Annotated in this window: 43 protein-coding genes (1 of these 43 only partly in view); 20 read left to right on the top strand and 23 right to left on the bottom strand. The window is 56.4% G+C overall.

The genetic code is table 11. The features are described from left to right. Positions 1 to 290 carry the 3' end of an alpha-N-arabinofuranosidase gene (locus tag JAO29_RS02750; protein WP_334266646.1) on the top strand. The gene continues 1,669 nt to the left of window position 1, outside the view, so 290 of the gene's 1,959 nt are visible here — the last part of the coding sequence; its start codon lies beyond the left edge, outside the window; it ends in the stop codon at positions 288 to 290. Between the two features lie 257 nt (positions 291 to 547). Beyond that, positions 548 to 2,458: a glycoside hydrolase family 127 protein gene (locus tag JAO29_RS02755; protein ID WP_334266647.1), complete on the top strand. Its 1,911-nt coding sequence runs from the start codon at positions 548 to 550 to the stop codon at positions 2,456 to 2,458. Here the strand turns inward: JAO29_RS02755 and JAO29_RS23365 are convergent. Beyond that, positions 2,340 to 3,062 carry an MFS transporter gene (locus tag JAO29_RS23365; RefSeq protein ID WP_442886295.1) on the bottom strand — a complete coding sequence of 241 codons (723 nt, stop codon included), beginning with the start codon at positions 3,060 to 3,062 and terminating at the stop codon, positions 2,340 to 2,342. The genes JAO29_RS02755 and JAO29_RS23365 overlap by 119 nt on opposite strands. 367 nt (positions 3,063 to 3,429) lie before the next feature. Then, complete coding sequence (locus tag JAO29_RS02760) at positions 3,430 to 3,720, bottom strand: hypothetical protein (protein WP_334266648.1); 291 nt, start codon at positions 3,718 to 3,720, stop codon at positions 3,430 to 3,432. A gap of 235 nt (positions 3,721 to 3,955) precedes the next feature. Here JAO29_RS02760 and JAO29_RS02765 point away from each other — a divergent pair, with 235 nt between their 5' ends. Next, positions 3,956 to 4,225: a sigma factor gene (locus JAO29_RS02765; protein WP_334266649.1), complete on the top strand. Its 270-nt coding sequence runs from the start codon at positions 3,956 to 3,958 to the stop codon at positions 4,223 to 4,225. An 84-nt stretch (positions 4,226 to 4,309) separates the two neighbouring features. Here the strand turns inward: JAO29_RS02765 and JAO29_RS02770 are convergent, their stop codons facing one another. Then, complete coding sequence (locus JAO29_RS02770; protein WP_334266650.1) at positions 4,310 to 4,585, bottom strand: ArsR/SmtB family transcription factor; 276 nt, start codon at positions 4,583 to 4,585, stop codon at positions 4,310 to 4,312. A gap of 128 nt (positions 4,586 to 4,713) precedes the next feature. Between JAO29_RS02770 and JAO29_RS02775 the strand changes: the two genes are divergently transcribed. From JAO29_RS02775 to JAO29_RS02805, 7 genes are all read left to right on the top strand, one after another. Continuing rightward, positions 4,714 to 7,872 carry an efflux RND transporter permease subunit gene (locus JAO29_RS02775; RefSeq protein WP_334266651.1) on the top strand — a complete coding sequence of 1,053 codons (3,159 nt, stop codon included), beginning with the start codon at positions 4,714 to 4,716 and terminating at the stop codon, positions 7,870 to 7,872. Further along, complete coding sequence (locus tag JAO29_RS02780; RefSeq protein WP_334266652.1) at positions 7,869 to 9,119, top strand: efflux RND transporter periplasmic adaptor subunit; 1,251 nt, start codon at positions 7,869 to 7,871, stop codon at positions 9,117 to 9,119. Before JAO29_RS02775 ends, JAO29_RS02780 begins: the two co-directional genes overlap by 4 nt. Continuing rightward, a complete protein-coding gene (locus JAO29_RS02785) occupies positions 9,103 to 10,557 on the top strand; it encodes an efflux transporter outer membrane subunit (RefSeq protein ID WP_334266653.1) in 1,455 nt (484 codons plus the stop codon). The genes JAO29_RS02780 and JAO29_RS02785 overlap by 17 nt, the downstream gene beginning before the upstream one ends. Before the next feature lie 116 nt (positions 10,558 to 10,673). After that, positions 10,674 to 10,961 carry a hypothetical protein gene (locus JAO29_RS02790; RefSeq protein ID WP_334266654.1) on the top strand — a complete coding sequence of 96 codons (288 nt, stop codon included), beginning with the start codon at positions 10,674 to 10,676 and terminating at the stop codon, positions 10,959 to 10,961. Continuing rightward, positions 10,930 to 12,390, top strand: a complete 1,461-nt coding sequence (locus JAO29_RS02795; RefSeq protein WP_334266655.1) for a hypothetical protein — start codon at positions 10,930 to 10,932, stop codon at positions 12,388 to 12,390. Before JAO29_RS02790 ends, JAO29_RS02795 begins: the two co-directional genes overlap by 32 nt. 115 nt (positions 12,391 to 12,505) lie before the next feature. Beyond that, positions 12,506 to 12,760, top strand: coding sequence for a hypothetical protein (locus JAO29_RS02800; RefSeq protein WP_334266656.1), 255 nt, complete (start codon positions 12,506 to 12,508; stop codon positions 12,758 to 12,760). Positions 12,761 to 13,771: 1,011 nt separating this feature from the next. Beyond that, complete coding sequence (locus tag JAO29_RS02805; RefSeq protein ID WP_334266657.1) at positions 13,772 to 14,284, top strand: hypothetical protein; 513 nt, start codon at positions 13,772 to 13,774, stop codon at positions 14,282 to 14,284. A gap of 1,158 nt (positions 14,285 to 15,442) precedes the next feature. On the opposite strand, the gene JAO29_RS02810 is transcribed toward JAO29_RS02805, so the two are convergent. Together JAO29_RS02810 and JAO29_RS02815 are read right to left on the bottom strand one after the other, a co-directional pair. Continuing rightward, positions 15,443 to 15,631, bottom strand: a complete 189-nt coding sequence (locus tag JAO29_RS02810) for a hypothetical protein (protein ID WP_334266658.1) — start codon at positions 15,629 to 15,631, stop codon at positions 15,443 to 15,445. A 42-nt stretch (positions 15,632 to 15,673) separates the two neighbouring features. After that, a complete protein-coding gene (locus JAO29_RS02815) occupies positions 15,674 to 16,243 on the bottom strand; it encodes a TetR/AcrR family transcriptional regulator (protein WP_334266659.1) in 570 nt (189 codons plus the stop codon). A 258-nt stretch (positions 16,244 to 16,501) separates the two neighbouring features. Between JAO29_RS02815 and JAO29_RS23370 the strand changes: the two genes are divergently transcribed. Continuing rightward, positions 16,502 to 16,861: an NAD(P)-binding domain-containing protein gene (locus JAO29_RS23370; protein WP_442886303.1), complete on the top strand. Its 360-nt coding sequence runs from the start codon at positions 16,502 to 16,504 to the stop codon at positions 16,859 to 16,861. 180 nt (positions 16,862 to 17,041) lie between these two features. Here JAO29_RS23370 and JAO29_RS02825 read toward each other — a convergent pair whose 3' ends face one another. Beyond that, positions 17,042 to 17,212, bottom strand: a complete 171-nt coding sequence (locus JAO29_RS02825; RefSeq protein ID WP_334266661.1) for a hypothetical protein — start codon at positions 17,210 to 17,212, stop codon at positions 17,042 to 17,044. A gap of 399 nt (positions 17,213 to 17,611) precedes the next feature. Beyond that, on the bottom strand, positions 17,612 to 18,613 hold the full coding sequence (locus JAO29_RS02830; protein WP_334266662.1) for an AraC family transcriptional regulator: 1,002 nt from the start codon (positions 18,611 to 18,613) through the stop codon (positions 17,612 to 17,614). A gap of 118 nt (positions 18,614 to 18,731) precedes the next feature. Here JAO29_RS02830 and JAO29_RS02835 point away from each other — a divergent pair, with 118 nt between their 5' ends. The 3 genes from JAO29_RS02835 (at position 18,732) to JAO29_RS02845 (ending at position 20,729) form a co-directional block, all read left to right on the top strand. Further along, the gene (locus tag JAO29_RS02835; protein ID WP_334266663.1) at positions 18,732 to 19,466 is read left to right on the top strand and encodes an SDR family NAD(P)-dependent oxidoreductase; all 735 of its coding nucleotides are present in this window, start codon (positions 18,732 to 18,734) and stop codon (positions 19,464 to 19,466) included. Positions 19,467 to 19,617: 151 nt separating this feature from the next. After that, positions 19,618 to 20,220 carry an NADPH-dependent F420 reductase gene (locus JAO29_RS02840; protein WP_334266664.1) on the top strand — a complete coding sequence of 201 codons (603 nt, stop codon included), beginning with the start codon at positions 19,618 to 19,620 and terminating at the stop codon, positions 20,218 to 20,220. A 92-nt stretch (positions 20,221 to 20,312) separates the two neighbouring features. Continuing rightward, positions 20,313 to 20,729: a nuclear transport factor 2 family protein gene (locus tag JAO29_RS02845; protein WP_334266665.1), complete on the top strand. Its 417-nt coding sequence runs from the start codon at positions 20,313 to 20,315 to the stop codon at positions 20,727 to 20,729. Here JAO29_RS02845 and JAO29_RS02850 read toward each other — a convergent pair. From JAO29_RS02850 to JAO29_RS02875, 6 genes are all read right to left on the bottom strand, one after another. Next, the gene (locus JAO29_RS02850) at positions 20,632 to 20,841 is read right to left on the bottom strand and encodes a hypothetical protein (protein WP_334266666.1); all 210 of its coding nucleotides are present in this window, start codon (positions 20,839 to 20,841) and stop codon (positions 20,632 to 20,634) included. The two genes, JAO29_RS02845 and JAO29_RS02850, sit on opposite strands and share 98 nt — an antisense overlap. Before the next feature lie 295 nt (positions 20,842 to 21,136). Next, positions 21,137 to 23,341: a beta-glucosidase gene (locus JAO29_RS02855; RefSeq protein WP_334266667.1), complete on the bottom strand. Its 2,205-nt coding sequence runs from the start codon at positions 23,339 to 23,341 to the stop codon at positions 21,137 to 21,139. 78 nt (positions 23,342 to 23,419) lie between these two features. After that, positions 23,420 to 25,591: a glycoside hydrolase family 3 C-terminal domain-containing protein gene (locus tag JAO29_RS02860; RefSeq protein WP_334266668.1), complete on the bottom strand. Its 2,172-nt coding sequence runs from the start codon at positions 25,589 to 25,591 to the stop codon at positions 23,420 to 23,422. A gap of 79 nt (positions 25,592 to 25,670) precedes the next feature. Then, on the bottom strand, positions 25,671 to 29,276 hold the full coding sequence (locus tag JAO29_RS02865) for a carboxypeptidase regulatory-like domain-containing protein (RefSeq protein ID WP_334266669.1): 3,606 nt from the start codon (positions 29,274 to 29,276) through the stop codon (positions 25,671 to 25,673). Positions 29,277 to 29,411: 135 nt separating this feature from the next. Then, positions 29,412 to 30,950 carry a TIM-barrel domain-containing protein gene (locus JAO29_RS02870; protein ID WP_334266670.1) on the bottom strand — a complete coding sequence of 513 codons (1,539 nt, stop codon included), beginning with the start codon at positions 30,948 to 30,950 and terminating at the stop codon, positions 29,412 to 29,414. 14 nt (positions 30,951 to 30,964) lie between these two features. Further along, positions 30,965 to 31,675, bottom strand: a complete 711-nt coding sequence (locus JAO29_RS02875) for a hypothetical protein (protein WP_334266671.1) — start codon at positions 31,673 to 31,675, stop codon at positions 30,965 to 30,967. 328 nt (positions 31,676 to 32,003) lie between these two features. Here JAO29_RS02875 and JAO29_RS02880 point away from each other — a divergent pair, with 328 nt between their 5' ends. Continuing rightward, positions 32,004 to 33,380, top strand: a complete 1,377-nt coding sequence (locus JAO29_RS02880) for a hypothetical protein (RefSeq protein ID WP_334266672.1) — start codon at positions 32,004 to 32,006, stop codon at positions 33,378 to 33,380. A 67-nt stretch (positions 33,381 to 33,447) separates the two neighbouring features. After that, on the top strand, positions 33,448 to 34,494 hold the full coding sequence (locus tag JAO29_RS02885; protein ID WP_334266673.1) for a WD40/YVTN/BNR-like repeat-containing protein: 1,047 nt from the start codon (positions 33,448 to 33,450) through the stop codon (positions 34,492 to 34,494). A gap of 1,231 nt (positions 34,495 to 35,725) precedes the next feature. Here JAO29_RS02885 and JAO29_RS02890 read toward each other — a convergent pair. The 6 genes from JAO29_RS02890 to JAO29_RS02915 form a co-directional block, all read right to left on the bottom strand. Further along, positions 35,726 to 35,857 (bottom strand): hypothetical protein, encoded by a 132-nt coding sequence (locus JAO29_RS02890; RefSeq protein ID WP_334266674.1) that lies wholly within the window; start codon positions 35,855 to 35,857, stop codon positions 35,726 to 35,728. A gap of 401 nt (positions 35,858 to 36,258) precedes the next feature. Beyond that, the gene (locus JAO29_RS02895) at positions 36,259 to 37,533 is read right to left on the bottom strand and encodes a nitrate/nitrite transporter (RefSeq protein ID WP_334266675.1); all 1,275 of its coding nucleotides are present in this window, start codon (positions 37,531 to 37,533) and stop codon (positions 36,259 to 36,261) included. A 36-nt stretch (positions 37,534 to 37,569) separates the two neighbouring features. Next, positions 37,570 to 39,783 carry a molybdopterin oxidoreductase family protein gene (locus tag JAO29_RS02900; RefSeq protein WP_334266676.1) on the bottom strand — a complete coding sequence of 738 codons (2,214 nt, stop codon included), beginning with the start codon at positions 39,781 to 39,783 and terminating at the stop codon, positions 37,570 to 37,572. Then, complete coding sequence (locus JAO29_RS02905) at positions 39,780 to 41,384, bottom strand: DmsC/YnfH family molybdoenzyme membrane anchor subunit (protein WP_334266677.1); 1,605 nt, start codon at positions 41,382 to 41,384, stop codon at positions 39,780 to 39,782. The genes JAO29_RS02900 and JAO29_RS02905 overlap by 4 nt, the downstream gene beginning before the upstream one ends. Before the next feature lie 28 nt (positions 41,385 to 41,412). Beyond that, positions 41,413 to 43,194: a sulfite reductase subunit alpha gene (locus JAO29_RS02910; protein WP_334266678.1), complete on the bottom strand. Its 1,782-nt coding sequence runs from the start codon at positions 43,192 to 43,194 to the stop codon at positions 41,413 to 41,415. A gap of 1 nt (position 43,195) precedes the next feature. Then, positions 43,196 to 44,971 carry a NirA family protein gene (locus tag JAO29_RS02915; RefSeq protein WP_334266679.1) on the bottom strand — a complete coding sequence of 592 codons (1,776 nt, stop codon included), beginning with the start codon at positions 44,969 to 44,971 and terminating at the stop codon, positions 43,196 to 43,198. A 639-nt stretch (positions 44,972 to 45,610) separates the two neighbouring features. On the opposite strand from JAO29_RS02915, the gene JAO29_RS02920 reads away from it, so the two are divergent. Beyond that, entirely contained in the window at positions 45,611 to 46,384 is a 774-nt protein-coding gene (locus tag JAO29_RS02920) for a transporter (protein ID WP_334266680.1), read from the top strand. 142 nt (positions 46,385 to 46,526) lie between these two features. Further along, a complete protein-coding gene (locus tag JAO29_RS02925) occupies positions 46,527 to 48,185 on the top strand; it encodes a uroporphyrinogen-III synthase (protein ID WP_334266681.1) in 1,659 nt (552 codons plus the stop codon). A gap of 301 nt (positions 48,186 to 48,486) precedes the next feature. Here the strand turns inward: JAO29_RS02925 and JAO29_RS02930 are convergent, their stop codons facing one another. Further along, positions 48,487 to 49,563 carry a hypothetical protein gene (locus JAO29_RS02930; RefSeq protein WP_334266682.1) on the bottom strand — a complete coding sequence of 359 codons (1,077 nt, stop codon included), beginning with the start codon at positions 49,561 to 49,563 and terminating at the stop codon, positions 48,487 to 48,489. 421 nt (positions 49,564 to 49,984) lie between these two features. On the opposite strand from JAO29_RS02930, the gene JAO29_RS02935 reads away from it, so the two are divergent. Together JAO29_RS02935 and JAO29_RS02940 are read left to right on the top strand one after the other, a co-directional pair. Then, on the top strand, positions 49,985 to 50,914 hold the full coding sequence (locus JAO29_RS02935; protein WP_334266683.1) for an ABC transporter substrate-binding protein: 930 nt from the start codon (positions 49,985 to 49,987) through the stop codon (positions 50,912 to 50,914). Further along, positions 50,911 to 51,573, top strand: coding sequence for an ATP-binding protein (locus JAO29_RS02940; RefSeq protein ID WP_334266684.1), 663 nt, complete (start codon positions 50,911 to 50,913; stop codon positions 51,571 to 51,573). The genes JAO29_RS02935 and JAO29_RS02940 overlap by 4 nt, the downstream gene beginning before the upstream one ends. A gap of 324 nt (positions 51,574 to 51,897) precedes the next feature. Here JAO29_RS02940 and JAO29_RS02945 read toward each other — a convergent pair whose 3' ends face one another. From JAO29_RS02945 to JAO29_RS02960, 3 genes are all read right to left on the bottom strand, one after another. Continuing rightward, on the bottom strand, positions 51,898 to 55,233 hold the full coding sequence (locus tag JAO29_RS02945) for a TonB-dependent receptor (protein ID WP_334266685.1): 3,336 nt from the start codon (positions 55,231 to 55,233) through the stop codon (positions 51,898 to 51,900). Positions 55,234 to 55,560: 327 nt separating this feature from the next. Further along, complete coding sequence (locus JAO29_RS02950; protein ID WP_334266946.1) at positions 55,561 to 55,731, bottom strand: hypothetical protein; 171 nt, start codon at positions 55,729 to 55,731, stop codon at positions 55,561 to 55,563. Positions 55,732 to 56,123: 392 nt separating this feature from the next. Beyond that, positions 56,124 to 57,269 carry a sugar phosphate isomerase/epimerase family protein gene (locus JAO29_RS02960; protein WP_334266687.1) on the bottom strand — a complete coding sequence of 382 codons (1,146 nt, stop codon included), beginning with the start codon at positions 57,267 to 57,269 and terminating at the stop codon, positions 56,124 to 56,126. Positions 57,270 to 57,671: the final 402 nt, after the last annotated feature.

Below are 57,671 nucleotides of genomic sequence, written 5' to 3' on the forward strand. Positions count from 1 at the left end.
GCTCCGTTGAAGCCATAGCGACGATGAGCGCTGATGGGCGTCGTATCGTGATCAAAGCCGTCAACTATCGGGCGGAACGGAACACCCTGCTTGTGCGGCTCCAGGGTGCGGACGTACCTAGGAAAGCTACTGCGGAAATGCACACCATCACTGCAGGTCTAATGGATTCCGCATCCCTCGAGCATCCGAATGCGATCGCGCCGGTCAGTCGGCTACTGAATTACGCGAAGGACTTCTCCGTGGACCTTGAACCCTTCACGGTCGCCGTGATTGAAATTCGGCGGGAATGATTCTCGTCCAGCCTTCAAAACTAAATGCGGCCTCCTCGGCACAAAAGAACGGCGTCTTTTTCGACCTACCGATGATGCTCTATTCCCCTGAAGGGTCCAAATAGCCGTACGACCTTGACTCTCTTCATCAACACTCCTTAGGATTTGTTCACTCGGAAACCGTTCAATTGGATAGTTCGGCTGCGGTAAGCATAGCTTGGGCCGAATGCCTTCGAAGTACGGCTCAATCGAGGGAGGTCTTTCAGATGTGCGTGCGAATGACTCGTAGAGAGATGCTGCGGCTGGGAACGTTGACCTCTGCTGCTGCAATCATCCCTGGACTAAGTGGCCAGCAGCCGAACCCGCCAACCCCGAAGATGATGGCATCATTGCTCGAAATGAACGGCCGTGTAATGCCTTTTCCTCTCGCGTCGGTCCGTCTGCTGAAGGGTGACTTCAAGCGCTCTGCGGACATTAATGAGAAGTATTTGGACTCGCTTCGCGTGGATCGCCTTTTGCACAGCTTCCGTGTAACCGCAAACATTACTTCGTCGGCTATCCCCTATGGCGGATGGGAACTGCCTACCAGCGAACTGCGCGGCCACTTCGTTGGTGGCCATTATCTCTCGGCTGTGGCGTTCGCATATGCCGGATCCGGAAACACCGCGCTACGCGACAAGGGTAATCAGGTTGTCGCGGGCCTGGCTGCCTGCCAGAAGGCTAATGGCAATGGATTTCTCAGCGCCTATCCAACAGAGTTCTTCCAGCGACTGGCAGATGGCCGAGGTGTCTGGGCGCCGTTCTATACCTACCATAAAATTATGGCCGGGCTCATCGACATGTATCTGCAGACCGGCAATGGGGAAGCTCTCGAAGTCTGGGAGCGCATGGCTGGCTGGGTTTCTTCCTACTTTGAAGGCATCAGCGACGACCAGCGCCAGCGTATGCTGCGCGTTGAGTACGGTGGCATGAACGAGGTATTGATAAACCTATACGGCATTACTGGCCGTGAACGCTACCTCGCTTTGGCACACAAGTTTGAGCAGCCGTCGATTCTGGATCCACTGGCCGCCGGTCGGGACGAGTTGCAAGGCCTCCATGCCAATACCAACGTGCCCAAAATCATCGGTGCGGCGCGGATGTACGAAGAGACCGGTGATATTCGTTACCACAACATTGCAGAATACTTCTTGAATGAAGTGCTCTCGCAGCGGTCTTTCGCCATCGGCAACACTAGCGATGACGAGCATTGGAGAACGCCAGCCGGCAGTCTAACGGGAACACTGAGCCGCAAGAACGCTGAGTGCTGCGTTGCCTACAACCTAATGAAGCTGGACCGTCATGTCTTTTCTTGGACCGGCGATCCCCGGTGGATGGACGAGTATGAGCGCACGCTTTGGAATGCGCGCCTTGGGACGCAGGATGAAGAAGGGCGGAAGCAGTACTTCTTCCCACTTGCCGCAGGCTTCTATCGCGCCTATGGATCCCTTGAGGAATCGTTCTGGTGCTGCACGGGGACAGGAGCAGAGGACTTCGCCAAGTTTGCAGACACGATCTACTTCCACAAGGGTGATACCGTCTACGTCAACCAGTTCATCCCGTCGGTTCTGAGCTGGCAGGAGCAGAACTTCACACTGAGGCAGGAGACCGGTTTCCCCATCGACGCGGAGACGCAACTTGTAATTGAAACATCGCGCCCGCATGAGCGCACCATCGCCGTTCGCATTCCATCCTGGATCGACGAGGGTGGAATGGTGTCTGTAAATGGTGAGCCGCTGGAGGCATTTGCTGAACCCGGCTCGTTTCTGACCATTCGCAGGACGTGGCGCTCGGGAGACAAGGTGACTCTCAAGCTGCCAATGTCTTTGCGCGAAGAGCCGCTACCTGGCGATCCGCATACGGTTGCAGCAGTTTACGGCCCTCTCGTTCTGGCTGGCATTCTCGGCGAAGGTCCTGGGAGCGGACCTTCTAAGATCGTCACTGGCCGACCCACTGCGCCGAGTATCCCCGACGGACGACGTCCGCTGCCTATGGCTACAGCTCCGGCCGGTTCGAAAACTTGGCTGACTCCTACTGCTGGGCAACCGCTTCGCTTCCGGTCACAAGGAGTGGGTGTCGACGCAATGGACGTGATGCCCATGTATGAGGTAGGCGGCCAACGCTACTCTGTCTATTGGCAACGCTCGTAAATATAATCGAACGGAGGTGCTGCTGGGCGTCCACGACAGGAGCAGAATCCCCAGGCCAAGGCCGGTCGTCCACTGTCCCCGCCCTTGATCGGCCAGATGTCCTGCTCGTCCGGCCGCAACTGCGCCCGCCACGCCAACCAACCCAAACAGGCCAATCGCCGTGCGCGAGAGTGGATTGGGAGGTTCGCTCAGAGGCAGCACCAAAGACGTCCACAATGTGCTGAATGCAGCAAACAGCAGTAGTGCAATTGTTGCTCCACACGCAGGACAGGAATTGTGCGGTAAAGCGCAAACGTCGAGCGAAGAAGCTCCACGTAGGAGTTTCGCATGTTGGACTGGAATCCGGAACGATTCCAGACAATGCCCCTGTCAAGACCAAAGTGAGCACCGACGACGTAAAGTAGACGGTCCTCCAGCCTCCTATATCGCTCAAAGCTCCTGCGATCACACGAGTCAGCAAGATGCCCAGCACGACACCGCTTGTGACCGTACCGACGGCGCGGTCGCCTTTCTCTACAGGGACAAGGCTCGCGGCAAAAACCACCAGTACCTGGACAACCACAGCCAAAAGGCCACCAAGAACAAGCCAATGAGCAGCATCCATTCCGAATCACCAAGGGAGACTCCGCGGAGGACTCATTTCTGTTTCGACAGTTGGCCTAACTGTTGGAATATATGGCTCCTGAGGTAGGACTCGAACCTACAACCCTTCGGTTAACAGGCGGGTCGTACAGCATGGAGTACATTTGTTTTCTGTAGGATAACTCGGAGCCAAGAGGCGTTTTTGGAGCTCTATGGCGCGCAATTTGACGAAGGATTTGACGAAGAACCGATATTGCCACTTGGCCGTGGGGGACGATCGGATTCGAACCTACGACTTCACCGTGTGAATTGTAGAAACACGCAACATGAACAACTTAGACACCAAAGTAAAGCCGAAAACAACGGATACACGTGACGTGAGTGAACGTCTACAGAATGGCGACATGATGGAGATGCCCTGCGGCAAATTCCATTACCTCTGCGATCAGCGGCGCAAAGCTCGCCAGTAGAAGCCAACGAGGAATCTCTCTTCTGAGAAATGAGAGAACGGCGAGGGTAGTCTGAACTCCGCCTAGCACGACGAGAACTTTCGCGGTTAGCTCGTGAAGATCCGCGGACCGGTCGCCTCCGCCGAGCATTCTGCCAGCGAAAGCCGCTTGCGTCAGCATTGTGACTACGCTCACGACCAGGGTTATGCGCAACAACCGAATTAACCTCAAGGAAGGCCTCCTCAAACCATCGCTCTTACTCACTCGCTGAATAGAAGACCGGCGAGCGAATAGAAGCGTGACAGAGCCCTTGATTTTTCGAGTTGTCACGCGGGGACCGATTCAACGGTCTACTGTATTGAAGAACTTCGATTGAATCTTCGCGGGCAGCGAATCACTCGAATGAGGAGCCGACACTGTGCGGACACCTGGCGAGGCGGAAAAGACCGCGTCCCTTCGAGGGCATATGCAGGAGTCAATACGTCTGGCAGAATTTGATGAATACCGTGGACTGTTGTTCTCCATTGCTTACCGGATGCTGGGTACAGTCTCCGACGCGGAGGACATGGTCCAGGAGACGTTCCTTCGCTGGCATACATCGAAGGAAGAAGACGTAGCGAATCCTCGTTCGTACCTGGTAACAATCCTCAGCCGGCTTTGCATCAATCATCTTCAATTGGCTCGCGTTCACGCGAAGATACACGGGCGTCTGGCTACCGGAACCATCGTGCTCTAGCCCGCTCCGCTTTCAGAACAAGGATGGCCGGCCGAGATCGCGTGCAAACACCTCGCAGGCATATTCTCACTCCGTTCTGACCGGCTATTTGACGTTGAGATGTTGCAGGAATCCTAGATAGGCCGAAAACTTCTCTGGGACAGAGCGGTAGTAAACATTCAGCCCTTCCTTCCGCGATGTCACAAGCCCGAGGTCGGTGAGGACTTTCAGGTGATGGGAGACGGTTCCCGGTGAGAGCGTGTGCTTATCGCAGACCTCGCCACAGTAAGTCTCTTCGCCTTCTGCGATCTGTCTGTAGATAGAGAAGCGGTTGGGATCTCCGAGCGCCTTCGCGATCAACGTTGCTTCTTGTTCCTTCATCGCACTCATACCTATGAGACGTGCAATCTGACTAAACGTGCAAAAAATCGTGGATTGTGAATCCAACTATTTTGACGCACATCAAAATACTCGAAGCGTTCAAAACGTTGCGCAATGGAGATGTCGGTATGTGGATAGTCCGTCTTGCACTCAATAAACCCTACACCTTCATTGTAGCGTCGATCCTTATCGTTGTTTTCGGATTCTCTTCGATCGCAACTACTCCGACGGACATCTTTCCGAACATTGATATCCCCCAAGTGACTGTCATCTGGTCCTACTCGGGTTTGCCCGCCAAAGAGATGGAGCAACGCATCACGACCTTCAGTGAGTTCGTGATGGCGGTAGTCAACGACGTGAAATCCATCGACTCGCAAACAACGAATGGTGCGGCTGTCATTAAGATTTCGTTCCAGCCGCAGGTGCGCATCGACGCAGCAATGTCGCAGGTTGGGGCCGCCGTCAATTCGATTCGATTCCGAATGCCACAGGGCGTCAATCCTCCATGGATTCTTCGCTTTAGCGCTTCCACTGTGCCCATCATCCAGCTATCTCTTTCGAGCGACACACTCTCAGAATCAGAGATCTATGACTATGGTCTCTTCCGTGTCCGTCAGCAGTTGACGAAGGTGCCTGGCACTCTCCTGCCAACTCCTTACGGTGGCGTAGCGCGGCAGATCATGGTCGATCTTGATCAAAACGCCCTTCTTGCCAAGGGGCTTACGCCGATTGATGTGACCAATGCTATCAATGCGCAGAACGTCACGCTTCCGTCGGGCACCGCTAAGGTCGAGAACACCGAATACACCGTAAGCACCAACTCCAGCCCAGTAGATGCTCTGTCTCTCAATGATGTCCCTATCAAGCAGGTGAACGGCTCGATGGTCTATATGCGAGACGTGGCGCATGTCCGTGATGGATGGTCGGTGCAACAGAATGTCGCGCGAGCAAACGGCAAGCCCGCTGCTCTGCTCACCATCATGAAAACTGGCTCGGTCTCCACGCTGGATATTGTGAAGCAGATTAAGGACGATGTGCTCCCAGCATCGCGTGCTGCCGCCCCTAAGGGACTGAAGATCACCGAATTGTTCGATCAGTCGATCTTCGTGAAAGCGTCGATCGTAGGCGTTTTACGCGAAGGAGTGATCGCAGCCTCTCTTACCGCACTGATGATCCTGCTCTTTCTTGGAAGCTGGCGAAGCACCCTCATTATCGCGATCTCCATTCCGTTGTCGATTCTAAGCTCCATCATCGTTCTTAGCGCTCTAGGCGAAACGATGAATACGATGACTCTCGGTGGACTGGCTCTTGCCATCGGCATCCTCGTCGACGATGCAACAGTGACCATCGAAAACATTCACCGTCACATGCACGGTCAGTCGCTCCGGGACGCTGTCCTTACGGGTGCCTCGGAGATTGCGACTCCCACGCTGGTATCGACTCTTACGATCTGCATCGTGTTTGTATCGGTTGTGTTTCTGACCGGCCCTGCAAAGTTTCTGTTCACCCCCATGGCACTCGCTGTCGTCTTCGCGATGCTTGCCTCGTATGTGCTCTCTCGGACGCTGGTGCCTGTCCTCGTGAACTTTCTTCTCGGAGCAGAGCACAGCTTTGAGGGAGACTCTGCGCAAACGTCAAGCGCGCCACCGTTCTTCCGGCGCGTCAACGAGCGTTTCAACGGGGCCTATGAGCGACTGCAGCATCGCTATACCGGGGCGCTCGAAGCATTCCTGGAACATCGCCGTGCGGCGCTCTTCGCATCGGTCGGAGTCATGCTTTCGGCTTTCATCCTGTTGCCCTTCATCGGACGCGATTTCTTTCCCAGCGTCGATGCTGGCCAAATCAAGCTGCACATCCGCACTCACCCCGGTACCCGAATCGAAAAGACCAAGGTTGTCTTCAGTCAGGTCGAAGACGAGATCCGTAAGACGATCCCGGCCGATGAGACTGAACTGGTAATGGATAACATCGGCCTTACGCCGGAGACGTTCAACTACGCATTCGGTGACGGTTCGACCATCAGCAGTGCAGATGGCGAAGTCCTCATTGCGTTGAATGAAAAGCATCACTCTACAGAGGACTACATCAAGCAGCTTCGCTCTGACCTCCCGAAGAAGTTTCCAGACGCGACGTTCTTCTTCCAGCCTGCGGACATGGTCACCCAAATCCTGAACTTTGGCCTGCCAGCCCCTATTGACATCCAGGTGCAGGGATACGACCCAACGAACTATGGCATCGCCAAGCGTCTGCGCGCCCGGCTGGCGACGGTACCTGGTGCGGTCGACGTGCATATGCACCAGGTGGTCGATGCTCCTGACCTGCATCTCGATGTTGACCGCGTGCGTGCCGCACAGTTCGGTCTTACGCAACAGGATGTTGCAAACAGCCTGTATGTTTCTCTGAGTTCCAGCGCTGCGGTGCAGCCGAATTTCTGGCTTGATCCGAAGATGGGCATCACCTACACGGTTGCCGCGCAGACTCCGCAATACAGCGTCGACTCCATCAACGCGTTACAGAATACGCCGATCCCGATGCGAACGATGCCCAATCGGACAGAGGTGCTGGGCAACATGGCGACCCTTCGGCCAGCCATCATGCCCGTTGTCATCAATCATCACAATGGCGCGCCGGTCTATGACATCTACGCAAACACCCAGAACAGCGACCTCGGCTCGGTGGCTGCCAAGGTTAGCCGCATCGTGAAGGAAGAGAGCGCAAACCTGCCGCCGGGAACGAAAATCGTAGTCCGTGGACAGGTTGAGAGCATGAATGAGGCGTTCACGCGACTTGGCATCGGTCTCACCTTCGCCGCCCTATTGGTGTATCTGCTGATGGTCGTCAACTACCAGAGTTGGCTCGATCCCTTCATTATCATCTGCGCGCTGCCGGGCGCCTTCTGCGGCATCGTGTGGGCACTGTTCCTCACCCAGACCACCTTCAACGTGCCGTCGCTCATGGGCGCCATTATGTCCATCGGCGTCGCTACGGCAAATTCGATCCTGCTCGTGACCTTTGCAAACGAATTACGCGCAAATGGAGAGTCGCCGCTGCGTGCCGCCGTTACGGCTGGCTTCACGCGCCTCAGGCCAATCATCATGACCGCCTGCGCCATGATTATCGGCATGCTGCCCATGGCCCTAGGCATGGGAGAAGGCGGCGAGCAGAATGCGCCGCTGGCCCGTGCTGTCATCGGCGGGCTTAGCATGGCCACCTTTGCAACTCTCTTCTTTGTTCCTTTGATGTTCACCTTGATCCACGGAAGAAACACCACTCAGGAGGCTGCATGATCACCCAGGAAAATCCGACCCGCGAGCAAACTCAGCTTCAGAAAGGCAGCCGACTCAAAGCAGTGGGATTGGGGACAGTTGTTGTTCTCGCCTTGGTAGCTGTTGGCGCGGTTCCACGGATTGCGAGCCATCGCGAAGCGCTCGCCGCGACCAAAGAAGCTCCCGTCACGCACCCGGTGGTCACCGTCATCCATGCCGGTAAAGGCGCACCGACCTCGCAACTCGTCCTGCCAGGCAACATCGAACCTCTTTACACGGCAAATCTTTTTGCTCGCGTCGATGGCTACGTTGAACGCCGCAATGTCGACATCGGGACCAAAGTACGCAAGGGAGAGGTGCTTGCCCTCATCTCCTCGCCGGAGATCGACCAACAACTTAGCCAGGCGAAAGCCACACTGGCTCAGTCGCAAGCCTCATTGCTGCAGGCCATGGCCGCACTTGAGCAGGCGAAGGCCAACGCAGAACTGGCGCGTATCACCAAGGAACGCGACCTGCCGCTAGGCGAGCAGCATGCGATTTCGCAACAAATTGTCGACTCCGCAGTGCAGGCTCATAACGCCCGTGTCGCCGATGTGGCGGCTGCAAGTGCAAACATCGCAGCCGCTGAGGCCAGCGTGGCGGCCAATCGGGCAAACGTTGCACGACTGCAGCAGATGCAGGGGTTCGAGCATATCCTTGCGCCGTTCGATGGCGTCATCACGCAGCGCAATATAGAGCGTGGTGACCTCGTGAACGCGAGCGCTCCTGCTGGCGGCAAGCCGCTCTTCAGCATCGCGCAGAGTGACATGCTGCGTGTGTACGTCGACGTACCTCAATCTGAAGCCGTCAATATCCAGGATGGGCAGAAAGCCATCATCGGTGTAAGCGAACGTCTCGGCCGCAACTATGCCGGGACTATCACGCGCAATGCTTCGGCCTTGAATGAGGCAGCACGCACCATGCGAACGGAAGTGCAGGTCGAAAACCGCGACGCTTCTCTTCTGCCGGGCATGTATGCGCAGGTCCACTTCACGTTATCGCAGCAACACGCATCTCTCGTCATCCCCACCAGCTCGCTCGTGGTGAATGGTGCGGGGATGCACGTAGTCACGGTCACCCCGGCTCATAATCTCCACTTCGTTCCAGTCACTATCGGCAAAGACATGGGCAAAGAGGTCGAAATCCTGGCAGGCCTGACCGGTAATGAAGAACTCGTTGCGAGTCCGAGCGACCTGCTCAGTGAGGGACAACATGTGGAAGTCCGTTGATTCGAGAAAGCTGCTTCGTAGTGCGGGAAAGGTGGCCGTTACCGCTGTCCTCGCGGTACTCATCGCTGGCTGCAGGGTCGGACCAAACTATGCCCGCCCCGTTGTGGCCAGTCCACACACATACCGCGGAGCGCTAGCGCCAGAGATCGTGCCTGCTGCCGCGAGTGCGAATTCGGTTGCCGAGCAGGACTGGCGCACCATCTTTACAGATCCCGCGCTGCAACGCCTGGTAGAGGAGGCGCTAAAGAGCAATCTCGATCTCAAGATAGCTACACAACGAATTCTTGAAGCCCAAGCCCAGGTTGGCGTTGTCCGCTCGCAGCAGCTTCCGAATCTTGGTGCTGGAGGAAGCTTCTCCGCCCTCCAGCTTCCGGCTGGGTTAGCCAACAAGAATGCGGATGGCACCTCGAACGACTTCATCCGCGGGGGCGGGTTCAGTGCCTCTGCAGCCTGGAATCTCGACTTTTGGGGACTCTATCGCCGCCAGACGGAAGCGGCACGCGCTGAACTTCTGCAAACAGAATGGGCTCAGCGAGCAACGCGGTCGTCCCTGATTGAGGAGCTCGCGACGGCCTATTTCCACCTGCGCAGCTTAGACTCTCAACTGGAGATCACTCAAAACACCATTAAGGCTCGGGAGGATTCACTTCGGCTCACACAGTCGCTTGAAAACTATGGAGCGGGTTCACGGGCTGACACGCGCCAGGCGGAGGAACTCCTGCATACGGCACAAGCGAACCTGCCCGAGATTCGGCGGCAGATCGCAACACAGGAGAATGCCATCAGCATCCTTCTCGGACACAATCCCCAGAATGTCGATAGAGGGTTAGGCATCAACGAGCAGCCGCACCCGGCATCGGTGCCTGCAGGTCTGCCATCCGATCTCCTGGAGCGTCGGCCGGACATCCGTCAGGCAGAAGCAGAGCTGATTGCAGCGAACGCCCGCGTCGGTGTGGCGAAGGCACAGTTCTTTCCGCAGATATCGCTGACTAGCATGGGAGGCTCCGCAAGCAATCAGTTGCAAAGCATATTCGATGGAAAGAACGCCTACTGGTATGCTGCCGGCTCCTTGACTCAGCCAATCTTTGCAGGGGGCAGAATCTCCAGCAACTACCAATACTCTCAGGCCCAACGAGAAGAAATGCTTGCCCGTTATCAAAAGGCCATCCTGAATGCGTTTAAAGATGTATCGAACTCACTCGTAACGTATAGAGAGACTCAAAATCGCAGAGAGGAGCAGAGTCAGGTTGTTGTCTCCGCGACTGACGCTGTCCGCCTCGCGCGCCTTCGCTATTCAGGAGGAAACACAAGCTACCTGGAAGTATTGACGACAGATACTGACCTGTATGACGCCCAGTTGAAGCTCGCTCAAGCCCAGGCAGAAGAAGCGGATTCGCTTGTCGAGCTGTATGCTGCGCTTGGCGGAGGGTGGAAGTAAGCATCGTGTGTAGAGAACATGAAGGAGTTGGCTCTCGCTGTGATCCGCGCAAGGGATCAACAGGTTGATCGTACATCCACAATCTTATGGACCACCCGTCCTGCCAAAGTCGCCTTATGGGAAGGAATGGCTCCTATCTGGAGCCTTCTGCCCGTGCGCAACGAGCGCGCACGGTAGGAGACCGGGTCGAGCTCTCCTTCAATGGCATGGAGATGGGAATCTTCTCCGGCACGATGCGTTACACCTTCTACCCGGGAAGCGCACTCTTCCAGCAAACCGCCGTCCTTGAAACAAACGAGCCGAACGTCGCCTACACCTACGACGCCGGTCTCCAGATGGCCTCCGAAAGCGATCGAAGGGCCTGGCATCAACATGGCGTCAACCATCGTCTACTACGATGCTGACAGCAAGCTGCGGTCCATCACCTCTCCCTATGGTTCCGAGAGGCACACACTCCAGGTGCACTACCGTGCGGTCGCCGCCAAAATGGGAGCCGGTAGTATTGTCGCTCTTCCCGCTCCTCATCGCTATCTCTTTGCACGCGACTACAGCACCAACATGGGCTATGCGTGGTACAGCTCATGGCGGGGGAAAGTCGGCCTCGGAATCCAGCAGCCCCTCGATGACAACACCGCCATCTATCCCTGGATGAATGCTCCTCCCGGCACAAAGCAGGAGATGGGGATCTTCTTCCTTCTCGGCGACGGAACCGCGGAACAGACCCTGGACAAGGCATTGACCTACACGCACCGGGATACCTTTCCTCACCTGAATGGTTACATCACCTTCGCTCCGCACTGGCACTTTGCCTTTACCGAGCAGGCAGTGGCGAACGGCCCGAAGTGGGTTCCACCGTTCCGGACGGAGCTGGAACGCATCGGGCGTGGACTCGGCGATGATCATGGATTTCCACATCGACGGACCCCCGCGGATCACACCGATCTGCGCCTGCGGGAACTCGACGCCTACTACAAGTCATGCCGGCAGCAATCCAACGGCAACTTCTTGCTTATCCCCGCGGAAGAAGCCGACGTGTATCTCGGAGGGCACTGGTCCCTCACCTTTCCTAAGCCGGTTTATTGGATGATGGACAGAAAGCTCAACGAATCCTTCTCCACGCCGGATCCAAAATACGGCACCGTCTACCGCGTCCATACTCCCGAGGAGATGTGGAAGCTGGTTCAGACGGAGCATGGCTATGCCTACCAGACCCACCCCCGCACCAAGGGGTCCACTGGATATCCCGACAAGATTCTTGATACGGCATACTTTCGCGACCCACGATACTTTGCGACAGGCTGGAAGGCGATGCCCTCTGACCTCTCTTCCCCGCGACTGGGTGAGCGAGCCTTTAAGACCATCGATGACGTAAACAATCTTGGGCTTCACAAAGTTATGCTTGGAGCGGTGGATATGTTCCAGATCTCAAACACCGACGAGCTCTATGCCCACATGAACGTGAACTACGTTCGACTCAACCGCCTTCCCGATTTCGATCACTACCAGACGCTCCTCGACGCGGTCGCGCATGGAGAGAATTTCATCTCCACCGGCGAGGTCCTCATGCCTCGCTCGACGATCCACGGTGCCGGCGCGGATTCCATCAAGGTAGAGGCCGAAACTTCTTTCACCTTTCCTTTGCGAGTCGCCGAGATCGTGTGGGGCGACGGCAAAGCCACGCATACAGAACAGTTCGATCTGAACGACACCCACGAGTTCGAGAAACATACTTTCAACCAGACCATAAAAGCTCCGAACTGGAAATGGGCGCGTGTCGCCATATGGGATATAGCCGGAGGCGGAGCATTTTCGAATCCCACTTGGCGAAACTGATGCGTCCGCTGCCCAGCATTAAAACCTTGGGTCGGATCGCGAACAGCAGATGTCGTGGTTGGCCGATCAATGAAGTATGGTTTGGGAGAATCTATACCGCGATATCAACAGGCACATGGATCCAGTTCACGGACGTACAGTGAACAGCAACATCGCTGAGTACCATGTGCTGGTAAATCGGGACATAGGGCAGATCGATGTCACGGTGCTCGACATTCCAGATAGCAAGTTCAATCCTCTTGGCGCTCGGGGCATCGGCGAGATCGGTATCACCGGCGCAGCAGCCGCGGTCGCCAATGCCATTACAACGCCACGGGCAAACGCATCCGGCAATACCCGATCACGCCGGAAGATCAAGTTTTCCGCGTAACTTTCACAATGGAGTCAGGAAGTATCCGGAATCCTAGCACGAACTATTCAAGTTCAAGACCTGCATAAGGTGACCACAAGGCGACCGGCTTGTGCGTTGTCGAATCGACGTACTCGATAGAGCTTACTGACTCATCTCCCTTACCATTCGTTAGAACGCAGCGCATGAGTCTGTTCACGGTTTCCTTTTCCTTCAAGGTGGATTTGAGGAAAGAGCCGTCGACTATAACTGTCCCGAAATTCTCGTCGACGCTGTAGGTCTCCCATATCCCATCTTTCTGTCGGATCTCCAGCAGTGCAGTGTGGCATGTATCCGCCCTCGAATCGGTCGGGCTCGGCGCTGGAAGGCTCCGTTGGGAAACGGCGGAGGCGGAACGGATGCGAAACGCAAATACGATAAGGATGAAGAGACCAAGGAGAAGGGCTGCTCGAGTGAGCTTCACGGCAAGAACCTCAGAGATGCGATCCCGAGATTATGAGCGATCCAGTGCGAATGTGGAATGACGCGAAAGGGGGAGGAGTATCCCGTGGGCTTAGGCCTGTCATGGGTAACCGGCAGGCGTGAAGGTGTGCGGCAGAAGGATACCGGCTGGAGGTGCGCATCGCGTTCCATGGTAAGTGAGAGAACCGGACCCTCAATGCCAGCACGATATCAGCAGTGGACGAGCCTACAGAGGAACATCTGGTTCACAGTCGAAACAAACGCCCGATCAGGCTACATCCCTCGAGAACACAGGGCGCATCGTTACAGCGCCCCAAGTTGCAGCCAATTTGCTTTGTGCAACCTGAGCATATCCCGTTACCGTTCCATCAATGGAATGCAATCCCTAGAGGCTGATGTTGTATCAGCGTGGAAACCCGGGCTCAAGAACATCGAGATCGGCTTACTACCGGCCAATCCTTAGAGCATTGCCAAACGCCATGTACGCAAGATCCTGCTCTCCGATACTGTCGGCTTCATCCGCGATCTTCCTCATACTTTAGGCACGAGTTTTGAGCCATCCTCGAAGACGTGGAGCGCGCCGAGATCCTTTTCCACGTCCAGGATGCCGCCAGCCCTATACGCGAGGAGCAGAAAACTCAAGTAGAAAGAGTCTTAGCTGAGCTTGCAGTCTCGACCAAGCGGGTCATACAAGTGTTGAACAAGATTGATCTCGTTCCGCCGCCGGAGCTCCCCCACCTCTCCAACGATCGCGATGCGATTCCCGTCTGGTCGCTACAACGCACTGGCCTTGAACAGCTCCTGATCGCCATGGATGCAGCGCTTGTGGTAGATCCAATCGTTGAATCCAAGTTTCGGATTCCACAATCCCAAGGCTCCATCCTCGCAGCGCTTGCATCCTCCTCGCTGTCTCGCGCGGCAATGTCGCCAGTGTCCTCAAAGGATGCGGCCAGCGCCTACAAAGTGGACACCGACGCAATCGCCGCCAAGGTGCGGCAGGATTTCACTGCCAGAGAGGAGGCGACGAAGGGCACACCAGCAAAAAGCCAGAGCCGTGAAGAAAATAGCCTAATCTTTAGATGAAGGGCAGCGCTTCGGCGCCCTCATTTATTACTTCCTAAAATTGTGCCGGAAGAACCGTCTCGGCTACCGCTTCCGCTCGCCGGCTGCGCACTAGAAATCAGGATTCTTTTTGGCACGGCTAGAAGGCCGTCAAGATGGCGAAAAGAGCAAAGAAACCCAAGAGCGTCCTCATGCTTTCGGACCTCGATGATTTAAAATCAGCGGTTCTCAACAGCCTTCCATCGTTGAACTCCAGGGGTCGTATGATCATGCCATCCGTGAGCTGCCGGGCCTATGCAGGAGGAGCTGCCGAGCGTAGGAGGATCTGCGGGAGGTCGTCAACAAACTCCGTTCGGAGATCGGAGACGTTGCGTGGGAATCACCCTACGAGGAATAAAGTCATCCACATCGATAAGATCTGCAGTCTAAGCCAATTTTGCAATCAGTGATCATCTGGTCGAAGTTGCTGATTTCGCAGTGAAACTAATATCGCGTCGAAGTAGATGCGAAAGCCTCGGTTCGTATCAGCAAGTCCTTGCCAAGCGAACTCGATGTTTTGTCCGAGGTCTTCGACGGCAGTTCCTATGTTGTCCATGCGTACATCTCGGTCGTCCCATTAGTAGCGAGCAGTAAAGACGAAGCAATCTACAGTTACAGACCGGTCTTCGGTGGACACCTTGAGCTTTGGCTTTCTGTTCATCTTAGAGCGTCGTGGTTAGATGGATGTTGATCATTCTCGCCATCCTAGATTGCCCGCCTCCTCGGCGTTAACATAGAGGGGGTAGAGAAAGCCGTCCGGACCTTCTATATGGTTCAGAACATCACGGACATCGGAGCCATGAGGAAGCAGAGCGTTCATGGTTTCAATGAGTTCGTATTCGTCCTCAAAGGTATATTTTTTAGTTTTGACATGAGTGGTGCTGCGGACGGTCCAGAGGCGAATGCTAGCTATATAGCGGCAGGTGAGACTATCTTGGTCGTGCATGCAGCACAGATGAACCAGGTAGCGTCGCTTGGGAGGCTCAGAATTGAGTTTCTCTTTCGATCGGCTCATAAATAGACCGCAGTGCGGCGTCCCGGGTGGCGGGCTATAGTCGGTGTAGCTCCTATCCGCCTGGTCCTTACGTATTCTGTTTCTGTTCGCATCATAGGTGTAGTACGCAGCGGGATTCGATTTGCTTATAGGGTTGAATCGAAAGAGGCGGCTGGAGCCGTCGAGACACTTGCGGCATTCCTCAGGCGTGCCGATGAAGGCACCCTCTCCCGGCTGTTGCCCTCCGCGTCACCAAGGTCGATGCCGATCGTCAGCTCTACCTTGGAATACTTAGGGGGTACTTCCGCGATGAGGTGTTGCGTGGGCTTCTTCATGTGAACAGTCTGCTCCTCCTTCGGAGGACCTGCTCATCCCATTTACCGGAACTGGTCGTTGCTAGGCTCGATTGTGAGGATGGCGCTCGCGATGATGTGAAAGAGATATTCGGCCCGCGGCGCTATTGAAGGTTGGTCGACGGCCCAGCCGAGCGCAGCCATCAGAGCGAACAGATCGTCTCCATTCATATCGGCGCGCGCCGTTCCTTCGGCCTGAGCACGGAGCAGTAGTCGCGCGCTTGCTGAGTGCACCGCTGCGCACGAAGCATAAAGAGCGGAGTCGGGGTTCGTGTGGGCAGCCGCCATCAGGGCAACAACCCCTCTGTAGCTTTGGGCAAAGCCAACCCACTCGCGAAACCAGGACACGAGCGCCTCGTCAGGTGAAGTCGCTGTTTCGAGTTCGTCTGCCTTCTGGGTTAATGCGTCCAGATTCGTGCAAAGCAACGCTTCGTATAGCGCCTCTCGCGTCGGGAAGTGACGAAGCAGCGTGGCTAACCCGACGCCAGCCCGGCGGGCGATATCGCGCATGGACGCATTGACACCGTGCTCGGTGACGACGTCGCGCGCCACTGCAAGTAGGTGACTGTAATTCTTTCTGGCATCAGCTCGCATAAAGTTCCATTGACAAATGGATCAGTGATCCACATACTGGGTTAGCGATTCGGATCAATGGTCCAGATCCTATTTGCATAATACAGCGCACTTGCCCCATTCAGAGCGGAAGCATCACCCAAGTCACAAGGAGACTGCACATGAGCATTATCAGCATCATCGGCACAGGTAGCATGGCCGCAGCGATTGGCGGCCTCGCCGCCAGGGCGGGACACACCGTCGAAGTGATGAGTCGCGATACCGCAAAAGGCGCGGGCGCTGGCCGAGCAGGTCGGCGCTGGCGCGACGACAGGAACGTTCGGCGCCGCCCCGGCCGGGGACATTGTCATTCTGGCGGTTCCTTACTCCGCCGTTCTCGAGGTGGTGAAGCTGTACGGCGAACAGCTGGCAGGCAAGCTCCTCGTCGACATCACTAACCCCGTTGACGCCGTCGGACTCCGCCGCCGCCTTGAGCCCATCCAGGTCGGAAAGCTCCGCTGCGGCCACGGCGTCGCTTCCCGTCGGCGGGATCATCCCCGACCTCATTGCTACTGGCCACGAGGTCACCGGCTTAGCCAGGTCGGACGCGTCCGCAGCGGCGGTATCCGCCCTCGGCGTCAAGGTGCGTCGCGGGGATAGCTCCAAGTCATGCTTGCGTACGGCGAAGCACTGGCCGGAACCGGAAAACCGCTGGTCGTGTCAGGGAGCATTGGCTCGCCCGGGTGGGAAAACCTGGGCGGCCAGCCACGGAGGCGGACCCGGCTCTTCCCGGCGGCGATGCGTACAAGCGTACCCTGCGGGTTCGTAACGTCGTGGAACTCACCGTGGTCGGTCTCGCGGACCGGGGCGTGCGGTCTTCAATCGTGCGGATTCCTCCTCGCGCACAGCACGACCGATGTTGGTTTCCTCCCGCTGCTGATCGGGCTCGCGAAGCAGAAGGGCGTCGTCGGCTACCCCGGAGACGACGCGAACCTGTGGCCGGCCGTGCACGGCCGCGACCTCGCCTCCTTGTTCTGCCTGGCGCTGGAGAAGGGTCCGGCTGGCAAAAATTGGCACGGGATTGAGGGCGAAGGCATTCCGTTCCGCGAGATCGCCGAGGTCATTGGCAGCCGTCTGGGCCTTCCGCCAGCGAGCATTCCCCCGGACGTACTGATGCTGCCGGGATTCTTTGGGTTCCTCGCAAATTTGGTCACGCTGGACCTCCCGGCTTCCAACCTCATGACCCGCCAGACCCTCGGCTGGGAACCCGCTCAGCCCAACCTGCTCGCCGATTTGGACACAGTCATTACTTCCCGACCAGTTGATGAACTGACGGCAGGAAGCCGAGTCGCAACGAGCCCAGCGGACAGCAGTGCCTGCCCAGATGCTCGAAAGCGCTCGGCCTGCCGTTCATTGGCGTGGCCCTTCCGCGAGTCCGGCATTACCCCGGCCTGCAAAACCACGTTTGATGTATTCACCAGTGTTGGCCCCGACTACCCGCTTGAACGCTTTACTGAACGCAGCGTCGGACTCGTAACCGACCAATCGAGCGACATCTATGAGCTTTTTGTCACGCTGTTGGAGTAACTGTATCGCCTTCTGCATCCGCCACCCAGTGACATATTCCAGCGGTGTTTGTCCGAGTAGCTCCTTAAAACGGGCTGCGAATGCGGAGCGAGACATGCCCGCCGCTTCGGCAAGGGATTCGACCGTCCAGGGTGCATTCACTCTGTCGTGAATGGCACCCACAGCAGTGCCTATTTGCGGATCGAAGATAGCACGCAGCCATCCTTTGTTGCGTTCCTGTCCTGATGCGATATGCGCCCGGAGTACCTGGATAAACAGGATCTCGGCTAGCCGATTTGCCACGACTCCAGATCCCGGCGCCTGTTCTGCCATCTCTGATGCTAGCGCCTGGATCGTGTTGTGAAGAGCAAGCGTGCGTGCCTGATCGGCGTTAATCAGAATGAAGCTCGGCAATAACTGAGTGATCGGCTTCAGGCTGGCGCGATCGAAACTGAAGGACCCACAGACGATTGTCGTCGGCGCGCCACCCCCTCCATGGTGGGCGACATTCCCGTTGGCCTTAGCGGCGATTTCGCGGAAGGTTGACCTAGGACGTGTTCGCGGATTGTCGCGCATGACGATCGAAGTGTCGCGCGCCAGTAAGAAGCAGTCGCCGCCGGTGAGGGGAATCGGGTCCGGAATGCTTTCCACACTCAGCCAGCAGTTGCCGCGCGAAAGCATCGCGAAGTGCGCCAAATCTGTGGGGGAAACCCTTTTGCCGGAGGGTGTGACTTTTTGTTCGGTCTGTTTCTCCTGTATCAAACCCCACGGCGCTGTGGCCTCGAGCCTGTGCTGACCGAAAGCGGTTACATGCATCGTTCTGAAGATGTCGGTTATCGCATCCAATGTGGCCTCTTAGTGTGGACGAATAGACAAAACATTAGGACTCCTGAGCAGTTCTCGTCTACTGCCAAAGAACTCTACTCCAGTAGTGGATGCTAGACATCCACCGAAGGGAGCAATTATGGGAAAGCTTGAAGGTAAGGTTGCAGTCATCACGGGTGGATCGAGCGGCATGGCGCTGGCAAGCGCCAAGCGCTTCGTTGAAGAAGGCGCTTACGTTTTCATCACGGGCCGTAGGCAGGAGCAGCTCGATGAGGCCGTCAAGTTGATTGGCCGGAACGTGACCGGCGTGCGCGGTGACGCGGCCAATCTCGACGACCTCGATCGCCTGTTCGATACGGTCAAACGGGAAAAGGGCAAGATGGACGTCCTGTTCGCGAGCGCTGGCACGGGCGAGGCCGTACCACTGGGCGAGATTACCGAGCAGCACTTCGATGCGGCCTTCAACCTGAATGTGCGCGGCACGCTGTTCACGGTTCAGAAGGCGTTGCCGCTGTTCAACGATGGCGGATCGATCATCATGACGGGGTCCAATGCTTCGGCGAAAGGCTTTCCCGGTTTCAGCGTGTATGCAGCGAGCAAGTTGGCGTTGCGCTCCTTCGCACGCACGTGGCTCAATGAACTGAAGGGCAGAAAGATCCGGGTGAACTTGCTAGTCCCGGGAGCAATCGCCACACCGATGCAGGAAGAAGTTCTCACCAAGGAGGCGAAGCAGTATTTCGAATCCCTGATTCCGCGGGGAAAGATGGGTCAACCTGAGGAAGTCGCGTCGGTCGCACTGTTTCTTGCTTCAGACGATTCGAGCTTCGTGAACGGGCTGGAGTTGTTCGTCGACGGCGGCATGACGGCGATCTAACGCCTGCAGACCTCTGGTAGCGGCTGACCTTCCGGCGGCCCGCAGAGTGACTTACCGCGAGACGTTTACGGAAGGTCGCCACAGAACGGAATTGGATATCCCGCGCCGTCAAAGGCTGGGAATCAATATCAACACGGATTGGAGAAACATCATGAGCTATGCAATCTTAGGATTCGGAAGGATAGGTCAGGCCCTCGCCCACGCCTTCGCCCGTAAAAACATCAACGTGACAGTCGCCAGCCGCCGGTCACCCGAGGCGTTGGCACCGGAGGCTAGGGCGATTGGACCAACGGTCGTCGCCAAGTCGCTGCGGGATGCACTCGAGGCCGACACAATCATCTTGGCGGTCCCGTTCAGGGAACATCGCGAGGTTGTGAAGGCGCTACCGAGCTGGGAAGGCAAGACAGTCATCGACGCGACGAACGCGTTTGGAGTTCTCCCTGAAGAGATGGACGATCTCCTGTCCTCCGCCTTCGTTGCGAATTCCTTCACTGGCGCTAAGGTCGTTAAAGGTTTTAACCACCTGGTTGCGGCCACCCTGGCTACCGATCCGATCGTCGAGGGCGGCCACCGCGTCGTCTTTCTGTCGAGCGATGACGAGGACGCGATCGCTCCCGTGGCGGATTTGGCCAAAGAACTCGGGTTCGCGCCCGTCAAGCTGGGAAAGTTCAACGAGGGCGGCGCCCTGGTGCACGCACGCGGCCGCACTTGGGGTCAGCTCATCTTCCAGGATTTGTTCAAGAAGCAGCAGTAATCGATCTGCGACCATGTGATTTGGCCCGAGAAGGATGGTTCCGAAACGTCCGATTAGATCGGACGCACTTGATGTAGGGAGGCGAGATTTCGATGAGCATCGAAGAAAATGTTCAGATTGTGAAGGATTTCTTTGCAGCCATGGGCAGCGGCGCCAAGCAACGTCTGCTGCCGTTGGTCGCCGAAGATATTGAGTGGATCATTCCTGGCGAGGACTGGCCGCTGGCCGGCACGTACCGCGGGCACGCGGGATTGGCGGATGTGCTTCAGAAGGCGTCCGAAGAGGTGGAAATGACATACCCAAAGCCCCTCGAATTCGTGGCGCAGGGAGACCGAGTTCTGGTCGTCGGCGTCGCTACGGGAAAAATCAAAGCCACGAATAGGACGTTCAAGGACGACTGGGTCTTCGCCATCACCGTTCGAAATGGCAAGGTGACGAAGATCCGGGAGTATATCGACACCCAAGCCCTGGCGCGGGCCTCCGAGACGGCCGCGAGTCCCAGGCTTTAGCCATCCGAAATTGGTGGATCTCAGTGAGTGTATTTTCGGTCCTGCAGTGATATTCGTATTGCGGGCTGCCTTTGTACATATTGCGTGCGTACCAATCGCCCTGCTCGGGCACACATTGGGCGCTCCAATGGGCCCATATGCCGAACTTCGCATCCCGAAAACCACTCAGGCATACGCCATTGCTTCAACGACTCCCACGTCGGGCTGTATTTACCGTTCATTATCTGGTTGCCAGTGGAGGTTCCAGTCTGCGCGCGGAGAAGTGTGGCGAGGGGCGACGTCGTGGCAGCCGCGGCAAGACACCCTGCTTTACCATCGATCGCCGGGACAGATAACCTGAACTTATTGATATCTCCTTCGAGAGGTGCTGTGCACGTTGAACGGGGTGAAGACTATGATCGCGAGCCTCATTGCATCATTAGATGCCCGCTCAAAGCGATGTCTGCGGAGGATCGTCCTACCTTTACCCTGTAGTCACCGTGTATCCAGTTCCATCTTTCCGCAGGCTCATCCCATGAGGCAAGAGCAAGAGGCTCAAGCTGTACTGTGACTTGCTGCGAAGCGCCCGGTGCGAGTGTGACCCTTCCCCAACCGGAAAGCCGCATGAACTTTTCTCCTGAGGAGGGAGGCAGTTGCACATAAGCTTGCGCGACCTCGGTGCCGGACCGCTGTCCATCGTTTCGCACGCGGAAATGAACCTGCTTCTTGTCGCTGTCAATCTGAAGATCGTCATATGTGAAGTGTGTATAACTGAGCCCAAAGCCAAACGGGAAAAGGGGTTGCTTGTGCTCGGATTGAAACCATTTATAGCCGAAGCGAACACCCTCGGTGTAGTCGGCTGGGAAGCTAGCGGTTTTCTCTTCCGATACCCAATGCTCGGGCAGACCGCCGTTTGCGGGGGTGTTGTAGGTCATGCCAAAAATCCGGGGATGCGGTAGATCTTTTTCGCTGCGCGGGAAAGTGATTGGCAATTTGCCAGATGGATTCACGGTGCCAAAAAGCACGTTGGCGATGGCCTGTCCGCCGCCGATGCCCGGATACCAAGCCTCCAGCACGCCTTGCACGTCGTCAAGCCAAGGCATTGAGACGGGATTGCCCGTCTCCAAGACAACAAATGTGTGCGGGTTTGCCTTCGCGACAGCCGCGATCAAAGCGTTCTGATTCCCCGGTAGCGCGAGAGTCGGTGCGTCGCCGCCTTCGCTCATATATTGATCGGCGAAGACAAGCACAATATCCGCGCCCCTGGCCGCCTGTACCGCTGCGGCCAGATCTGTGCCTGCATCGAAGCTTACTTGGGCGTTTGGTGCATGCTGTCGAATGCAGCGTAGAGGGGAGGACGGGAAGTAGACAGCCTCGCCCCACTTCGTGGGCTTGTCGGGTGAGATTGCATTGCCACCCGGCGCGTCGACTTGCGCGGAGCCGCCCCCCGAGAGTACGCCGACATCAGCGTGTGCGCCGATTACCACGATGCGGTGCAAGCTGTCTGCAAGCAGTGGTAGAGCGCCGCGGTCGTTCTTGAGTAGAACAATGCTCTCTTCCTCGATATGCTGTGCATCATCCCTTCCGCGGAAGGGATCGACGACCTGTCGCGGCGAGGATGGATGGTCAATGACGCCAGCCGCAAACATCGATCGCAACAACCGGTGCACCATGTCATCCAGCCGCGCCTGAGGCACCTTGCCCCTATGCACGGCGTCTTCAAGCGGGGTACCGAAGAACTGCGCTCCGGGCATCTCCATGTCGAGACCAGCGAGTGCCGCCTTCGTAGTGGAGTGTGTAGCTTCCCAGTCAGAGACGACGAAGCCGGAAAACTTCCACTCGCCCTTGAGCACATCGTTCAGCAGCCATTTGTTTTCGCAGGACCAATCTCCCTCGACCTTGTTGTAAGAGCACATGACGCTTGAAGGTTGCCCAATGCGTATACCTAATTCGAAGGCGAGGAGATCACTTTCATGCGCCGCCTGTTTGGATATGTGCACGTCAACGACTGTGCGACCCGTCTCCTGATCGTTGAACGCATAATGCTTGATGTCGGCCATGATTTTATTTGCCTGTATACCCTGGATGACGTGACCGACGGTGACACCCGCGAGCAAGGGGTCTTCACCGGGGTATTCAAAGAGACGGCCATTGCGTGGATCGCGAGCCAGATTAACGCCCCCGCCGATTGACTGGTTGTAGCCCTGCGCACGAAGTTCGCGGCCGATGACATCTCCATAGAGGTGCGCCGCCTTGACATCCCAACTCGCCGCAGCGCCGAGCACACTTGGCAGCAGGGTGGCATACCGGCTCTGTGCGGCTGCCATTCTGACGCCGACAGCCGAGTCAGCTTGTTGCAGCGAAGGGATACCGAGACGTCGGATGCCCTGCACTTCACCGGCACCTCCATTGTTATCAGGAGGAACTGGGTCGCCGGGCCTCAGGGGTCCCCATCCTATTCCGTGCACCAGCTGAATCTTCTCCGACAGTGTGAGCTGGCGGACGACTAGATCGGCTCTTTGATCCGGAGATAGCTGGGGACTCATCCAGGGCCGTGGTGCAGGTTTCTCTTGCGCCGCGATGGAGACGACGCTGCTGATTATGATCATTGTGAGGAAAAAGCGAGACCTCAAAACTACCCTCCGGTTTCCGACTCCGTTTGCTGCTAAGTACCCATGCGAAGATGCAGGTACTTTCCATCGCCAAGGGCCTTACTGCTCCGAGACGGTCGCATCTGCCTTTAAGGGTAACGAGTCGCTGGAGCCACCTACCCGTACCTGGATGCGGTCCGCCTCCACTGTAAACCGACGCGCAGCCGTGTTCCAGTAGGCGAGGCTCTGTATGGGCACCTGAAGTTCGATAGCACGGGTTTCGCCCGCTGCGAGATGAACGCGTCGAAATGCCTTCAGTTCCTGTCGGGGACGCTCGACCTTCGAGTTCAGATGCGCGATGTAGAGCTGAACCACCTCATCCCCTTCGCGTAATCCGGTGTTTTTTACGTCGACCGTCGCAATGAGTTTTCCGTTTGCGGAGACTTCCGTTCCGGAAAGACGCAAATTCTTGTAGCTGAAGCTCGTGTAGCTGAGTCCAAAGCCAAAAGCATAGAGTGGACGCGAGTCGAGATACATATACATGCGGCCGTGGCGAATGTTGTAATCCATCATGGGGGGTAGCTGATTCATGTTGCGTACCCAGGTCTGCCCAAGACGGCCGGCTGGATTGTAATCACCAAAGAGAACATCCGCGAGTCCATTGCCCTGCTCTTGACTGTTGTGAGCCATCTCCAAGATGGCTGGTGCGTGCTCTTGTGTCCACGTGGTGGTGTACGGAAAGCTGACTTGCAGGACCGCCACTGTGTGCGGATTAACCGCGAGCACAGCTTTGACAAGGGACTCCTGCTCCAAGGTGAGCGTCTTGCGATCAACAGCCTCTTTACCATCGGAAGGCGTTGGGCAGATCATCCATCCTGCACCGCAGGTGGGGTTGTTACCAACGATGACGATTGCAATATCAGCCCGCGCCGCGATGGTCGCTGCTGCTTTCTCGTCTTTGCCGTCGGAGTACATGACGTGGACGCTGGCGCCAGCTCGTGCACGGATGCCGGCGAGGGGAGTCACGACATAAGGCGGCGTGCCACTGTACCAGTCAAGCTCCACCTTATCGGCTAGTGGCCCGATGACTGCCAAACTTTCTAACTTACCGGCATCGAGTGGTAGCATGCCGCCATCGTTTTTCAATAGCACGATGCTCTCGTCAGTCACTTTGCGCACGAGTGCCTTATTCTCCGTCCAGGTCCATGGATCGCCTTTGGCCACGTCATCGATGCCAATGCGCGCCATGGGGTTCTGCGAGGGGATGTCCATCAAGCCCAGGCGCAGCATGATGCGATAGGGCCCGCGCAGAACGTCGTCGATGTCGTGTTCAGTGAGAATGCCTTGTTTCAGTGCGTCGCGCACAGGTTGCTGGTAGTCATCGAGGAATTCGGAGACAGAGTTCTTGATGGTCGCAGCAGCAGCTTGGGGTAAAGTGGCAAAGGCGCGATGAAATTTCACCAGGTTTGTCATAGCGCCGCCATCTGTGCAGAGGATACCGTCGAATCCCCATTGCTTACGTACTACCTCGCGCAGCACGGGATTCACGGTCATGGGCGTACCGTTCCACGCGTTGTAGCTGGCCATCATACCACCGGCGTGACCCTCTTCAATCGCCATGCGAAATGGTACCGAGTAATACTCGTGGAAGAGCCTCTCGTCGAAATCCGAAGATGATCCGTCGCGCCCGTTCTCATTGCTATTTGCAAGGAAGTGTTTTAGCAGCGAAACGGACATCCAGTAGTGAGGATCATCACCCTGAAGCCCTCGCGTGACCGCCGTTGCCATAGTGCCCACCAGAAAAGGATCTTCTCCGAAGCTCTCCTCAGTGCGTCCCCAGCGCGGATCGCGGCTCAGGTCTGCATTGGGAGAACGGATGATGAGACCGAGCCGGTGGTAGCGTGAATAGGTGTAGCGCGCCTCATAGGCTTCCACGCGGGCCATCTGCCGAATCAGATCAGGATCCCAGGTTTGGCCCAAGCCGTGGGATTGCGGAAAGGTCGTCGTCGGAATGATAGGCTGATTCTTGCCTTCCCAATGCCCAGGACCGCCCTCTGCAAGACCGTGGAGGCCTTCAGATTGGCTAGCTCCCATAAAGCCGATTGCAGGTGCCGTGGAGTTGGAGTTTAGGACACTGATTTTGTCGTCAAGCGACATACGGCTAAGCAGGTCTGTGATCCGATTCTCGGGGGGTACACGGGGGTCCTGCCACGGCAGCCGAGGGCTTGTTTGGGCCAGCGCAGTCGATGTAAAGAGAACGGAAATAGCCGCGAATATGAATATCTTATGCACGAAGGGCCTTTGCCGCTGAATTAACGATGAGCGTGTGCAGGCCCCTTATGAGAGCCTGCATGCCGGTTAGGAGCGAAGGTTAGAAGACGTACTTTATGGCCAGCAGAAGCGTGCGCTGGGTGAACTTTGTGTCAGTGACGCCACGACCCACAGGTGATTTGGCGGGAGTGAATGTGCGGTTGTCGGTGGTGTTGAAGACGGGTTGCACCAGGCTGCCGCTGCTATAACCCGGCAATGGATGATTGAGGAAGTTGAGAGCTTGTCCACGCACCTCGATGTTTTGGCTGTCATGAACGTGGAACGTCTTATAAAGGCCAAGGTCTGAGTCGAAGTAGGATGCAAGCGAAAGGTAAGGCAGTTGACGGAGACCCGTCTGCCCGACCTGCGGCGCCGTGATGCAGCTCAGGTTGATATGTTGATATGTAGCCAGATTCGAGTTCGGGTTGCAGGTCGTGATAGGAAGAATCGTCTGCGCAGGTGTCCCATAGTATGTGTTCGAAGTGATCTGGCGGCCTGTCGCAGTGTTGTTGATTGTCAGGCCGAGATTCTGGCTGACATTGGCCTGCATGTTACCGCCCGCCTGCCACTGCGTGATGCCGGACAGCGTCCACCCGTTCACAACACCGCCGAGCAGCGCATTACGTACCGGACGTCCCAGGTCGAAGGCATACGACGTGTTGACGACATGCGGGCGATCGATCGAGAGTACGCCGTAGTTATTGCGGATGTTGAAAGCGTCCAGTGTCGAGGACAGAATGCCCAGGGACTTGCTGTACGTGTAGTTGACCATGAAAGTAATGCGGCCACGCTGCTTGGCCACGCTTACCTGCGCACCGTTGTAGTTGGAGTATCCACCATGCGAGAGCACGGAGAGTGAGCTGGTTCCGTAGCCCTTGTAGTAGGGATAGTAATCGACGATATTAGGAACGCTCTCGGGATCGGCTGGAGCAGCCGCACCGGTGACCGGATCGCGCTGGAACAAGCCACCAAGCGGGATTTTATTCTGGTTGATTAGCTGTGCTCCGCCAATGCCCACGGCGTCGCTTTGTCCCCCGAGCAAGATGTTCTGAGTGTTATTGCCTACATAGGCGACTTCAAGCAGCATGTTATCGGGCAGCTGCTGTGAAATCGTGAGGTTGTATGCATAGCTATTCCCCAGCTTGTCGTCACCCGGATCGAGGGCGGTGACGCTGGACGCCAGCGAACCTAAATTAGCTGCGTTGGAAGACAGTGCACTGATTTGTGCGAACGTAATGGCATTACCCGAATTCGTGTTGAAGGTACGGGTGCCTTGTGCGGTGGTCAAAGCGCCCGAAGCGCCGTTGATGACATCGTTCCAGCGATAACTTGCCCATCCGCCGCGGACGACCGTTTTGCCGTTTCCATGGACATCATAGGCAAGGCCCAGACGGGGTTCAAGCAGAAGAGTTTGTACGGGAGCACCACCGTTCGGCAGTGTCCCATCAAGGGCCTTCCAGTAGACGCCGGGATAGGCTTTGTTAGCCGCAAGATCGGTGGCATAACGATTGGCTTCCCAGACGGCAACGCCGATGCCCGAGCTGTCCTGCCAACGGCCGATATGCTCGACTCGGAGTCCCAGATTCAGGGTGAGATGCGATGTCGCTTTCCAGTTGTCAAGAAAATAGCCCGCAGCGGTGTGATAAAAGAGATCCTGCGTGGGGTTGACGTTCGCCTGTGTGAATCCGCTAGAGATTCCCATCAGGTAGTTCGCCAATGGGTTGTTGGTACCAATCTGCTTACCTGTGATCTGATCGGGCAAAGGAGTGCCACCGAAGCTGAAGGAGCCATTCGGATATCCGTATGTTCCTTGAGCATTCCCCGACCTATTGAAATAGCCGCCGACCTTGAATGTATGCGTACGATAAACCGCTGTGAAGTCGTCGGAGATCGTCAGCGAGGTCTTATTGGATGGAAAGCTGCCGCTCTGCGCAAACAGATCCGGTTGCGAGATGTCCGGCAGCGTCCGAGCGCCAGCCGAATTGATGGACGGCACGATCGTCGACGCCGAATTGTAAATAGTGTTGTAGGTGTAACCAACGGTGGATTTTTGGATTGCAGCCAGATTCTGAGCCGTGTATGGATTTGATGTCCAACCGCGCGCGACCCGGATCTCGTTTGTTGTGGAAGCGTTGAAGACGTGAATGAAGTTGCCAGCGAGGACGTTTGCGACCTGCGTGCTGATTAAGGGGCCACCCGGGTAGAGCACAGCATTTGCTGGGGTGTAGTAGATGTGAACCGGGTTCGTCTCGGAGTCTGCGCCATGCTGATAGCTAACGAACACCTTGTTCGTGCTGTTGGGGTTATAGTCGACTCGGCCACGGTAGACATACCCGTTGTGGACGTTGCTGGGCTGGAAGTAGTAGTTGTAACCGCTCGCGTTGCCGGAGGGATTCGTGTTGGCCGCCGGGAAGAGCTTAAGCAACGCGAGGGCATTGGAGTCTAGGTATTGGGTGGGAACCTGCGTTCCAGAGAGCGGAGTACCGTCCGGGGCAAAGCCTCCTGTCAAGGGTTTGCAGAAATCATTGGATCCTGTACTGTGGGCGCATAGCGCGGCGTTCTCTGGATCTATCAGGCTAAAGTTGCCATTACGCATCGCCGTGCTCGGAACAAACGAGGTCACGGGCTGCGCGGAAGGCAGAGTTTGGCGAAAGTCTTCGAAGCCAGCCCAAAAGAGCAGTTGATGGTTCTTACCAATGTTGGTGTGCGGAATCTGGATCGGGCCACCAATGCTGATGCCGGGATAGTTATAGCTCGCGTAAGGCTTTGACTGGTTGTTCTGGTTATTCTGGTAAGTGTTCGCGTTCAGCGCAGAATTACGGACGTAGTAATAGACCTGTCCATGATAGTTAGCCCCACCGGCGCGGCTGGTCACGTTGATGACAACTGGCCCCTGGGGTGCGTCGGCTCCAAAGTTGGAGCTCTGAACCTTGACCTCTTGGGTCATGTCCGGATTGACTGTGGCGATCGACCAGCAGGAGCAACCCGGATCGATGATGTTGGCACCATCAAGCAGGTACGCGGTGCCGCCGCGATAGGGTGCGCCGTTCGTGTTCAGGCCGACGCCAACTGTCGAACCGGTGCTGCCCGTGTCGGTAAAGTCGAAGCTTGTACCGTTCCCGGCGCCGTTCGCTGTGGTAGTGACACCCGGGAGCACTTTCAGCAGTTCGCTGGCATTGCGGCTAACCAGCGGCAGGCGCTCGATGTCCTTTGTCGTAAGCAGCGAGGAGCGCTCCCCGGAGTCTTGCGGCGCAAGTGCATCGGCGTAGGTCGAAACGGTCACTTGTTCGCTTGCAGTTCCAGTTTCGAGCTTGAGGTTTGGAACCGATCGGTAGTCGCCTCCGTTGACGGCGATGCTTGGCGCTTCGAAGCGCCGGAATCCTTTCGCGCTGATGTCCACCTTATAGGTGCCGGGAACAATGCCCGCAAAGGTAAAGTATCCGGCCTGGTTGCTCTGGAGTGTACGGGTTTCCGTCGTTTCGGTGTTCGTCAAGGTCACCTGTGCGCCGGGAACGACGGCTCCTGTAGCATCTTCCACCGTACCGGAGATGCTCGCAGTGGTCTGAGCGCAGAGGCGACCTGAAGTTCCCAGGGCAGCAAGTGCCATGATGACGGCAGCTGCAAGGATGCGGCTACGGTGGAAAGATGGTTGATAAGTTTGTGTCATGTGGTCCTCACAACAATTGGGTGGATCGTGATGGTGATAGGTGGCCTTCGGTCGGCGAAGGAGTTGCTGTGAAAAAGAGGCGAGCTTATCCTGCGCGTGTTGGCGAAGCACGTTTCTCGTAGCGGAAGCGGGGACTCATCGGCGCACAACCTCCACGACTGAAGAGTCGGGGGCCGTCCATGCAGATGCCCCGGTGTGCGTCAGTTTCTTCTCAGCATCGTTCCAGCGAATTTCGGTGGTCTGAAAGGTCCCCTGTTCATATGCGTATGTGCGTCCGTCGTCGCTATACAACATGAAGTTGCCATCCGCGCCGGGATAGACGCGTAGCTTCTCGATCACCTGCTTCTGATTCGTGCTCTCGATAGGCGCACCCATGGGCACGATCGAGCCTGCACGCACGAACAGCGGAATCGTATCGATCGGTGCCAGCGCCGTGATGCTCTGGCCGCCATGCAGACGTTCGTTCGTCCAGAAGTTGTACCAGTCCGCGCCGGCAGGCAGGTACACGCTCCGCGTAGTCATGCCCTGTTCGACCATGGGGGCGACCAGAAACGCCGGGCCGAACATATACTCGTTACGGATATTTACAGCTTTGGGGTCGTTGCCGAAGTCCATGAAGAGCCCGCGCATGAATGGCGCGCCGCTCTGATGCGCCTGCCATCCCAGAGAATAGATGTAAGGCATTAATTGATAGCGCAGGCGGAGGTACTTCTCGAGAATAGGCTGCGCCTGTTTTCCGTAACTCCACACCTCGTTGTGTGGTCGTGTGCCGTGCGTGCGGAAATTAGGTTGAAAGGCTCCGTACTCGAACCAGCGCGTGTAAAGTTCAGGGTAGTCATCGTAGCCGCCAACCACATCTCGGGCGTCGCTTGGGTCGAGCAATGGGGGATGCTCAGGTTTGTGCCTCGCCGGTAACCCTTGCCATCCGCCAATGTCAGTGGACCAGTAGGGCATGCCAGAAGCGACGAAGTTGATGCCGGTAGGCACCTGCCGTTTCAGCACATCCCATGTGGGCGAGATATCCGAACTCCAGAAGATGGCGCCGTTATGCTGTGCGCCGAGGTAGCTATCACGCGCCAGAACCAGCGCACGCTCCTTAATATCCTGCCGCATCCCCTTATAGAAGGCGGCCGTATGAAACAGGGGATAAACATTGAAGTACTCAGTGCCAGGGCCGATCTTGAAGTAGCTACCGTTTGGCGGTAGATCGGGCTCAGTTTCATCGGCCCAGAACGCGTCGAAACCCTTTGTAACGTAGTTCTCCTTGACGATGTTCCAGTACCACATCGCCGCGTCGGGATTGGTCGTGTCGATGTCGCTCCCGGCACGGTCGTATGGCAATCCGTTGGTCGGCGTGCCATCGGCAAGGTGTTCGAACCAGCCATGGGCCTGGATGGTGTTGAAGAAACGGCTTCCCGGCACGAAGCGTGGCCACACGCTGATCATGACGTGATAGTTCATTGCATGGAGCTCGCGAAGCATGCCCACCGGGTCGGGCCAGGCCGTGGGGTCCATGTCCATCTGGCCCATCTTCGTGTAAGTGAACCAATCTATGACGAGATCATCGATAGGCAGGTGCCGATCGCGATATCCCTTCGCCACCTCCATCAAGTCTTCCTGCGAGCTATATCGCTGCTTGCTTTGGATGAAGCCGTAAGCGCTTTTTGGCAGCATCGGCGTGTCGCCAGTCAGCAGACGGTAACCGCGATAAAAATCATCGTAGCTCTTACCCGTGATGACGAAGAAACTGACACGCGGCCGACCTCGCTCTGGAAGGTGTTCTGGCCGTTGAAGCCGAGGCTCACTGTGGTCCGTGAAGGGTTGTCCCACAGCAGCGCATACCCCTGATTCGTCACCATGAACGGTACGCAAACGCTTTGGCCTCCTGGCGCGTTGTAGTCGTGTGCACAGCGCAGCACATGGCCTCGTCGATCGAGGTAGCCTTCCTGGTTTTGTCCCAGACCGTAATCATGCTCATCTGGGGCGGCGGAAAACGTAGCTCCCACGGTGAAGAACGGGGGGTCCGCCGGCCGGCGGTCGTTGTTCAGCCATGCAGTTCCATCTTTGTAGTTTGGAACCGCCATCTGCCAACCCTGCAGGTCCAGCAGATGCGTGCCATCACCTTTGGCAATGTGGATGCCGACCCCGGGCGTGGACCCGCTGAAGAAGCGACCGATTTCTCCGCCATCATGGTGACCCGAACCGCTCGCTCTCGGCGAGGAGGTGACACTGACCTGCAGGTCAATGGAACGGAGTGTGTCGGCGTTCTCTGTACGTGAGCTCTTCCACCCCTCCATTGAAGATCGGGCTGTGATGCCATACCCGGGAGCGGCGACCGCGTCGTCATGGCGCAGACTCAGGCTGACCCGGACAATATTGGGAGCGTAGGGCTCTATCATGACGGTCGCGTCTCCGCGGGTGAGCACTTGCTGGGTCGAGAGGGAGTGAAGAGACGTGGCCACGCAGAGGCAGAAGACAGGCAACAATCGACGGGTAGAACAAGTGAAAGCCAACTGGCAGTTCCTTTCTGTGAAGTACCGATTCTGTGCCCGAGTGTGTCTGTGACACGTAAAGTGCACGGATGTGGGGTGGCTTCTGACCCCAACGACTAAACGCCTGCAAAACTAAAGTCGACAAGGTTCACTACAGCTCTCTGACAGGTATTCCGATCTAAGTTATTCATTCTTTGGATTGACCAGTAGAGTAGTAGGGGGGTAACATACCTGCGTGCTGCGAACGCGGACCAATCTTCACGATGTCATCGATGACCAGCATTCCTTGAATGTTGAGCAGCAGCAGGAGGTGTGGAGAGCTCTGGAAGAGTTACTGTTAAGCCAGCCGCTCCGGTCCACAACACAGTGTCAACAGCTTCTGCGCTATATCGTTGAGCACACTCTGGCGGGCGAACTGGGACTGCTGCGCGAACGCGTCATCGGCAAAGAGGTTTTCGGACGCAGGCCAGACTATGAGCCTGGCGACGATCCAGTGGTTCGAATCCGTGCTGCGGATTTGCGGAAGAGATTAGCGCTCTACTATCAAGCCCTTCCCGGTCCTCCATGTGTGAAGATTGATGTTCCGTCAGGCTCGTATCGAGCCACCTTTCTCTGGTCTAGCGAAGTAGTTGCACCGCCTCCGCTGGAGCAAGATGCATCTCTGTCACTACTCGCCTCTAGTCCGTCGGCTGAGAGCAGTCCCTTGAGATCGTCGAGTCCCATCCCGAGCCTCGAGGATGCCCCGGTCGAAAGCGTGGCTGATCAATTGCGCAGATCATCTCGTCTGTCCAGACCGCTCATACTTCTTTTGGCGCCGATTTTATTGATCGTCGGGCTCGCGGGAATTTGGTATACCCGCCGTACGAGCGATCCAGTTCGACAGTTCTGGGCACCTATGCTGGCCGATCCCAGGCCAGTCCTGATCTCCATAGGTAGCAATGCTGTATATCGAATGGGTGAGCGCGAGATCGATGAGTACCTAAGCAAGACGGAAGCCGAACAGCAGTCTTCAGAGGGCATGGAATTCTTTCCTCCCCTTAAGCCTGAACAGAGCTTCGCTTCTACGGGGCTCTACCCTGCGCCAGACAGCTTTGTCGCGCTGGCGGATGTTGCAGCTACGACAGAGATAGCGCGTATGCTGACGCGCTACGGCAAGGATTTCGATGAGCGCTTTCCGAACGACATCTCCTTCAGCGAGATGCGGGAGCATTCAGCCGTCTTGATCGGCGGCGCGAATAATCCCATCACGAGGGACATGACCAAGAACCTGCCCTTTGTTCGCCGTGGACGGAACTGGATCAAGGACCGTGATCATCCCGATAAGGGATGGGAACTGCATGCTTCCGATGACCTTCACGATACCGACGATTACGCGATCATCACCCGCCTGATTGCCAAGAATGACGCCGCACCAATGGTAAGTGTGGCAGGACTCGGAGGCCACGGGACGCTTGCTGCTGCGGAGTTTCTGTGCAGACCGGACTATGTCAAATCGCTTCGGGCGCAGCTTGGACCGGACTGGCTGAACCGGAACTTTCAAGTCGTTCTTCACATCAAGATCATTGACTTCAAGCCGTCCTCTATGGAGATTGTAGCGACTCGGCAATGGTGAGGCATGCAAGCCGAATACGCGCAACATTTACATTGAAGACCGGGTTGACGGGCACCGAGGTTGTACGATGATCAGATTGCTGATCGGACTTACCGGCGGAGTCTATAGATTCGATTCGGATGCAGGCAGCGGTCCAGTGCCGGTGCTTCCCGGCCTTCAGCCGATGGCGTTCGCCATAGATCCCAAAGAGGCCGCGCGAGTATATTGCGCCACCTACAACCGGGGGCTTTGGCGCAGTACGGATGCGGGTGAAACATGGCTGCCTATCGGAACTCCACAGGGCTTCTTCGAAGGGCCGACCGCCGGAGCGATTGAACAGCGCGAGACGACTTTCGTTTCGGTCGATCCCGTTCCTCAGGTATCTGGCCGGCATGCTGTGTGGGTCGGCACGGAGCCGAGCCGCTTATACCGTTCAACCGATGATGGGGAGACGTTCGAACTCGTGTCCGTTCTCGATCTGCCTTCCCGCGTCAGCTGGTCCTTTCCTCCACGACCGCGGACTCACCACGTCCAGTGCATCGCCCACACCAGCGACGGTGGCATGCACCTGGCCATCGAGGCCGGCGCCATGATTCGCTCCCACGATAATGGGAATACTTTCAAGGATCGGTTGCCCAATAGTCCCATCGATACACACGTGCTGCTCACCCATCCCCTTGCTCCGCGGAGGCTCTACGCGGCCCTCGGCGATGCAGTACTCAAGCCGGGAAGGTCCTTCGCCGAAAGCCCAGACGGCGGAGAGACCTGGGTCTACTCCGGCAAGGGTCTGGAAGCAGCGCCCTATCTCTATGGCCTTGCCATTCATCCTGGCAATCCCGAGGAAATTTGGGTCGCCGCCTCGCGGAGCCCTCGGAACGCGCATGCGAAGGGAGGATCTTCGATCTTCCGTCGCGAAGCGGATGCCTGGGTAGAGGATGCAAAGGGATTCCCTCGCGACCGAAGTCTGATTCCGGTGCTCGCCACTCATGCTGACCAGCCGGGACGTTGGTTCGCCCTCTCGAATCTAGGCGTCTTCTCGAAAGAACCCACAGCCAAAGCTTGGGCTTGTTTGACTGCGCCCGAAGACTGGCATGGCGCGCACCCGACGGCTCTGGCGGTACTCAATCTCTATTGAACAATCAGAGCGATCCTCAGGAACGAAGCCCCGCACAAGGTCTGGACTATCGCAAAAATATGGATCAGTCCTGACAAGTCGGCTTTTCGTCAGTGATCCTGTCCCGCTAAACAACGATCGCTGAGTTTCGTAACAGGCTCGTTCCTCCTCCTGCACCTTCCCAGTTGAAGAAGCGTCTTCGGGCGATAGTGTCTCCCGCTCTTTATGAATCTAAGTTTGTAAAGCGAAGTCCACGATCTGCGAGGACAAGGAACCTGTCGGATTTGCCGTTGTGATGTTGGTCTTTGGCATCTAAATATGGAACGACAAATGCCTAGGCTTTATTGGGGTACGTTTAGATCGCGACGTTCGCGTTCCGCTATGTCCGAGGCTGGGAGAAACACGCGGGTCATCGTTCGCCTGACCAGTGCGCGAAGCTCCCGGTCACTTGTGCGATTGCATCGCTACGAAGGTGCAGCTGGCGCCCGCGGTCATGCTGCCTGCAATGCTCATGCGTACTGGCTTACACGCTGGTCTACGACCAAGCCTTGATGGATAGCGCTCGGCGCTCCATGGAATACGAGCGGTTCCAGAAGGCAGTAAGGGCGATGAAGGCGGCAGTTGAAACCCAAAGCCAATTGATCCCTGCGAATAGCGAGACTCAGCTCGTGTGGATAAATTGTCATAGCCACTTCAGGATGGACAAGCACTAACAATAAAGGTGCAAATCAGCACGAACAACAGGAAAGTTAAGGGGCAGAACAATGAATAGACTTTCCGTTAAGATTGCACTCGTGACAGGGGCATCCAAGAGATGGGAGCATTCCAGCTTCCACTGCCTGAGCTCGCCAGCAAGTCCATCGGGCAGATGATTTCGTTCCTCACTCTCGATATTACCCATGAGAAAAGATGCCCCCGCTTCAGCAAAGGCGATCTCCTCATCGATCCCTATCTAAAAGAGTACCGTTGGCACAACCAGGAAATCCCCTTTAAAACGTTATGATGACCGCCATTCCCAGGCATTCATGCGAAGCCTAAACAATTTTACTCGGCGCTCGCGGTAACTTCCCGTGCGTCGATCTCTCGCTACTGGGTAGCCACCGATCCGAATACCACTGCAGGATAACGATCAGAGTGGCTGGGAGAAATCGGTGCTTAAGGTGTGATGAAGATGCAATTTCGAGTTTGGGAAACGGCAATTCTTGGAGCGGTCTTGGTGGCCGCCTGTACGAGCTTCCCACGAGTTCAACAATTACAGCTCCCGTGCAACCTGAACAGAGGCCCTCGACAGCGCCGCCGCCGGAGTTCCGGGGAGAACACGGGAGCCGGGCCCGGTTCGTTCCACGACCATCATCACGATGCAGAGCCGATCATGATTAGCCAAGCCAGTACTTCAGGTTATCCATCCAGAGAGATTGCTTTTATGCGACGCCTGGGCTCGACCGCAAACGGCAATTTTCGGCTTTGACAACAGTTTTCCTCTCTCTCGATACGGATGACTTCTGGCGAAACTTTGGCATTAGGCAAATGCGTCGTGCGCTTTTGTGAAGAGCCCCGAGAGCAGAGTTACGGCACATCGCCGTTTTTGAGGAATTTGTTCACGGAACCGTTGGACCCGCTGCAAGTCAAGCACTGTAAAGTCTGCAAGGTAGTCCGAGCGCCGATTGCCGCAAATACGTTCACTACTAGACACCGGAATGCTCAATTGTTGCGTACAGGGCAATGCACCTATTGAGTCATTTCGGCTGATTCATGCCTTTCACAAGTGGATCCTCGACGGTTTGTCTAGGCCTCGAGCGCAGGGATTGTGTCGTCGGAGACAGCGTCCAAGCCTATTGCCCCAAAGCTCGCAGGCGATTGGAGAGCACGTCCTCCGACACCTGCCCAGGTCTTTGTCCAGCGACGCGACACGATATGCATCATGATGAAGACGGAGAACGCCAAGACCGCATACATCACAAAACCGCTCGCGTACGCACCTGTATGTTGTTTTGCCTGGCCGAGGAGATTGGGTAGGATGCCTCCGCCGAGAGCGCCGATCTCGCCGATCATGCCACCGGCGACGGCGGTTGTCAGGGGCCAGCGCAGCGGAACCAACTGGAAGGTTGCGCCATTGCCTGCTCCAAGGGCGGCAAAGCAGAGCATGAAGAGAAGAGTTGTCGCAGTAATGGATGGAGTTGCAAGGAATCCGAGAAGTCCGACGATGACCATCAAAAAGACCCCAGTAAGGGTGCTGATGCCACCAAACCTATCAGCGAGGTATCCACCAAGTACTCGAGTGAGTGAGCCCGTAAGTGTCGCAAGTACGGTCAGCGAACCAGCCTGAATCTTTGAGACGTGAAACTGCGAGTAATAGAACGAGGGTAGAAAGGTCGCGAGGCCGAGGAAGGCGCCAAAGGTAATGATATAGATCATGTTGAACGCCCATCCATCTTTCTCCCACAAACATGAGAGGTGTTGACGAAGGGTCTGATGCTCTATGTCAGGTGGTTCCTTTGCAAACACGATCATGACGACAAGTGGGAGCAGCATGACAATTGCGGCGAATCCATAGACCGTGTGCCAGCCGAAGTGTTGTGCAAGCCGCGGCGCAAAGAGTGCAGCGAGTGCAGTTCCGCTGTTGCCGGCGCCTGCGATGCCCATGGCGAGTCCTTTATGCTCCTTGGGAAACCAGCCCGAGCCCAGAGAGAGTGCGACGCCAAAACTCGCACCGGCTATACCAAGGAGCACTCCCATAGCGAGTACATCGCGGAATGTGCGCACAAAGAAGAAGCCATAGGCCAACGCAAGTACGATGGTGGACATTTCTACAATGGCGGCATTCTTTCTGCCGATGTATTGAGACAGCACACCGAGCGGGAAACGCATGAGTGCTCCTGCTAATGTGGGGACCGATACCATCAGGCCGATCTGTGCAGGCGTGAGGTGGAACTGATCGGAGATGAACGGGCCCATCGCACCGTTGAGAACCCAGACGGCAAAGGAGAAGTCGAAGTAGAGAAATGCACTGAAAAGGGTGGGCGGATGTCCAGACCTCAAAAAACTCCTCAAACTTGCCATGGGTGTTCTCCCTCAGGTGGTTTGGTTGTGGGTGATTTATCTGCGTCTGTTCGACGAGGTTGTGCGGTCACGAAGCCCTGTTCGTTCAACTCGGACAGCGCATTGTTTGAAGTTAGGTTCTCTCGATATGGGATCGAACGCACCAAGAGTGACGATGTTCGAGTTGGATTCGGAGAAGTGGAAGGGCATGAAAACCTGACCGGGTGCGACGATACCGGTGATGCGGAGCTCGACATCGGTGACGGCGCCACGCCGGCTCCTGATGGTGACGCGATCATGCGGCTTGAGATCGAGCCGCTTTGCGTCCAGGGGATTCATCTCAAGCCATGCGTTCGGTACCATGTCATTAAGCTGTGCGACCTCTGCGGTCTTGGTGCGCGTGTGCCAGTGCTCGACAGTACGTCCAGTGTTAAGGATGAAGTCGAAGTCGATATCGGGCTGCTCGACAAACGAATCGCAGGGGACGACGTGAAGACGAGCTCGCCCATCGGGCGTGGGAAAGATGCCATCACGATAGAGTGAGGCGCCTCCCCATTGCACTCCTCCGGCGTCTTCTATTTGTTGCCAGGTGAATGTTGAATAGTCGCACATACGGCCAGCTGAGACGCGCTGCCATTCGAGGAAGGCATCGTGTGTGGAAGCCCAGTCGGGGTAGAGCTCATCGCCGACTCCCAGGCGCTTGGCAATTTCGAGAAAGATTTGAAAATCAGACTTTGCCTCTCCGGGAGGAAGAACTGCTGGGTTAACCTTTGAGACCCGCCGTTCGGAGTTGGTGTACGTACCCTCTTTCTCTCCCCATATTGCCGCGGGTAAAACAAGGTGCGCGAACTCGGATGTCGGCGTCGGATGGAATCCATCCTGTACGATGAGAAACTCGACGGAGCGCAGTGCGTGCTCCAGCAACTTGTAGTTGGGAAAGGACACGGCCGGATTGGTTGCGATGAACCACAGTGCCTTGATGCGCCCCTGCACGGCACCTTCAATGATGTCTGGATACGCAAGGCCGCGCGCCGATGGGATGCGGTCACTCTCGATGTTCCAGATGCGTGCCAGAGCTTCGCGGTCCTCCCCGTTTTCATACTTGCGATAGCCGGGGAGTGAAGCCGTGAATCCTGTCTCTCGTGTGCCCATCGCGTTGCACTGGCCGGTGATGGAGAAGGGAGCGGCGCCGGTGCGGCCGATGTTTCCGGTGATGAGCGCAAGGTTGTTGATAGCTGTGACGGTGACAGCGCCTTGCGTGGAGTGATTGACGCCCATGGTCCATCCGATGAAGGCGGCAGAGGCACGACCGTACATCAACGCTACTTCAAGAATCTGTTCTTCCGCAAGACCAGTGATCGACGCTACATGCTCCGGAGTGAAGGCTGCTACTTGATCAACTAGCTCTTGAAAGCCAGTGGTGTGTTGAGCGATGTAATCGTGGTCGATGAGGTCTTCACGAATGAGGATGTGTGCGATGCCATTAAGCAGGGCAATGTCTGAACGCGGCTTGACTGCGAGATGGATGTCGGCCATCATCGCGGTCTTTGTCACGCGCGGATCGACGACGATCAGCTGACGCGGCTTGACGCCGGGAGATGTACGGTCGACGCGATGACAGAGGATAGGGTGGTTGTCAGCAATGTTCGCGCCTATCAGGATGATGACATCGGCGTTCTCCATGTCGGTATAGGAGCCGGGTGGCCCATCGGACCCGAAAGAGAGTTTGTAGCCAGAGACAGCGGACGCCATGCACAACGTTGTATTGCCATCGTTGTTGCGGGTTCTGAAGCCGAGTTGCACGAGCTTGCCAAGCGTGTAGCACTCCTCCGTAAGGAGCTGCCCGGTGCCGATGACGCCGAGCGATTCATCGCCGTGACGCGCCTGAATATCCCGGATGCGCGAGACCATCGTATTCAGAGCTTCGTCCCATGAGACAGGTACGAGTCCGCCGTTCTTGCGTAATAAGGGCTGTTTCGCTCTACCGGGGGCCGAGAGAATGTGATGCTCGGACAGACCTTTAGGACAGAGCTTGCCGAGGTTGACGGGGTGATCTGGATCGCCCCTTACAGCCACCGCCTTGTTGTCTCGAACGCCGAGGAGCATGCCGCAGCCTACGGAGCAGTAGCCACACGTCGTCTTCACCCAGCGATCGGCAACTCGCGACTCTGAGATGTAGCCATAGATCGGGTCTTGTGCGTAGGCATACTTCTCTTGCAATGTGTCGATGCCGAGCAGGCGCTTGAGTTGTTTCGTCAAAGGGTTGCTCATGCATGCACCTGCCGGATAAAGGTAAGCGCCATGTTCAGAGGAACAACGGAGACGAAGAAGAGATAGCGGGAGGAGATGATGGCCGCGAGCGCAGTCGGCACCGCGAGTAGAGACTGTCCGGTAAGGGCAAAGAAGAGTGCCAAACTAAGAAATGCGAAGCTCACCAGAAAGGTTCCGCGCAGGCGATCCGTATTGAGAAGCGCTGCCGCTGCCTTACGCTCATAGACATCGGATCGATGCAGGATGACGGCGCGGAGTATGTGATTGAGCATCCATAAGGCACAGCAGATAGCAATTGTTGGTGAAGCGGGATAAGAATCAGTACACCGCATAGTCAGAGATTGAAACAGGTGCCAACGAGTGATGGCAGAAGCGAGATGACCAAGAGCAGACAGAGAAATAGAGCCCAGGACGGCGGAGCTGAGGAGGAAATCGATCGGAGTATGTTGCATGTTCCACGCAGGCCGTGCCGGGACGAGATAGATGCGAGCACTAGCGATAATGCCTGCAATACCCAGAAGGGATGTAACTACTCCTGCGAAGACAATGACGCGGGGGGATACAGGAAGGGAATTCAGAGCGTGAAGCCATGTAAGAGCAGTGGAGATTGTCAGGGAAACGAAGAAGAGGCCAAAGAGCAAGACCTCACGTGAAAGCCAGGAGCGTCTCCACATCTTGAGGGCCCGCCACGCATAGGCCGGACGACCGAGATGGAGTACAGAGATGTTGAGGGTAAAGGCCGTAAGTAAAAGAATCAGCGCTGTCAGGACAGGGCCTGCGCTGCCTGTAGCGACTGCAGCTACCAGGACGCCGACAGAGAGCTGTATGAGCGAGGTCATCCATACGAGAGACCAGTGCGGATGTTCAACGCGCAGCGTCTCGATGTCTACCTTTTCTAGGGAAGCGGCGGCCTTCTCCGGCAACGTGATTCTGGTTGTGGAGAGCGTTTGCCCCGAGTTGGGCATGCCGGGCGCATCTGCAGTCGCGTGATCGCAATGCCAGCTCAACTGATCGACAATCTCAATCTCAATCGCGTTTTCAGGGCAGGAGTTTACGCATGCTGGCTCAAGTCCGGCAGTCAGACGCCCATGACACATATCGCACTTGCCTACGATACCGCGCTCAGCATTGAACTGCGGCACGGAGTAAGGACAGTTCCACACGCAGTACTGGCAGCCGATGCAGGCCTCTGCCGAATGAAGAACGATACCTGTGACAGGGTCCTTGGTGTAGGCGTTTACAGGACAGCCGCGCAGACAATCTGCAGACAGGCAATGATTGCATCCCATCGACAGGTAATGTCGGCTTGTATCGGGCCATGTTCCGCCTTCGATCTCTCCGACGCGCCGCCAGCGAATGCTTGCAGGGTTGCCATTCTGTTCGTTGCATGCGATCTCGCAGGACCGGCATCCAACGCACTTTGTCATGTCGAAGTGAAAACGGTACTGCTCGCCCGGCTGTAACGAACGTGCAGGGATCAGGGAAGGCGGCGCAAAGGGAGCAGCGTCATGTGAAGGGCCGATGCTCAGACCATTTTCAGTCAGGCGCACTAATAGCGGCTGTGAGCCTGTACTTGCGATCTCGTGAAGTGGTAGGGACATGGCTCTGATCTCTCCGTGCAATACGGACTTAGTAAACGTCGCGGTGGTATCGGTGCTGATCCTTCAGTTGAGTGATATATTCGCCAGCCGCCTCATCGGTCATGCAGCCTTGCGTACGGACGATCTCGTGCAAGGCCGCATCTACATCTTTGGCCATGCGCGATGCATCGCCGCAGACATAGACGCTTGCACCATCCTCAACCCATTGAAAGAGTTCCGCTGCCTGTTTGCGCATGCGGTCCTGTACGTAGACCTTGTCCTCCTGATCGCGGGAGAACGCGAGACCGAGCTGGGATAGATGGCCGTCCTTGTGCATAGACTCAAGCTCTTCACGGTAGAGGAAGTCGGTTGCTGCCGAGCGCTCTCCGAAGAAGAGCCAGTTGCGTCCTGTATGTCCGAGAGCTCTACGCTCATGCAGGAAGGAGCGGAAGGGAGCGATGCCCGTACCCGGACCAATCATGATCATCGGCTGCAGGCCGTCGGATGGAAGACGGAAGCGCTCGTTCGGATGAATATAGACAGGCAGCGATTCGCCGGCGTTCTTGCGATCAGCGATCAGTGTGGAGCACACGCCGCCACGGTCTCGATTGTGCGAGCGGTAACGAACCACAGATACTGTGGTGTGTATCTGCCCGCTGTGCGCCGAGGGGCTGGAGGAGATGGAGTACAGCCGCGGTGCGAGCCGTGGCAGCATAGCGATTAGATCTGCGGGTTCATGAACGACATCTGGATAATCCAGAATAAGATCAATCAGCCCGCGGTCGTATACGTAGCTATCGAAGAGTGGTTGCTGCGCAGGGGACAGGAGATCGAATAGTTGACGACAGTTTCCGATGGTGGCGTAGGACTCCACCATTTTGCGGGTCAGGCGCGTGATCTGGAGATGACCGGACAAAGCGTTCTTGAGCGACTTGGTGCCATCTTTAGGAAGCCGCACCTCGATTGAGCCGTCGAATCGCAGCGCGTGAAGGATCTCGCCTACGAGTTGGGGATCATTTTCTGCGATAATTCCACAGGCATCGCCGGCCTCGTATTGCACATCGGATTCGCTGATATCCAGCGCGATATGAAGTGTCTGCTTCGATGAGGTTTCACTGTTGAGCTGACGCTTTTCTACCACTGATGCGTTGTAGGGGTTTTCGCGTGTGTGTGCGCTGGCGGGAGATTTAACAGCAGCCGTAGAAGGCGAGGAGACCGATCCGGAGATTTCGCTGAACCTTGCTTTGGGGGATGCAATCTCTTCAATGGCTGTGTGAAGATTCTCTTTCCATTGTGCGAGAGCGGCGTCCAGATCAACACCGCAGTCTACACGGTCGCAGATTCGCGTTCCGGCAAGTGAAGCAAGCTTCTTGTCGAGGTCGATTCCAAACTTGCAGAAGTGTTCATAGTTTGAGTCGCCGAGGGCCAGGACAGCGTAAGAGAGATTCTCGGCACAAGGGAAGTGCTGAAGACAAAGCTGATCATAAAAAGGACGGGCCGATTCAGGCGGCTCTCCTTCACCATAGGTGCTGGCGACGATGATGGCATACCGTTCCGCAAGTAGAGCGGCGGGCGTATAGCCTTCGAGCGAGTTGAGGCTCGCGACGTGTCCCTTCGACTTAAGCTCCTTGACCAGCTTGCGCGCAATGCCCTCGGCTGTTCCTGATTGCGATGCGTAAAGAACAGCTATCTTGAGCGAACGGGTGGCCTCTGCGGCCGGAATGACTGCAGGCACAGCTTGCGAGAACAGCCCTGCGAGCAATCCGTTCAGCCAGTTCCTTTGCTCCGGCGTAAATGGCGCATTGTCGGGAATGAATGGGACGGTTTGCATATCACGCCTGCTCCTGTTCGCAGAGATGTTGAAGCGTTCGGATATCGTGACGCCGTGTGAACTCGAGAAAACTTTCATCTGCGTTCCTGCGAATCGTGTAGGCATGAAACAACGCATCGAGTTTAGGAGAAAGATCGGTGAAGCGAGCAGCGGAGATTAGCTCTCTTGCAACTTCCTGATCGCTGTCCGATCCGCCGCCGATGACCACTTGGTAGCCCTCTTCACCGCCGACCTTAACCCCCATCAGACCAATGTCACCGATGTAGTGCTGCGCGCAAGAATGGCTGCATCCGGTGACGTGAAGATTGACGGGCTGGTCGATCATTGGAAAGCGCTCGTCCAGGTGGTTTGCCAGAGCTACCGCGTGCGACTTTGTGTCAGCAGCCGCAAATCGGCAGCCTTTGTTGCCGGTACATGCAACAGTGCCGCTAAGGACTGTTCCTGCAGTCTCACTGAGGCCAGCCTTGTGCAGGGCCTGGATAACGCCTTCAAGATCTTTCTGGGCGATGTTGGGAATGATGAGGTTCTGCCATACGGTTAGCCGTAGTTGTCCCGTCCCAAAGCGCTCGGCGATGCCTGCGATGGCTCGCATCTTGTCGGCGCGCAGATGTCCAACGGGCACAGAAATTCCGACATAGTACAGACCAAGCTGTGACTGTTGATGTGTACCGAGATGAGCCTTGCGGTTAATCGCTCTGCGCGGTTCGCACTCATCAAGAGGAACGCGGATAAGTGGGAAGGCAAGCACTTTTTGCGTTCCTTCAAGAAATCGCTCGACTCCCCACTGATCGAGGAGATATTTCAACCGCGCCGTCTTGCGATTCGACCGATCGCCGTGCTGAACGAAGACTCGAATCATTGCGGCTGCAACCGCAACCGTCTCTTCGGGACGAAGGAGCAGACCGCAATCGCTGGCAAATTGGCGATGACCGGTGATGCCGCACAGCATCACGCGGAAGTAGATCCCTGCGGGGATGCTGCGTCCTTCGGGGACGCGCACCGCGAGAAAGCCTATGTCGTTTGTGTCTGCCAGCGTCGAGATGGTGCCGCCATTGTCAAAGGCGATGTTGAACTTGCGCGGAAGATCGTACATAACGCGCGTATTGGTGATGTAGCTCTGCATCGCCTGGGCTAATGGTGAGACATCGATCAACTCCAGCGGATCAAGTCCAGAGATGGGAGATGCCGTAATATTGCGGATGTTGTCGGCGCCCGTCCCCTTTGAGGTCAACCCAAGAGCCTGAATCTCCTGCAACACACTGACGATGTGACGAGGCGCAAAGCCACGCAGCTGCATGTTGCTGCGCGTCGTCAAATCTGCGCGACCAAGGCCGTATTGTTCTGCGATGCAGGCAAGCCCTCGCATCTGATGCGAGTTGAGCACTCCGCCGGGCATACGAAGCCGCAACATGAACGAATCCTGTGCAGGCGCGACGTGAAACAGACCAAAGTACTTCAGCCGAAAGCGGTCCTCGTCATTGGGAAAACGATCCTGATTGCTGTACTGCAGAATTTTGTCCCAAATGTCGAGCGGATTCTGTTCGTACTTCCACAACTCTTCACGCGAGAGCTCAGAAGCCGGTGTACCAAACCATGTCGGCTCGGTATCCGCCTGATTGATAGCCTGCGACTTCGGATCCGCTGTAATCAGTCCGTCGGCTGTGTGCCCAACGAAGGGAAGTGTAAAGCCGCGTCCTGCTATACCTGCAAAGAACCCCTTCAGGTACTCCTTTTGCTCCGTGCTGAACTCGGCCGAATTGGTGATGCTGCTGCTCATTCTCCGACTCCTCAAGATTGCTTTCTGCTCGTTAGTTCTTATCGAACCAGAGAAGTACGCCGGCGAATCAATCTGCACAGCGGCAGAAAGGCGTATGTGAAAGAGCGTCGCGGAGCATAGATCCGCGATCAGGTACGGCTCTTCAAGGAGCATCTGAAATGTCTTAGGATTCTGAGAGCAGGCTGTCGCACGACAGGAGGTACGTAGCCGCTGTAAACAACGCGTCGGTGGCGTTGTAGGAACAGTATCTGTAGTTTCTTCGTTTTCTGCAAGTAGAAAATTCTGACTGCAGAAAACCTCTTGCAGTCCGGACCGAGTGCATGGCAGGATACGGACATCCCTTCATAGTTTTGACACCTGGACGTGTCATGGAACACGGCAAGAGGCCTGCATGCACCCATTGTGAATGCGCTGTTGCCGCCAGTCGATCCTTCTTTCGCAGATCAGGCGTTCGTGCACCAACTGTTTGTCTCCGGCAGATGCCGGCACAAAGCAAACAGAACCCGCACTTCATCTGAAGCCGCACTCGGTGGCTGACTCTGCGTACGGAAGCCTGCTGAAGATACCTACAGGAGAACGACATGTTCCGGTCAGTGGTGAAGTTTTGTCTTATTTTGTCTTTAGGCAGCCAGATAGCAATTGCACAGAGCAATTTTCAAAGCATGGGAGGATCGCGTACGCGCAACCTCTGCGCGACAACCGGGATGGCCGGTTCCTGTTATCTCGCCTTCGTCGGTGATTGTGCAGCTCGCCCGGGTTGACTTTGTGCATCAGTACACGTCGACACACGCAGAGACCTGGAACTATGACAACGGAAAGGGAGTGAATTTAATCCCGTTCGCGAGGACAGAGTTCGACATCAACCTTCCGTCCTATATTCAGCACAATTCGCCAACGGTCAAAGATGGAGCCGGTGATGTCTCGTTTGTGGGTAAGTACCGGATGTTCGCAGCGAATGAGGGAGGAAACTACTCAACCGCAGTGCAGATGGCGTTCTCGGTGCCTACCGGCAGTTATAAAAACGGTACGGCAGTTTCGACAATCACGCCGACTGTTATCGGCGGCAAAGGCTTCGGAAAATTTGACGTCCAGTCCGCGGTGGGAGGCATTCTGCCTACAAGCTCGGTGAATACGATTGGCAGAACGATCTCATGGAATACGGCGGCGCAACGCAAGGTGGGTAAATACTTCTGGCCTGAGCTGGAAGCTAATGCCAGCTACTATCATGGCGGCCCAAACGATGGAAAAAACCAGGTCTTTCTGACGCCGGGAGTTATCGTCAGCAAGATCAAGCTTCGCAGCGATCCGAAGGACAGGCTGGGGCTAGTAGTAGGAAGCGGGTTCCAGATCGCTACTTCGCACTACCACAGTTACAACCACAGTCTTATTCTTACGGCGCGCCTCGTCTTTTAGTTTGATCGCACCTTTACTCTTGCTCACTTCTGGAGAGAGATTAGAATCAAGTTGTCTCCTGTCAATTTTAGGCTGTCTTTTCGATTGCTGTTTCACTAGCCAGGCAGGCTGCATCTCTAGTTCACTCTCTACAGGAGGAAGCTTGGCGCACGCGAGCTTCAAAGGACTTCGCGTACTTTCGCTCGAATCGCGCCGAGCGAAGGAGGTAGAAAAGCTCATCCGCACCTATGGCGGAGAAGCGCTGGTTGTGCCGTCAATGCGCGAGGTGGGCCTGGAGTCTAACGACGAGGCCCTGCAGTTTGCTGCCCGACTCATCGCAGGCGAGTTTGACCTGGTCGTCTTCCTCACGGGAGTCGGCGTGCGTGCTCTGCTTGATATCGTTCAGCTTCACTTTGATCGGGAAGAGTTTCTTGATGCGCTTCGTCGCGTGAAGATCGCTGCGCGAGGGGCAAAGCCGTCTACCGCTTTGCGTGAGCTGAAAGTCCCCGTACATGCCATCTCCGACGAACCAAGTACCTGGCGCGAGCTGATGAGCGTGATTCGCGAGACCTTCGGCGCATCGCTGGCGGAGATGCGTGTTGCCGTCCAGGAATATGGAGCTTCGAACCCGGAGTTTCTGACAGAATTGAGCGACTGCACGGCGCAGCTCCTCAAAGTTCCTGTTTATCAGTGGGCTCTTCCTGAAGAGCTACAGCCGATGCAGGATTGCGTCACGGCGTTGGCTGCAGGCGAGATCAACGTTGTGCTCTTTATGACGGCCGTACAGGTTATCCATCTATTCCAGGTGGCTGAGCGCATGGGGATGGTTGCCCAACTTACGGAGTCATTACGCTCGATTGTGGTTCTTTCGATCGGTCCGACTACATCAGAGGAGCTCGCACACTACGGCATACAGCCGGACTTTGAGCCCTCGCGCCCGAAGATGGGTTTTCTTGTCAATGAGGCGGCTCAGTACGCTCAGCGTTTACTTGACGAGAAGAGAGACAAGAAAATTAAAGGATTGTCTTCGGGAGGAGAAGATCTGCTCGTGGGTGAAGACAGCAGTGAGGCGCCCGGTGTTCGGCGTGTCGCTCTTTCCACGCCGACGATGGCAGGATTTCGTGATGGTCTGCAACAGATAGATTTTCTCCACGAGATCAGCAGCCGTATTGCGGCGGCCGATTCGCTGCATCTGGTTCTGGATCGCATCGTCATATTCATTTCGAGCATGATTCCGTGCGATTCCTGCTTTATTTACGTGCTTGAAGGGGACAACCTCGTCATGCGCGCGTCGAAGAATCCGCATGCTGACCTGGTGGATAACGTCGGACTTCCGATCGGGCAGGGAGTCACTGGGTGGGTGGCGAAGCACCGGCAACCAGTTGCTTTAGCCTCCGGCGCCTCCAACGATGTGCGCTTCAAGGCGTTCAAGAATATTCCCGAAGACCACTTTGAGGCGATGCTCTGCACGCCGATTATTTGCGCGGGCAGAGTTGTCGGAGTTATTACCCTGCAGCATCGCCTCTCCTATAAGCACGGCACCAACGAGGTCCGTTTGCTTTCTACGCTGGGATATCTTGTAGGCGCTGAGATTGAACGTGCGCGCCTTGAATCGGAGAACTCGCAGCTTGCCAATCGCCTGGAGACGCGCAAGGCGGTCGATAAAGCAAAGAGCATTCTGCAGAGAGATCTTGCGCTCTCAGAAGACGGCGCGTACCAGATGATGCACCGTGAAAGCAGACAAAGGAGGAAGTCGATGCGCGAGATAGCAGATGCCATCCTTCTCTCCGAAGAGTTGCGCAGGAATCAGCCAGAGAACTAGCGCTTCTTCGTCGGAAACTACGCCCCCATATTCCGCTGCTGACTCCGCTGACGGTCTCTCTGCGAATCGCAGGCACCCCCTTATGGCAGCACCATTGATTCCAAGCGGTAAACCTGATGTATATAGGCGCTGAAAGCCTATATACATCAGGCTGATTCCTCGCGGATCAGCCCCTTGCCCACTCTGCTGATGATCACATTCCTTTGTAGCATTTTTGTGACAAAATACCGCCGATTAGGCCGCTTCTCCGGTTTATCCAATTGATAACAATTTTATATTCGTGAGCACTCTTGCTCTATTCTTACCGCTCTTCTCCTTGCAACGTGCAGATTACGGCATGCGTCACGCCTGTGGCCACCTGCGCATAGCCGACTACCTGGCCGTTGTCGTTGATTCCTGTCCCAGCGTTAAAGATCCCGTCCGCTCCGAACTTGCCCAGATCCGTCATCACTCCGTCGACGAAGAGAAACGCATGCTGCTCTCCGTCCGAGGTCGTCGAGTCACCGACGATCTGGCCGGTACTGTTGATCCCCAGTGCCTCGCTGAAGTTGCCACCCAGCGTGCCCAGGTCCCACATCTTTCCTCCGGTGTAGATAAAGCCATGCTTCTGTCCGTTTTTCTTCTGGGCGGTGCCCACGATGTCTCCGTTGTCGTTGATGGCGCTGGCAGAGCTGGAGTTTCCCCCAAGGGTGCCCAGATCCGTCATGGACTTCGTCTTGCTGTCGTACAAAAACGCATGGCTCACTCCGCTTGCCAGGTCCGCTGCCCCCACTACCTGGTGGCGATTGTTGAGGCCGTTCGCCGTGCTGGTGTTTCCGCCAAAAGTGCCGAGGTCTATGACCTTCAAATCTTTCCCCCACAGGATGGCGTGAACAGACAGATTCTTTACCTGCGCAGCTCCCACGATGTGAAAATTATTGTTGATCCCATTCGCTTGCCCTGCACCGCCTTCCCCGGGTCGATGGGGAGGGAAGGTGAGATTCCAAGTGTTGTTCGTCTCGAAGACGACGGGCGTCCCCTTCTGCGCCGTCTCCGTCGCCGCCGCCCCGACCATCTGTCCATAGTCGTTAATCGCAAGGCCATTGCTATAGGGTCCACCCAGGGTTCGGAGGACGGTCATCTGTCCGTTGCTATAGAGAAATCCAAACATCGACTGGGGATCGTACGGCACGCCTAAGCTCGTCACCCCAACCACTTGGCCGTTATTGTTGATCGCGTGGCCCATGCTTGTGTCTCCTCCCAACGTTCCGAGGTCTTCGAATTTGCAGGTTGTCTGGGCCATCATCGGCCGCAGGGCTGGAAGGCAGAGTAGGGTGGCGGCAAGAAGAATACGGCCAATGGAGTTATCTCCGTCGGCAAACGCAAATTTGGGTCTCATAGCAACTTCCTCTCTTGATTATTAGGATATAAAGAAATGGCCTGAGTGATAGATCGCATAAACCGGAGACCGCGATAAAAGTGCCATCGAAGTCGCGCGGGGCCCTCACAACAGATGCTGTCCAGCGTCTCGCTCAATCGGGCACCTAAAGCCGCCGAAAGGCAACGTGTAAACCCATGAAAGTTCTGTCCGGGGAGATATCAGATGGATACCTTCCGACCGTCCGATTGTCAAATGAATACTCATCCGCTGCACATATCGCCCACTTCGACCCAGCCATCCTGACGAAGCAGCGGCAAACTGCCCGAGCAATCACTCTGGGCTCGCTCGCAATCTGAGTCGAAATATTAGCTACTTGTCTTTATCGTTCCAGCCAAGCATCGCTTACAGCGAATTGGGCCAGAGGGCCTTAGAATCCACAGTGAAACCCCTGATTGTAGGTCTGATCGCAGGGCTATATTCTATCCGTGGCTCACCTTCGCACACAGACACGACATCCATCACGCGGGTGCGGCGACTTCCGTGCTGCAGCGATCCGGCGTTCGATGTATCTGTCTCAAGCGGCGAGACAGATGCTGAAGTCCGGCGCCGTCTCCGTGCCGGTGATCCGCTCTACCAGATCCACGCAGATCTGATTCGTGCGCTGCAGCCAGATCTCGTCATCAAGCAGATGCACTGCGATGTCTGTGTCGTGACCGGTGCTGATGTAGAGCGAACAGGCGCGTGCGCTCTGGAGACGCGACAGATCGCCTTGTCAACTTCTTCCGTTGAGGGCATCTTCCACAGCATCCGACTGGTCGCGCGGGCTCTCGGCGTCGAGGAGCGCCGCGAAGATCTTGTTCGTCGTGAACAGAGGAGGCTTCAGGTGGTGGCCGAGAAGACGGCGCGTTTTTCTCGGAAGTCCGTTGGCATGATTGAGTGGACTGATCCCGTGTTCGTGATGGCGAACTGGGCTCCAGAGCTGATAGAAACCGCGAATGGCGAACCCGTGCTGGGCCGCAAGGGCGAGTACTCGATAGCTGTAGACGGCAACAAACTGCTGGAATTCGATCCGGAGTACCTCATCATTGCGCCTTGTGGCTTCAACCTGGAGCGCAGCCTCGCGGAACAAAGCCGGCTGGAGCAATATCCGTGGGGGTCTCAGCTTCAGGCTGTCCGCAGCGGCAGTGACGCATTCGCGGACGGCAACCTGTTCTTCAACCGTGGCGGCATGACCATCGCACAGAGCGCAGAGATCGTGGCCGAGGTCCTGCACGGAGTAAGCTTCCATGAGATCCTTGGTATCCATTGGCGCCCAATGGAAACGGCCGTCGAGGTGTCCGCACGTAAACTGATAGAGAGCCCGTTTTGAAGAAAGTTTTGCTGTCATGGAGTAGCGGGAAAGACAGCGCATGGGCTCTGCATCTTTTGAAGCAGCAGCCGGACATCCATGTAGCCGCTCTGTTCACGACCTTCAATTCTGCGGCCGATCGCGTGGCCATGCATGCCGTTGGGAGGGCTTTGGTGCACGAGCAGGCCGAAGCTGTCGGGCTGCCGCTCTGGAGCGTTGAATTACCCTGGCCCTGCACCAACCTGGAATATGAGGCACGCTTGAGCGCGGTGCTCGCTCGAGCGCATGAAGAGCGTTTCGACGCGATTGCGTTCGGAGATTTGTTTCTTGAAGACATTCGCGCCTACCGCGTCAAGCAGCTTGAAGAGAGTGGCCTCGAACCACTCTTCCCTGTGTGGGGGATACCTACCGGGCAGCTCAGCCGCGAGATGATCGCCGCTGGCGTGAAAGCCAAAATTACCTGTGTCGATCAGTCGAAGCTCGGGTCTTCGTTTGCTGGACGTGACTGGGACGGTGACCTGCTCTGCGCGCTTCCGCCCAGTATCGACCCTTGCGGAGAAAACGGCGAGTTTCATACGTTTGTGATCGAGTCGCCTGTCTTTGCGCGCGAACTCGCGGTTAGGACGGGTGAATTGGTAGAACGCGACGGCTTTGGATTCATTGACCTGCTGCCGGACTGAGAAGATCCTCTCCAGCTAGTCCGAAGTCCGAAGACCGATGGCCGCGGACCGCGGACCGATTCTCATGTACGCGAATACCTCCCGGTGACACACGCCTACTGTCATAGAATCTGATCGGCCACCCACGCCGCAACGCCAGCGACTCCCTGCAAATTCCTGGGGGATCACTCGATACTGGCGCTCGGAAAGGCCTAAAGCCTTTGCCAAGCTTCTTGGGTTGAGCGCCATGTTCCTTCATGGACGAGCAGGAAGGGGACCCAGGTGCGAGGGGCATAACTAAGGGCCTCCGTCTGGAGACCCCGTCATTTTAAGAGCGTCCGGGTCTTAAAACTTTATTCTCCCCGCAAACTGGATGAGACGTGGGTTGTAAGAGTTGGTGGTGGTGGTAATCGTTCCAAAGGATGAGATCGGCTGAAAGCCAGCGACGGGATAGCTGCCGCTGCAGGGCGCGGCGGCCGTGCAGGGGTTGAGTTGGAGTGTGGCGTTGGGAGCGCCGAATTGTGTGGTGTTGAGGACATTGAAAGATTCGGCGCGGAATTCAAACTTTATGCGTTCGGTGATGTCGAAGGTCTTGAACAAAGACAGGTCGACTCGCTGCAGACCCGGAGCGAACAACTGATTGCGGCGCTGGTTGGCTATGGTACCAACCTTTTGGAAGACGAAGTCGTTCACGTCAAACCACCGATTGACACTCGGATTTGAAATGCGGCCGCTGCCGATCATATTGGAACGATCACTTGTGCCTGCACTGGGACGCGTTCCGGTACGGTTGATCACGTTACGTATGGAGTAGGGCATACCGGTGTTCCAGACAACCACACCGTTCGCCTGCCATCCCTTCACGAAGATCGACTTGAAGCCATGTGTACTTTCTCCGAATGGAATGGCGTAGTTGAAGGTGCCAGTGACGCGATGGCGTACGTCGAGATTGCCGTTGCCGTAATCAATCGTGGAGATCTGTTCGGCGTAGGTGCCGAAGCCGTTGCCTCCGTTGTTGCTGATGGACTCCGCATCGTCAAGCAGACGCGCCCACGTGTAGCCAACCTGCAGATCGAGACCTTTGCTGAAGCGCCGCTTCAGAACGGCCTGTAGGGCGTGGTAGTTGCTGATTCCGTTGCTGGTATAGTACGGAATCGAGGTGACGTTGGGCACGGCAGCCGCGAAACGCCGCAGCGAGTTGAAGTTAGAGTTGGAGATGACCGGGGTATTGGTGATCGTATCATTCGGGTTGGCGTAGATGCTCGCCGTGGGAGCGAGCGTGTTGTAGTCGGAGAGATAGTAGGCGAGACGGCGACCAAGCTGTCCCACGTATGAGAGGCTGCCGACGAAACCGGAGAACTCACGCTCCGCAGTGAGGTTGAACTGCTCAATATATGTGGACCTGAAGTGTGGATCGAGAGCGGCGGTAATGGTACCGCTGGGATTGGTCGCGCTGTTGGGCGAGGGAGTTGGAAGGCCAGCAGCGAACTTGGCGTACTGCGCGCCACCGGCTGCCACGGCCTGCGCAGGGGTATAAGCTCCCCACGTGGCGGTGAAGGGCTGGTTGACGAGTGCGGAGCCAGAGGTTGTGTTTTCCGGCGCGAAGGTGATGCCGAAGCCGCCGCGTATGACGGTTCTGGGAGCGGGCTGATAAGCAAAGCCAAAGCGGGGCGCGAAGTTGCTGTAATCAGTGCGGATATTTCCGTGTCCGTCGATACCGCCCTGGTTAGCGATGACGATGCGCTTGAGGTCGGTATCGAAGTTCGAGAGAATATTGTTGATCTCGGTATAGGGCGTGAACAAGTCGTAACGTATGCCGAGATTCAACGTGAGGCTGGAGGAGAGACGAATGTCATCCTGAAAGAAGACGCTAGGCTCCCAACTGCGATTGCGGGGAGTGTAGAGAATCCAATTGCGGCCTTCGTTGATGTAGTCGCCGGTGAGCAGGGTCGAGAAGTCGGCGAAGCTCCAGTTGCCGTTCGCTGTGTCGGTCTGTGTGACCGTATCTTGACGGCGAATGAGACCAGCGCCGAGCTTGATGGTCTGTTTTCCGTGAGTATAGTTGACGGCGCCTGCGTATTGAAAGGTGTTCTCGTGATAGATGATCGGAGGCCGATTGCCGAGGGTGGGTGCGGTTCCCTGATTGATTGTCACAGCAGAGAGCTCGGCAGTACGGGAGTCGACGTTCATGTTCGGCTGACCCATTGCCGTGTTGATGGCGTTGCCGTAGTTGAGCGGATACTGCGCATTATTGAGCAGGGTGTAGCCTGCCTTCAATTCGACCAATAGAGTGGGGGTGAAACTGTGGATGTAATTCAACTGCGCCTGGTGTGCGCGTGTGACCGCAGGGCCGGGATAGCTGCCGAGATTGCCACCCGGATAAATCATACCCGCGGCGGAGTTGGTGATGGGGAAGAGGCTTCCGATGTTGGTGTCGACGGCGTTGTAGGTGTAACGAAGATAAAAGAGGTCGCCGTTACCAAGGCGATGATCTAGACGGCCGTCTGCGGTCTTGTTGAATTGCGTGTTTCTTGGTGTACCGACGTAGTTGCCGGAGACGATGGAGTTGTTGGTCGGTAGCGGGAAGAGGTTTAAGTACTGCACGCCGATCCTGTCGAAGCTTGAGGACGGAACGATCTTGTTGATCGCCGGGTTGTCGGTGAAGTTGCCCGGGTTGTTGCGTTCAAAGACAGTGGGGACGGTGCTTGTTGTGGGGTTCAGACCGCGAACGATATCGAGACCCTCATAATCTGCGAAGAAGAAGGTTTTGTCCCGGATGATGGGCCCGCCAAAGCTGCCGCCGTACTGATTTTGACGGTACTTGGGTTTCGGAATGTTTGCACCAAACTTGTAGGGATTCGCATTTAGGACATCGTTGCGGAAGAACTCGTACGCGGTGCCGTGAAACTGGTTGCCGCCCGACTTTGTGATGACGTTGACGATGGCGCCCGCGGAACGGCCGACCTCGGCGGTGAAGACGTTGGTCTGGACGCTGACTTCCTGGATGGCGTCGACGGAGGGGCGGACGCCGATGGAACCGATGACGCGCTCGTTATTGTCCATACCGTCGACAAGCTGGTTGTTCATCATGTCAGCCTGGCCGTTGACGGAGACCGAAGATGTCTGTCGGCGGTCGTCGGGACGATTGCCGCTGCCCAATGCATTGTTGAGACCTTCGGTGGCGCCGGGAATCACCTGAACGAGGTTGATGAAGTTGCGGCCGTTGAGAGGAAGCTCCTGTGTCGCTTTCTCGGTGACAGTGGTGATGAGGGCGGAGCTATCGGTATGTAGCGCGGGAGGCGCAGCATCGACGTTGACGATCTCACCTGTGCCTCCGATTTCGAGGCGTGCGTCTTCGCGTGCACGGTCACCGGCGGCGATGGAGAAGGAGTTGATCTGGAATGTCTTAAAGCCGGGTGCGCTGACCTTGAGCGAGTAGCGGCTGGGTTTGAGCAGCGTGAAAGCGTACTCGCCGCCAGGGCCGGAGGTCACGATGCGCTTTTCCTGCGTCTCTATATTAACGAGTTCGACGGAAGCGCCGGGTATCACTGCTCCCGAACTGTCGGTCACAGCACCGACGACGTCGGCGGTCGTGTTTTGAGATAACAGCGGCATGACTCCAACGGCGGCCAGAAGTAGTCCAGCGGCACAGCGACCCCAATGAATCCATCTATATCTCATCGATAGCCTCCGGAAACTCTCTAAGACGCACAGTCCCGAGTGGTTATGTCGATGAGGAGCAAGCACCATCTCGCAGCCGTCACCTCATCTACGTTTCCTTGCTCTTTTAGGCATTCGGAACACAATACAGACGGCCAAAAACCGCAATTGTTGCTTGGTTTTCAGGTCACTTAGATGGAAATCAGTAGCTGGATAATATGAATCCAAGTGGAGAAAAGCAAGCGTATTCCGTCGAATTCTTCCATCTGTTTGACGGGCGAAAGACTTCCTCAATGCGGAGGCGCTGAGTGAAACTGCTGTCTCTGTCATGCCGTCTATAACTTGTTGCTACTGCTGTCTCGGTAGAGCAAACGCAATGTATGCGCCACGGATCGCGTCCTGCGACGTCGGATGGCCGAGGGTGGCGTGGGTGTGTGTGGTGGCTCGCGCTGCGGCGCAAAAAAAGATGTACTCGCGGCCGTCGATCTCACAGATGGCGCATACCCTCGGGTGCGGCATCGACTTCTGTTCCCCATAACGTCTTTCCGGTGACGGAGTCCAGGGCGTGGATCTTGCGATCGCGGCTGCCGGTAAAGATTAGGCCGCCGCGGTGACCACGGGATTGATCTTGGGGAAGTGAGAGCCCGTGTCCTTGTGCCCGTCGCGACCAACTCCGGAACTTCGCCAAGTGGGCGCTCCCAGACGATGTTGCCTGTGTTCAGTGAACGTGGTCCACGGCGAGACCGGGGAGTACTGCGCGCCGTCAGGAGCTCCGCCGTGCTCTCGCCATGTGCTGTGCGCGGGGTCGTGCGTTGCCCAGGCAGACGCGAGCCGAATGAGCGAGGCAAGATTGTAGGTTCGATTTACAGCGGTTACGAGGAAGCGTTGATCGTTGGGACGACTCCTCGCTATCAGAGAGCAGCCATCACCTGCTGGTAGAGGTACTTTGCGCCCTCGATTCCGTCCCAAGGGCCTTCTTCGTACTCGAGCGCGAAGACGCCGGTGTAGTTGTTGTTCAGCATGATGCGTACGCCACGCTGCACGTCAGGCTCACCAAAGCGGTCCCAGAATTTTGCATGCACGATCGTGTGAGCGTAGGGAGCGAGGTCATTCAGCGCGTGATAGAGGAGGTACTTGTGCTCCCAGTTGCAGAAGTCGGGGCTGGCTTCGCAGAAGACATTGTTGACCTCTTCGATGATGATGCGGATGTTGATGGGATTTGCCGTCAGGCCCCAATGGTTCTCGATCGTCACCTTCACGCCGACCTTTGCGCCGTGCTCAGCCATCTCCTTGAAGGAGAGAATGCACTGGTCGAGATAGCGTTCGAGTTCAGGGTTCTTGGGATAGGAGGTTGGGTTCTGCATCGGCGTAGGAGCGATGCGGGGGCCTCCGCTGTTGACGCGCATCGACTTGGCGCCGATGATCGCCGCCCCGTCGAGCCACTTCTTTGCAACCTCAACGCCAGCCTTGCGACGGGTGTCGTCCAGTTCGCAGATGTCGCGCGGAGCGTTGTTGGAGATGTGATGGCAATAGACGCCTTCCTTGGCCTGCAGGTCAGCCATCTTCTCGAGCCAGCGCTTACTGGAGGTCGCAGCGGGGTTGAACTCGGTGACCGTTCGCTGCTTGTCGTCGTACCCGGTGATGGTCATCTGCTCGTACTGGCTTGCGTCGTCCATGTCGCCGAAGAGACTAGACCATATGTCCATCTTCGTGACACCTGGGAAGGTCTTTTTTGTGAAGGCGGGAAAATCCAGCAGGGTAATCTCTCCGTGCTTCGCCTTCATCTGCGCGACAGTGGCTTTGTCGCCGACATTGTCGTGGTTCTTGAAGATCCAGCGGATCGGATAACTGTTGGATGCGATGCGCGCGACCTTCTCGCTGTCGGTGAGTGGGCGAAAGGAACTGGCGTGAGTGATGTTCTCGGGCATCACCCGCGGGGTCGGCGCTTCGACCTCGGAGCTTGCGCTGAGAAGAACACTTGCGGCCACGCTGGCGCCTGCGCTGCGAAGAAAGTGACGACGATCAAGGACGCTGCCGGTTGTACGATATCGACTCATGTGAGTGGCTTCCCTCGGACAGTGTTGAATTTTGCTCCGTGAGCTTTATGGGGATTATGCATGAAATGGGTTGACGGAGGTTTTCCGCGCCGTGGAGGTCGGACGAGTTACCCGATACAAGTGAAAGACCAGCACTCTCGTGGAATCCGCGACAAACAGGGAACTAGGAGCGCACGCAATCCGTTCTGTCCACGACCAAGGTATCCAGAAGCGGTTGGGGAGATGATCCTTCGGTCGAAACCAAAGCACCAAATAGTGCGCCAAAAAGGCTCCAAATTGTCCTTTAGGCTCCCTCTATTCATTGAAATCAAAGGTGCTCCGAGCCTGACTACCCGCCTCGTGTTCGGATGCTGATGACGGTAGTCTCGATGATGCAAGGTCCTTTCGAGCGGTGAAGAGGGC

Source organism: Edaphobacter sp. HDX4 (assembly GCF_036877565.1).
Taxonomy (GTDB): Bacteria; Acidobacteriota; Terriglobia; order Terriglobales; family Acidobacteriaceae; genus Edaphobacter.

Bases quoted from the DNA above. Each gene is read 5' to 3' on its own strand.
- JAO29_RS02755 (WP_334266647.1), top strand. From the start codon at position 548: ATGACTCGTAGAGAGATGCTGCGGCTGGGAACGTTGACCTCTGCTGCT.
- JAO29_RS23365 (WP_442886295.1), bottom strand. From the start codon at position 3,062: ATGGATGCTGCTCATTGGCTTGTTCTTGGTGGCCTTTTGGCTGTGGTT.
- JAO29_RS02765 (WP_334266649.1), top strand. From the start codon at position 3,956: ATGCAGGAGTCAATACGTCTGGCAGAATTTGATGAATACCGTGGACTG.
- JAO29_RS02770 (WP_334266650.1), bottom strand. From the start codon at position 4,585: ATGAAGGAACAAGAAGCAACGTTGATCGCGAAGGCGCTCGGAGATCCC.
- JAO29_RS02775 (WP_334266651.1), top strand. From the start codon at position 4,714: ATGTGGATAGTCCGTCTTGCACTCAATAAACCCTACACCTTCATTGTA.
- JAO29_RS02780 (WP_334266652.1), top strand. From the start codon at position 7,869: ATGATCACCCAGGAAAATCCGACCCGCGAGCAAACTCAGCTTCAGAAA.
- JAO29_RS02785 (WP_334266653.1), top strand. From the start codon at position 9,103: ATGTGGAAGTCCGTTGATTCGAGAAAGCTGCTTCGTAGTGCGGGAAAG.
- JAO29_RS02790 (WP_334266654.1), top strand. From the start codon at position 10,674: ATGGGAAGGAATGGCTCCTATCTGGAGCCTTCTGCCCGTGCGCAACGA.
- JAO29_RS02795 (WP_334266655.1), top strand. From the start codon at position 10,930: ATGGCGTCAACCATCGTCTACTACGATGCTGACAGCAAGCTGCGGTCC.
- JAO29_RS02800 (WP_334266656.1), top strand. From the start codon at position 12,506: ATGGATCCAGTTCACGGACGTACAGTGAACAGCAACATCGCTGAGTAC.
- JAO29_RS02810 (WP_334266658.1), bottom strand. From the start codon at position 15,631: ATGAAGAAGCCCACGCAACACCTCATCGCGGAAGTACCCCCTAAGTAT.
- JAO29_RS02815 (WP_334266659.1), bottom strand. From the start codon at position 16,243: ATGCGAGCTGATGCCAGAAAGAATTACAGTCACCTACTTGCAGTGGCG.
- JAO29_RS02835 (WP_334266663.1), top strand. From the start codon at position 18,732: ATGGGAAAGCTTGAAGGTAAGGTTGCAGTCATCACGGGTGGATCGAGC.
- JAO29_RS02840 (WP_334266664.1), top strand. From the start codon at position 19,618: ATGAGCTATGCAATCTTAGGATTCGGAAGGATAGGTCAGGCCCTCGCC.
- JAO29_RS02845 (WP_334266665.1), top strand. From the start codon at position 20,313: ATGAGCATCGAAGAAAATGTTCAGATTGTGAAGGATTTCTTTGCAGCC.
- JAO29_RS02865 (WP_334266669.1), bottom strand. From the start codon at position 29,276: ATGACACAAACTTATCAACCATCTTTCCACCGTAGCCGCATCCTTGCA.
- JAO29_RS02870 (WP_334266670.1), bottom strand. From the start codon at position 30,950: ATGCTGCCAAAAAGCGCTTACGGCTTCATCCAAAGCAAGCAGCGATAT.
- JAO29_RS02875 (WP_334266671.1), bottom strand. From the start codon at position 31,675: ATGATAGAGCCCTACGCTCCCAATATTGTCCGGGTCAGCCTGAGTCTG.
- JAO29_RS02885 (WP_334266673.1), top strand. From the start codon at position 33,448: ATGATCAGATTGCTGATCGGACTTACCGGCGGAGTCTATAGATTCGAT.
- JAO29_RS02895 (WP_334266675.1), bottom strand. From the start codon at position 37,533: ATGGCAAGTTTGAGGAGTTTTTTGAGGTCTGGACATCCGCCCACCCTT.
- JAO29_RS02900 (WP_334266676.1), bottom strand. From the start codon at position 39,783: ATGAGCAACCCTTTGACGAAACAACTCAAGCGCCTGCTCGGCATCGAC.
- JAO29_RS02905 (WP_334266677.1), bottom strand. From the start codon at position 41,384: ATGTCCCTACCACTTCACGAGATCGCAAGTACAGGCTCACAGCCGCTA.
- JAO29_RS02910 (WP_334266678.1), bottom strand. From the start codon at position 43,194: ATGCAAACCGTCCCATTCATTCCCGACAATGCGCCATTTACGCCGGAG.
- JAO29_RS02915 (WP_334266679.1), bottom strand. From the start codon at position 44,971: ATGAGCAGCAGCATCACCAATTCGGCCGAGTTCAGCACGGAGCAAAAG.
- JAO29_RS02930 (WP_334266682.1), bottom strand. From the start codon at position 49,563: ATGAGACCCAAATTTGCGTTTGCCGACGGAGATAACTCCATTGGCCGT.
- JAO29_RS02945 (WP_334266685.1), bottom strand. From the start codon at position 55,233: ATGAGATATAGATGGATTCATTGGGGTCGCTGTGCCGCTGGACTACTT.
- JAO29_RS02950 (WP_334266946.1), bottom strand. From the start codon at position 55,731: ATGCCGCACCCGAGGGTATGCGCCATCTGTGAGATCGACGGCCGCGAG.
- JAO29_RS02960 (WP_334266687.1), bottom strand. From the start codon at position 57,269: ATGAGTCGATATCGTACAACCGGCAGCGTCCTTGATCGTCGTCACTTT.